This is a genomic window from Streptomyces sp. NPDC127177, from assembly GCF_042672475.1.
Lineage (GTDB): Bacteria > Actinomycetota > Actinomycetes > Streptomycetales > Streptomycetaceae > Streptomyces.
Genome location: NZ_JBHXUW010000061.1, coordinates 1 through 47,485, shown reverse-complemented (window position 1 = coordinate 47,485; position 47,485 = coordinate 1). Strand labels below are relative to the sequence as shown.

40 protein-coding genes are annotated in these 47,485 nt (G+C 72.2%); 12 read left to right on the top strand and 28 right to left on the bottom strand.

From position 1 onward, the window contains the following. Nucleotides 1-30 precede the first annotated feature (30 nt). From ACFVJX_RS29575 to ACFVJX_RS29525, 11 genes are all read right to left on the bottom strand, one after another. On the bottom strand, nt 31-3,858 hold the full coding sequence (locus ACFVJX_RS29575; protein WP_384133310.1) for a multifunctional oxoglutarate decarboxylase/oxoglutarate dehydrogenase thiamine pyrophosphate-binding subunit/dihydrolipoyllysine-residue succinyltransferase subunit: 3,828 nt from the start codon (nt 3,856-3,858) through the stop codon (nt 31-33). 257 nt (nt 3,859-4,115) lie between these two features. Beyond that, nucleotides 4,116-5,192 (bottom strand): ATP-binding protein, encoded by a 1,077-nt coding sequence (locus ACFVJX_RS29570; protein WP_384133312.1) that lies wholly within the window; start codon nt 5,190-5,192, stop codon nt 4,116-4,118. After that, nucleotides 5,189-5,926, bottom strand: coding sequence for a response regulator transcription factor (locus tag ACFVJX_RS29565; RefSeq protein WP_014154105.1), 738 nt, complete (start codon nt 5,924-5,926; stop codon nt 5,189-5,191). Before ACFVJX_RS29565 ends, ACFVJX_RS29570 begins: the two co-directional genes overlap by 4 nt. A 235-nt stretch (nt 5,927-6,161) precedes the next feature. Beyond that, nucleotides 6,162-6,854 carry a spermidine synthase gene (locus ACFVJX_RS29560; RefSeq protein ID WP_384133413.1) on the bottom strand — a complete coding sequence of 231 codons (693 nt, stop codon included), beginning with the start codon at nt 6,852-6,854 and terminating at the stop codon, nt 6,162-6,164. Between the two features lie 135 nt (nt 6,855-6,989). Then, complete coding sequence (locus ACFVJX_RS29555; protein ID WP_384133315.1) at nt 6,990-7,637, bottom strand: hypothetical protein; 648 nt, start codon at nt 7,635-7,637, stop codon at nt 6,990-6,992. Then, nucleotides 7,634-9,004, bottom strand: coding sequence for a hypothetical protein (locus tag ACFVJX_RS29550; RefSeq protein WP_384133318.1), 1,371 nt, complete (start codon nt 9,002-9,004; stop codon nt 7,634-7,636). Before ACFVJX_RS29550 ends, ACFVJX_RS29555 begins: the two co-directional genes overlap by 4 nt. Continuing rightward, complete coding sequence (locus tag ACFVJX_RS29545; protein ID WP_384133321.1) at nt 9,001-9,792, bottom strand: ABC transporter ATP-binding protein; 792 nt, start codon at nt 9,790-9,792, stop codon at nt 9,001-9,003. Before ACFVJX_RS29545 ends, ACFVJX_RS29550 begins: the two co-directional genes overlap by 4 nt. Before the next feature lie 10 nt (nt 9,793-9,802). After that, the gene (locus tag ACFVJX_RS29540; RefSeq protein ID WP_384133322.1) at nt 9,803-10,699 is read right to left on the bottom strand and encodes a hypothetical protein; all 897 of its coding nucleotides are present in this window, start codon (nt 10,697-10,699) and stop codon (nt 9,803-9,805) included. Next, nucleotides 10,696-11,298, bottom strand: coding sequence for an RNA polymerase sigma factor (locus ACFVJX_RS29535; RefSeq protein ID WP_384133325.1), 603 nt, complete (start codon nt 11,296-11,298; stop codon nt 10,696-10,698). Before ACFVJX_RS29535 ends, ACFVJX_RS29540 begins: the two co-directional genes overlap by 4 nt. Before the next feature lie 58 nt (nt 11,299-11,356). Next, nucleotides 11,357-12,175 (bottom strand): nucleotidyltransferase domain-containing protein, encoded by an 819-nt coding sequence (locus tag ACFVJX_RS29530; RefSeq protein ID WP_384133327.1) that lies wholly within the window; start codon nt 12,173-12,175, stop codon nt 11,357-11,359. A gap of 53 nt (nt 12,176-12,228) precedes the next feature. Beyond that, nucleotides 12,229-12,813, bottom strand: coding sequence for a cysteine hydrolase family protein (locus ACFVJX_RS29525; protein WP_384133330.1), 585 nt, complete (start codon nt 12,811-12,813; stop codon nt 12,229-12,231). 185 nt (nt 12,814-12,998) lie between these two features. On the opposite strand from ACFVJX_RS29525, the gene lon reads away from it, so the two are divergent. Continuing rightward, entirely contained in the window at nt 12,999-15,425 is a 2,427-nt protein-coding gene (gene lon / locus ACFVJX_RS29520; RefSeq protein ID WP_384133333.1) for an endopeptidase La, read from the top strand. Between the two features lie 144 nt (nt 15,426-15,569). Here the strand turns inward: lon and ACFVJX_RS29515 are convergent, their stop codons facing one another. Then, entirely contained in the window at nt 15,570-16,250 is a 681-nt protein-coding gene (locus ACFVJX_RS29515; protein ID WP_384133416.1) for a polysaccharide deacetylase family protein, read from the bottom strand. Nucleotides 16,251-16,550: 300 nt separating this feature from the next. Then, nucleotides 16,551-17,396, bottom strand: a complete 846-nt coding sequence (locus tag ACFVJX_RS29510) for a lysozyme (RefSeq protein WP_384133336.1) — start codon at nt 17,394-17,396, stop codon at nt 16,551-16,553. A 224-nt stretch (nt 17,397-17,620) separates the two neighbouring features. On the opposite strand from ACFVJX_RS29510, the gene ACFVJX_RS29505 reads away from it, so the two are divergent. Next, nucleotides 17,621-18,118, top strand: coding sequence for a MarR family winged helix-turn-helix transcriptional regulator (locus ACFVJX_RS29505; protein ID WP_384133339.1), 498 nt, complete (start codon nt 17,621-17,623; stop codon nt 18,116-18,118). A 39-nt stretch (nt 18,119-18,157) separates the two neighbouring features. Here ACFVJX_RS29505 and ACFVJX_RS29500 read toward each other — a convergent pair whose 3' ends face one another. Next, complete coding sequence (locus ACFVJX_RS29500) at nt 18,158-18,943, bottom strand: protein phosphatase 2C domain-containing protein (RefSeq protein ID WP_384133342.1); 786 nt, start codon at nt 18,941-18,943, stop codon at nt 18,158-18,160. Nucleotides 18,944-19,307: 364 nt separating this feature from the next. On the opposite strand from ACFVJX_RS29500, the gene ACFVJX_RS29495 reads away from it, so the two are divergent. The 5 genes from ACFVJX_RS29495 to ACFVJX_RS29475 are packed head-to-tail and all read left to right on the top strand — an operon-like array spanning nt 19,308 to nt 25,135. Then, nucleotides 19,308-22,343, top strand: a complete 3,036-nt coding sequence (locus ACFVJX_RS29495) for a nitrate- and nitrite sensing domain-containing protein (RefSeq protein ID WP_384133345.1) — start codon at nt 19,308-19,310, stop codon at nt 22,341-22,343. After that, nucleotides 22,340-22,819: a roadblock/LC7 domain-containing protein gene (locus ACFVJX_RS29490; RefSeq protein ID WP_384133348.1), complete on the top strand. Its 480-nt coding sequence runs from the start codon at nt 22,340-22,342 to the stop codon at nt 22,817-22,819. Before ACFVJX_RS29495 ends, ACFVJX_RS29490 begins: the two co-directional genes overlap by 4 nt. Then, on the top strand, nt 22,816-23,232 hold the full coding sequence (locus ACFVJX_RS29485) for a DUF742 domain-containing protein (RefSeq protein WP_384133351.1): 417 nt from the start codon (nt 22,816-22,818) through the stop codon (nt 23,230-23,232). The genes ACFVJX_RS29490 and ACFVJX_RS29485 overlap by 4 nt, the downstream gene beginning before the upstream one ends. Then, the gene (locus ACFVJX_RS29480) at nt 23,213-23,863 is read left to right on the top strand and encodes an ATP/GTP-binding protein (RefSeq protein ID WP_384133354.1); all 651 of its coding nucleotides are present in this window, start codon (nt 23,213-23,215) and stop codon (nt 23,861-23,863) included. The genes ACFVJX_RS29485 and ACFVJX_RS29480 overlap by 20 nt, the downstream gene beginning before the upstream one ends. Before the next feature lie 30 nt (nt 23,864-23,893). Next, complete coding sequence (locus ACFVJX_RS29475) at nt 23,894-25,135, top strand: styrene monooxygenase/indole monooxygenase family protein (RefSeq protein WP_384133357.1); 1,242 nt, start codon at nt 23,894-23,896, stop codon at nt 25,133-25,135. Nucleotides 25,136-25,226: 91 nt separating this feature from the next. Here ACFVJX_RS29475 and ACFVJX_RS29470 read toward each other — a convergent pair whose 3' ends face one another. From ACFVJX_RS29470 to ACFVJX_RS29450, 5 genes are all read right to left on the bottom strand, one after another. Then, complete coding sequence (locus ACFVJX_RS29470; protein WP_384133359.1) at nt 25,227-26,402, bottom strand: NlpC/P60 family protein; 1,176 nt, start codon at nt 26,400-26,402, stop codon at nt 25,227-25,229. Between the two features lie 216 nt (nt 26,403-26,618). After that, nucleotides 26,619-29,243 carry a PQQ-binding-like beta-propeller repeat protein gene (locus ACFVJX_RS29465; protein ID WP_384133362.1) on the bottom strand — a complete coding sequence of 875 codons (2,625 nt, stop codon included), beginning with the start codon at nt 29,241-29,243 and terminating at the stop codon, nt 26,619-26,621. Between the two features lie 97 nt (nt 29,244-29,340). Continuing rightward, on the bottom strand, nt 29,341-29,607 hold the full coding sequence (locus ACFVJX_RS29460; RefSeq protein WP_384133365.1) for a hypothetical protein: 267 nt from the start codon (nt 29,605-29,607) through the stop codon (nt 29,341-29,343). A 17-nt stretch (nt 29,608-29,624) separates the two neighbouring features. After that, entirely contained in the window at nt 29,625-30,380 is a 756-nt protein-coding gene (locus ACFVJX_RS29455; RefSeq protein WP_384133368.1) for a TetR/AcrR family transcriptional regulator, read from the bottom strand. A gap of 26 nt (nt 30,381-30,406) precedes the next feature. Next, the gene (locus ACFVJX_RS29450) at nt 30,407-31,342 is read right to left on the bottom strand and encodes a diiron oxygenase (protein ID WP_384133371.1); all 936 of its coding nucleotides are present in this window, start codon (nt 31,340-31,342) and stop codon (nt 30,407-30,409) included. A gap of 178 nt (nt 31,343-31,520) precedes the next feature. On the opposite strand from ACFVJX_RS29450, the gene ACFVJX_RS29445 reads away from it, so the two are divergent. Together ACFVJX_RS29445 and ACFVJX_RS29440 are read left to right on the top strand one after the other, a co-directional pair. Beyond that, the gene (locus tag ACFVJX_RS29445; RefSeq protein WP_384133374.1) at nt 31,521-32,642 is read left to right on the top strand and encodes a ferritin-like domain-containing protein; all 1,122 of its coding nucleotides are present in this window, start codon (nt 31,521-31,523) and stop codon (nt 32,640-32,642) included. A 40-nt stretch (nt 32,643-32,682) separates the two neighbouring features. Next, a complete protein-coding gene (locus ACFVJX_RS29440) occupies nt 32,683-33,807 on the top strand; it encodes a protein kinase family protein (RefSeq protein ID WP_384133377.1) in 1,125 nt (374 codons plus the stop codon). Here ACFVJX_RS29440 and ACFVJX_RS29435 read toward each other — a convergent pair. After that, complete coding sequence (locus ACFVJX_RS29435; protein ID WP_384133379.1) at nt 33,802-34,311, bottom strand: GNAT family N-acetyltransferase; 510 nt, start codon at nt 34,309-34,311, stop codon at nt 33,802-33,804. The two genes, ACFVJX_RS29440 and ACFVJX_RS29435, sit on opposite strands and share 6 nt — an antisense overlap. An 86-nt stretch (nt 34,312-34,397) precedes the next feature. Between ACFVJX_RS29435 and ACFVJX_RS29430 the strand changes: the two genes are divergently transcribed. Together ACFVJX_RS29430 and ACFVJX_RS29425 are read left to right on the top strand one after the other, a co-directional pair. Next, a complete protein-coding gene (locus tag ACFVJX_RS29430) occupies nt 34,398-35,288 on the top strand; it encodes an ADP-ribosylglycohydrolase family protein (RefSeq protein ID WP_384133381.1) in 891 nt (296 codons plus the stop codon). A gap of 57 nt (nt 35,289-35,345) precedes the next feature. Continuing rightward, nucleotides 35,346-36,164 carry a hypothetical protein gene (locus tag ACFVJX_RS29425; RefSeq protein ID WP_384133384.1) on the top strand — a complete coding sequence of 273 codons (819 nt, stop codon included), beginning with the start codon at nt 35,346-35,348 and terminating at the stop codon, nt 36,162-36,164. A 35-nt stretch (nt 36,165-36,199) separates the two neighbouring features. Here the strand turns inward: ACFVJX_RS29425 and ACFVJX_RS29420 are convergent, their stop codons facing one another. From ACFVJX_RS29420 to ligD, 8 genes are all read right to left on the bottom strand, one after another. Further along, a complete protein-coding gene (locus ACFVJX_RS29420; RefSeq protein WP_384133387.1) occupies nt 36,200-37,279 on the bottom strand; it encodes an amidase family protein in 1,080 nt (359 codons plus the stop codon). Between the two features lie 4 nt (nt 37,280-37,283). Further along, on the bottom strand, nt 37,284-38,741 hold the full coding sequence (locus tag ACFVJX_RS29415) for a peptidoglycan D,D-transpeptidase FtsI family protein (protein ID WP_384133390.1): 1,458 nt from the start codon (nt 38,739-38,741) through the stop codon (nt 37,284-37,286). A gap of 37 nt (nt 38,742-38,778) precedes the next feature. Beyond that, complete coding sequence (locus tag ACFVJX_RS29410) at nt 38,779-40,158, bottom strand: FtsW/RodA/SpoVE family cell cycle protein (protein WP_384133393.1); 1,380 nt, start codon at nt 40,156-40,158, stop codon at nt 38,779-38,781. Between the two features lie 73 nt (nt 40,159-40,231). Beyond that, on the bottom strand, nt 40,232-41,509 hold the full coding sequence (locus tag ACFVJX_RS29405) for an ATP-binding protein (RefSeq protein ID WP_384133396.1): 1,278 nt from the start codon (nt 41,507-41,509) through the stop codon (nt 40,232-40,234). A 44-nt stretch (nt 41,510-41,553) separates the two neighbouring features. Then, entirely contained in the window at nt 41,554-42,372 is an 819-nt protein-coding gene (locus ACFVJX_RS29400) for a hypothetical protein (protein WP_384133399.1), read from the bottom strand. 129 nt (nt 42,373-42,501) lie between these two features. Further along, complete coding sequence (locus ACFVJX_RS29395) at nt 42,502-42,828, bottom strand: zinc-ribbon domain-containing protein (RefSeq protein ID WP_384133402.1); 327 nt, start codon at nt 42,826-42,828, stop codon at nt 42,502-42,504. Further along, nucleotides 42,825-44,951 carry a HEAT repeat domain-containing protein gene (locus ACFVJX_RS29390; RefSeq protein ID WP_384133405.1) on the bottom strand — a complete coding sequence of 709 codons (2,127 nt, stop codon included), beginning with the start codon at nt 44,949-44,951 and terminating at the stop codon, nt 42,825-42,827. Before ACFVJX_RS29390 ends, ACFVJX_RS29395 begins: the two co-directional genes overlap by 4 nt. Before the next feature lie 155 nt (nt 44,952-45,106). After that, nucleotides 45,107-46,003, bottom strand: coding sequence for a non-homologous end-joining DNA ligase (gene ligD, locus ACFVJX_RS29385; protein ID WP_384133408.1), 897 nt, complete (start codon nt 46,001-46,003; stop codon nt 45,107-45,109). A 60-nt stretch (nt 46,004-46,063) separates the two neighbouring features. Between ligD and ACFVJX_RS29380 the strand changes: the two genes are divergently transcribed. Continuing rightward, the gene (locus ACFVJX_RS29380) at nt 46,064-47,224 is read left to right on the top strand and encodes a Ku protein (RefSeq protein ID WP_384133410.1); all 1,161 of its coding nucleotides are present in this window, start codon (nt 46,064-46,066) and stop codon (nt 47,222-47,224) included. Nucleotides 47,225-47,485 lie beyond the last annotated feature (261 nt).

Sequence of the window (47,485 nt, the reverse complement as noted above, 5' to 3'; positions counted from 1 at the left end):
GGACCGGGCCCCCGGTCCGTGATGTGCCGCTCAGGCCTCGAAGACCTCGTCGAGCAGCTGGGTCTGCTCGGCCTGGTGGCGCTTGGCCGAGCCCACCGCGGGGGACGAGCCGCGCGGCCGCGAGATGCGGCGCAGACGCTCACCGTGCGGGACATCGGCGCCGACGGCCAGATCCAGGTGGTCGATCAGGTTCAGGGCGATGAACGGCCATGCGCCCTGGTTGGCCGGCTCCTCCTGGGTCCACAGGTACTTCTCGGCGTTCGGGTACTTGGCGATCTCCGCCTGGAGCTCGGCACCCGGCAGCGGGTACAGGCGCTCGAGACGGATGATCGCGGTGTCCGTGATGCCACGCTTCTCGCGCTCGGCCTCCAGGTCGTAGTAGACCTTGCCGGCGCAGAAGACGACCTTGCGGACCGCGTTCGGGTCGACGGAATCGTCGCCGATCACCGGGCGGAAGCCACCGCTGGTGAACTCCTCCGCCTTCGACGCGGCCGCCTTCAGCCGGAGCATCGACTTCGGGGTGAAGACGATCAGCGGCTTGTGGTGCGGGTTGTGCACCTGCCACCGCAGGAGGTGGAAGTAGTTCGACGGCAGCGTCGGCATGGCGACCGTCATGTTGTCCTGCGCGCACATCTGGAGGAAGCGCTCCGGGCGGGCGGACGAGTGGTCCGGGCCCTGGCCCTCGTAGCCGTGCGGCAGCAGCAGCGTGACGCCGGAGGTCTGGCCCCACTTTTGCTCGGCCGAGGAGATGAACTCGTCGACGACGGTCTGCGCGCCGTTGACGAAGTCACCGAACTGGGCCTCCCAGATGACCAGCGACTCCGGACGGGCCAGCGAGTAGCCGTACTCGAAGCCCATCGCCGCGTACTCGCTGAGCAGCGAGTCGTAGACGTTGTACCGGGCCTGGTCCTCGGAGAGGTAGAGCAGCGGGGTGTAGTCCTCGCCGGTCTTCTGGTCGACGAGCACCGCGTGGCGCTGGCCGAACGTGCCGCGGCGGGTGTCCTGGCCGGCGAGCCGGACCGGGGTGCCCTCCATCAGCAGCGATCCGATGGCCAGCGTCTCGCCCATGCCCCAGTCGATGGTGCCGTTGTCCACCGAGGCGGCGCGGCGCTGCATCTGCGGCATCAGGCGGGGGTGGACGGTGATCCGGTCGGGGATGTTGACCTGCGACTCGGCGATCAGCTTCACGACCTCCGAGGAGACCGCGGTGGACACGGCCACCGGGAACTCGGCCTGGACGTCCGGGACATGCGGCTGGGACGGCGCGGAGGTGGCTTCGCGGACCTCCGCGAACACCTTCTCCAGCTGGCCCTGGAAGTCCTGGAGCGCCTGCTCGGCCTCTTCCAGCGTGATGTCGCCGCGACCGATGAGGGACTCGGTGTAGAGCTTGCGTACCGAGCGCTTCTTGTCGATCAGCGTGTACATCTGCGGGTTGGTGAACTCCGGGTTGTCGCCCTCGTTGTGACCGCGGCGGCGGTAGCAGATGAGGTCGATGACGACGTCCTTGTTGAACGTCTGCCGGTACTCGAAGGCGAGCCGCGCGACGCGGACCACGGCCTCCGGGTCGTCACCGTTGACGTGGATGATCGGCGCCTCGATCATGCGCGCGACGTCCGTCGCGTACATCGAGGAGCGCGACGCCTCCGGGGCGGCGGTGAAGCCGACCTGGTTGTTGATGACGACGTGCACGGTGCCACCGGTGCGGTAGCCGCGCAGCTGCGACATGTTGAGCGTCTCTGCGACGACGCCCTGGCCGGCGAAGGCCGCGTCTCCGTGGAGCGCGACCGGCAGGACCGTGAAGTCCGTGCCCGCCTTGTTGATGATGTCCTGCTTGGCGCGGGCGATGCCCTCCAGGACCGGGTCGACCGCCTCCAGGTGCGAGGGGTTGGCGGCCAGCGAGACCTTGATCTGCTCGCCGTCCAGACCGGTGAAGGTGCCCTCGGCGCCCAGGTGGTACTTGACGTCACCGGAGCCGTGCATCGACCGGGGGTCGAGGTTGCCCTCGAACTCGCGGAAGATCTGCGCGTACGACTTGCCGACGATGTTCGCCAGCACGTTCAGCCGGCCGCGGTGGGCCATGCCGATGACGACCTCGTCGAGGCGGGCCTCGGCCGCGGAGTCGATGACCGCGTCGAGCAGCGGGATGACGGACTCGCCGCCCTCCAGCGAGAACCGCTTCTGGCCGACGTACTTGGTCTGCAGGAACGTCTCGAACGCCTCCGCGGCGTTGAGCCGGCGCAGGATCCGCAGCTGCTCCTCGCGCTCCGGCGCGGGGCGCGGACGCTCCACCCGGTCCTGGAGCCACTTGCGCTCCTTCGGGTCCTGGATGTGCATGAACTCGATGCCGGTGGTGCGGCAGTACGACTCACGCAGGACGCCGAGGATGTCGCGGAGCTTCATCAGGGTCTGCCCGGCGAAGCCGCCGACGGCGAAGTCCCGCTCCAGGTCCCACAGGGTGAGGCCGTGCTCGGTGATGTCCAGGTCGGGGTGCTTGCGCTGGCGGTACTCCAGCGGGTCGGTGTCGGCCATGACGTGGCCGCGGACCCGGTAGGAGTGGATCAGCTCGAAGACCCGCGCGGCCTTGGTGACGTCGTCGTCGTGCGAGGCGTCGATGTCCTTGAGCCAGCGGACCGGCTCGTAGGGGATGCGGAGCGCCTTGAAGATCTCGTCGTAGAACCCGTTCTCGCCGAGCAGGAGCTGGCTGAGGATCCGCAGGAACTCGCCGGAGGCGGCGCCCTGGATGACCCGGTGGTCGTACGTCGAGGTCAGCGTCATGACCTTGGAGATGCCGAGCTTGTTCAGGGTGTCCTGCGAGGTGCCCTGGAACTCCGCCGGGTAGTCCATCGCGCCGACGCCCATGATGAGGCCCTGTCCGGGCATCAGGCGGGGCACCGAGTGAACGGTGCCGATACCGCCGGGGTTGGTCAGCGAGGCGGTGACGCCGGTGAAGTCGTCCATGCCGAGCTTGCCGTTGCGGGCCCGGCGGACGATGTCCTCGTAGGCCTGCCAGAACTCGAAGAAGTTGAGCGTCTCGGCCTTCTTGATGGCCGCGACGACCAGCTGGCGGTCGCCGTTGGGCTTCACCAGGTCGATGGCCAGACCGAGGTTGACGTGCTCCGGCTTGACCAGGGTCGGCTTGCCGTCCTTCTGGGCGAAGGAGTAGTTCATCGCCGGCATGGCCTTGAGGGCCTGCACCATCGCGTACCCGATGAGGTGCGTGAAGGAGATCTTCCCGCCCCGGGCGCGCTTGAGGTGGTTGTTGATGACGATGCGGTTGTCGAAGAGCAGCTTCACCGGGACGGCGCGGACGGACGTGGCCGTCGGCAGCTCCAGCGAGGCGTTCATGTTCTTCGCGACAGCGGCCGATGGGCCGCGCAGCGTCACGTACTCCGGGCCGGCCGGAGCCTCGGTCGCCGGAGCGGCCGGGGCCTTCGCGGCCGGAGCCGGGGCGGCCTTCGCCGGAGCCGGAGCCGCCTTGGCGGGAGCCGCCGGGGCGGGCGCGGCAGCGGCGGGCGCCGGGGCAGCGGGTGCTGCCGGGGCCTGGGCCGCGGGCTTCGCGGGCGCGGCCGGCGCGGTGTGGTCGGTGGCGGTCGGCGCGGTCACGGCCGGGGCCGCAGGCGCAGCAGCCCCCGCGGCTGCGGCGCCGGGAACGGGCTTGTCCGCCGTGCCGGACGTACCCGGCTTGTAGTCGGCGAAGAAGTCCCACCAGGCGCGATCGACCGAATTGGGATCCTGGAGGTACTGCTGGTAGATCTCGTCGACGAGCCACTCATTGGGGCCGAAAGCTGCAGCCGGGTCGGAACCCGGGCTGGCTTGGTCGGTGGAGATGCTCGAGTTACTGGGGGACTGAGACGACACGGCGGCAACCGCCCTCTTCCGCTTCACAAGGTGGTGGACAGCGGAAATCAAGGCTACGCCTCCCGGGCCGTTCCATGCGGACCGGGCCGGTCTTCGTCGTGCAAGTCACATCGAAAGTCGGGTTTCGGCGCAGGAAATGGCGGGAAACAAGCTTGGTTCCGCATTGCTCCGGGTACGCGAGACCGCAGTTACGGCCCCTTGGACCGTACCCCTTGAACAGAACACGCAGAACGTGCCCTTCCGGTTCGAACCCTATGTCAACCTCGTGGTTGTTGGATCCCCGGAAGGGTGACGCGGATGCGGCATCCGCGAGCTGATTCGGCCACACCGATCCGTCCGCCGTGCAGATCCACGGCCCAGCGGGCGATCGCCAGACCCAGCCCCGTACCGCCGTCGCTGCCAGGACCGTGCGGCGAGGTCACCTCGCCGCGGTTGAAACGCTCGAAGACCCGGTGCCGCTCGGACTCCGGAATGCCGGGGCCCTCGTCCAGGACCTCCAGATCCAGTGACTCGGGCTGGGCCCCGCGCCGCGCGAGCACCGTGACCCGGCCGTGCGGCGGGCTGTGCTTCACCGCGTTGTCGATCAGGTTGGCCACCACCTGGTGCAGCCGCTCCGCGTCCGCGTGCGCGGTCAGCTCGGGCGGGGAGACGTCCAGGTGCAGATGGACGTCCTTGCGGGTGGAGTTCCCCGAGCCGGAGGAGAGCCGGCGGTGGGCGGCGGCGAGATTCGCCTCCTTCAGCACCCCCGACAGGTACGGCCACACCTCGAAACGATTGGCCCTCAGCGTGACCACACCGTTGTCGAGCCGCGACAGGTCCAGCAGCGTCTCCACCAGCCTGCCGAGCCGCTCGGTCTGTTTGAGGGCCGTGCGCATCGTCTCCGGATCGGCCGAGGACACCCCGTCCACGACGTTCTCCAGCACGGCTCTCAGCGCCGCGATGGGCGTGCGCAGCTCATGTGAGACATTCGCCACCAGCTCCTTGCGGTGCCGGTCCACGGACTCCAGGTCGTCCGCCATCAGATTGATCGTCTGCGCCAGGTCGCCCAGTTCGTCACGCCGGTCGGCGCCACTCACCCGTCTGGTGTAGTCGCCGTGCGAGATCGACCGGGCCACGGCTCTCATCTCGTCCAGCGGCGCGGTCAGACCGTGTGCCACGAACTGGGTGATCAGCAGGGTCGCGATGACCGAGAACACCGTGATGAACCGCAGCTCGGTCCGTGTGCGCAGGGCCACCAGCAGCAGCCCGGTCGTGATGAACACCGAGACCACGACGAGCGTGCCCAGCTTGGCCTTGATCGAGAACGGCCGCAGACCCGGTCCGGGCGGGGTCATGGCGCCGGGGTCTCCAGGGCGTAGCCGACACCGTGCACGGTACGGATCCGCTCCGCGCCGATCTTCCGGCGCAGCGCCTTGATGTGGCTGTCCACGGTCCGGGTGCCCGAGGCGTCCGCCCAGTCCCAGACCTCCGCCAGCAACTGCTCCCGGGAGAGCACCGCACGCGGGGTGTTGGCCAGGCAGACCAGCAGGTCGAACTCGGTCGGCGTCAGATGGACGTCGTCCGCGCGCACCCGCACCCGGCGCTGCGCGTGATCGATCTCCAGCTCGCCGAGGCGCAGTATGCCGCTGCGCGGCGTCACGGCGGCCAGCGCGGCCCGCTCGACCCGGCGCAGCAGGACGTGCACCCGGGCCGCCAGCTCGCGCATGGAGAACGGCTTGGTCATGTAGTCGTCGGCGCCGACCCCGAGGCCGACGAGCATGTCGGTCTCGTCGTCCCGGGCGGTCAGCATCAGCACCGGCACCGGGCGCTGTGCCTGTACCCGGCGGCAGACCTCGAGCCCGTCGAAACCGGGAAGCATGATGTCGAGCACCATCAGATCCGGCTGCCAGGCCTCGGCCGCGTCCACGGCCGCGGGGCCGTCGAGCGCGGTCTGCACCAGAAAGCCCTCGGCCCGCAGCCGGGCGGAAATGGCATCGACGATCGTCGCGTCGTCCTCGACCACCAGCACCCGGCGCTGTGCGCCCGGGGTGGCCGCGACACCGTTGTGGGTGGTGTGTGTCTGTTCCATCGCCCCGCCCCTGCCCGCTCTCACGGGGGCCATTCCCCCGGACGCGCGGTTTTCGCTTGTGAATTTCGTGGGAGATCCCGCTATCGGCAAGCAGCGTAAAGGCAGCGGGCGCCTTCCGGCTACGCAGGGTGCAAGGGCACAGGAGTGCGTTGGTCGCGCAAAGGTGGCGGAGTGTCGCTCTTGTGGCGCTTGGCCCCCGGGCGTCCCAGGGGCCCGCATACCCGGCGGGGGAATCTCAAGCTGCTCGAATTGCGAGATGGACCACGTCGGGAACGCCTCGGGCAACGCCTACTTCTTCGGTTCGAACCCCATGGAATCCGGCATTGCGCAAGGCTTGTTCGAATTCGCCGGACGGCTGTGCGGACCACACCGCGAGCACCCCGCCGGGGGTGAGCCGCCGGTGGCAGTCGGCGAGACCGGCGGGGGAGTAGAGGTCGCCGTTGTCCTCCGTGACGGTCCAGTCCGGCCCGTTGTCGATGTCCAGACACAGCGCGTCGTAACGTTGCGTAGTCGTACGGAGATGGGCCACCAGGTCCGTCGTCAGGATCTCGGTCCGCGGATCGGCGAGCGCCTCCCCTGAGACACCGGCCAGCGGCCCGTCCAGGTGCCAGTCCACGATGGCCTGCTCCCGCTCCACCACCGTGATCCGGCCCCAGCGCGGCTCGGCGGCGGCCCGGACGAGCGAGAACCCGACCCCCAGCCCGCCGATGAGCACCGCCGGGGCGGTCCGCCCGGCAGGCAGCGCGGCCAGTGCGGCATCGATCAGCAGCCGCTCGGAGCGCCCGTCGGATGTGTCCATCAGGAAGCACCCGTTGGCGATGATCTCGTAGTCGTCGCCCCGCCTGCGCAGGACGACCTCCCCGTACGGTCCCTCGCGGCGGTCGAGGGTGACAGGGGCGAGGGCGTCGGGGCCGTAGGTGTGGTGCATGGTGCTGGTCTCCGGTGGATGGTCGGCGGGTGTCACCGCCGGTCGGTGTCGCGCCCATCCTGGCCCGGCCGGCCACGCCCGGGCCAGCGGATTGCCCGATCGGGCCCCGGGCGGGCGCCTGCGGGACGCATCCGGTCAGCCGCGCTCGGAGCGGGCCCCGCGCACCGCGAGCAGCGCCGCTCCCACCCCGTACGCCAGCAACGCCACGACCCACGCCGCCACCTGCGGTCCCGGCTGCATCGGCCAGGCCCACACGGCGGCCGGCCCGCCCGGGGTGCGCGGCGCCGCCAGGTACACCGCGCCGCCGTAGACGGTCATCGGCAGCCAGCTCAGCCGGGCCCCGATCAGGGCGGCGGAGGCGGCCGCCACCCCGCTCGCGCCGAGCACGTTACGGATCATGCCCGGTGCGCCGAACGCCTCGGGGTGCCCGGGGACGGCCAGCGCGAGCGCCGCGGCGGCCGGCAGGGTGAGCGCGAGCAGATGCGCGAGCCGCCGCGGCCACCAGCGGCGCACAGCGGTCCGGTCGAGCTCGTCGGCGGCGGCGTACAGGCTGGTGCCGACCGCGGCGGACACCAGCAGGGGGGCCAGCACGAGGACCGGGACGCGGGCGGTGTGGTCGAAATCCGGCCGGTCCTCCAGCCAGTCGGCGGCCCAGGCGGCGAACAGGACGACGCAGGCCAGCGTGAGGGCGGTACGGGGGAGTCCGCGGGAGCGGATGTAGAGAAGCGGCAGCTCCGGCCGGAGCGCGGAGCGGTTCGGTACGGCGTCGGCGGTGGCGTTCACAGGACGGGGACCTCCGACGCGTCGCAGCTCTCGCGCGTGGCCAGGTAGCGGCCGAGCCAGACGCGGCGCTCGGGGGCGGGCATGGCTTCGAGGCGGCGGAACCGGGGGGCCTTCTCCGCGCCGGGGGGCTGCGCGGCGCCGGGGCCGGCGAGCCAGTTCGTGACGGCGTCGTCCGTGTCCATGACCCGGGTGGAGTCGTCCGAACCGTCCGGATTCCCGGCATCCGGGGAATCCGGGCACTCCCGCCTTCGCTCGAACGCGATCGATGCCGCCGCCTGCCATGCGAGGTTCTCGGGCCTGCTCAGCCGGTCGCGGACGATCCCCCAGCCCCGGGCGGGCATCGACAGCTGGACCTCATCGGATCCCTCCCGGACCTCGTGATCCACATACCTGACCGGCGCCCCCGGCACTCCGTCCAGCCGCCCGATGAGCCCTGACAGTGCCCGGGACACCTGCGGCAGAAACGTCGCGTCGAGCCCGTTCAGGCACACCCGCGGGGTGCCTTCCGTGCAGACCACGCGGGCGCGGGCGGGATCGTCGCGGAGCAGACCGGGGCCGTTGTGCACGATCAGCGGCGCGACCGCCGCCGCCACGGCGAGCGGTACGACGGCGAGGAACCTGCGCCGGGCCGCGTGGGCGACCAGCACGGTCAGGGCGAGCCCGCAGGTCCACGCCACCATCGCCGGGGCGAACCACCACACGGGCAGCCGGCCGCTGAGCCCGTACTGAAGGGTCGGGTCGAGGTACCGCGCCGACGACTCCGAGTAGTTCGGCACACCGAGCGCGACGTACAGCACCACGGCAAGGGCGGGCGGGGCCAGCCTCCACCGGCACCGCTGACCGACGGCGAACCCCAGCAGCCCGACGGCCACCAGGAAGCCGCAGTCCACGACGGCGAAGGACGGGTACGGGCTGCCTCCTCCGGCGTACGGCCAGGTGGCCAGCAGCGAGGCGGCCAGCACGAGGAGATACCCGGCGACCGCCCAGAGCGCGAGCGGCAGCGCCGCCACGACGACCCGTGTGGACCTGGCACGCGGGGTGGAGAGCCAGAGCCCGGCGGTCGAGCGCCGGTGTTCGCGGGCGCCCTGCCAGCAGGACGCGGCCGCCAGCAGCGGACCCGCGAGCAGGGTGGCGGCCGGGTGGAGGTACCCCTGCGTCTCGCCCCAGTCGCCCTGCCAGGTGTCGGCCTTGGCCGCCATGGTGACGCCGAGCGTGACCGCCGTACAGGCACCGGTCCACGGTGCGACGCCGCGACGCAGCTCGGTGCGGAGCGCGCGGAGCGTCGGACGGTACGCGGCGGGCGAGCGGGTGGGGCTGGGGGCGGGGGAGTCCCGCTGCTCGGGGGCGAGGGTGCCGGTCGTCGTCATCGGGCGCCCGCCGTCGCACGGTGGGCGCGCAGGGCGGCGGTGTAGCCGCGCTCGATCGGGCTGCCGGCCAGGCCCGCGTCGCCGGCTTCGCCGGCCTCGCCGCCGAGGGCCGACAGCTCGGCCGTGGTACCCCGGTACGCGATCCGGCCCGCCTCGATCAGCGTCACATCGGCGCAGGCCGTGGCCACGTCCTCGACGAGATGCGTGGAGAGGATCACCGTGGCCCGTTCGCCGAGCTCCCGCATCAGGGTGCGGAACTCCACCCGCTGTTCCGGGTCGAGACCGGCGGTCGGTTCGTCGAGCAGCAGCAGATCCGGTTCGTTGACGATCGCCTGGGCGATGCCCACGCGCCGCACCATGCCGCCCGACAGGGTCTTCATCCGGGCGTCGATCCGGTCGGCCAGGCCCACCCGCTCCACCGCACGCTCCACCGCGGCCGCGGTCCGCGCGCCGTCCATCTCCTTGAGCCAGGCCACATAGGCGACGAACTCGCGGACGGTGAACCCCGGGTAGAAGCCGAACTGCTGCGGCAGATAGCCCAGCCTGCGCCGGACCGCCGCGCGACCGCGGTGGTCCGCTGCCGCACCCGCCTCGCTGCCCAACAGCTCGACCCGCCCGGAGGCCGGAGCGGCCGCCGTGGAGACGACCCGGATCAGCGAGGTCTTCCCGGCGCCGTTCGGCCCGAGAAGCCCGTGCACGCCGGGCCCGAAGTCGAGATCGATGCCGTCCAGGACGGTCGTACGGCGGTATCGGACCGTCAGCCCGGTAACGCTGACTGTGCTGCTCACACGATCACGCTCATGACTTCTCCAGGTGGTCGAAGGATCTGCGGCGCAGGACCAGCAGCCCGGCGCAGAGCACGGCCGCCGCCGCCCAGACGCCCTGGGCGGCGGGCCCCGCGAAGTAACGGGCGGCTTCCGCCAGGGGCTCGCCGAGCCCGGAGGAGCGCGTTCGGACGGCCGGCAGGACGACGGCCGCGGCCCAGCACGCGGCGACCGACGAGGTTCCGGTGCGGCAGCCGACGTAACTGCCCAGCGCCAGCGCCGCCAGCGTCATGGCCAGTCCCGGCAGCAGCCACGCCGCTGCCCCCGGGCCGCCGCCCGACGCGGGCAGCACCGCCCAGGCCAGCGCGAGCACCGGGACGGCCACCACCAGTACCGCCGCCGTCCTGATCAGCAGCAGCCGCAGCCCGCCGCCCGGGGTCGTGACGGCGATCTCGTGGACCGGGTCGGCGGAGCGCCCGTAGGAGACGCCGACCCCGGTGAGCGGCAGCACCGGCGCGACGACCAGGAGCAGGGGCCGCGCCGAGTCGTCGAGCCCGCCCCCGTAGGCCAATGCGACGGCCCCGAGCGCCACCAGCACCAGCGCCGCCGCCCATGCCCCCCGCAGGGCGGGACCGGCGGCCCACAGCACCCGCCCGATCCGGCCGGCGGCTCCCGGCACCGGCCACCGCGGGAGCCCCCGCCCCCGTGCCGGCCCGGGTACCCGCTCCGCAGCCACCGCCGCCAGCACCGCCGTCCGCACCCCCGCCAGCAGCGCTACCGCCTCCCCCTGCTCGCGCACCGACGCCGACACCCGGGCCGCGCAGTGCGCGCACGACTCGACGTGCTTCTCCAGGGACCAGGCATCCGTCTCGGCGGCCGTTCCGGCGGCGTACCGCCCGGCCAGTTCGTCGCCCACGTGCCAGACCGTCATGCCGTGCCTCCCAGCGGACCGTTCTCCACAACCAGCCGGTCCAGCGCGGTCCGCAGTTCGCGACGGGCCCGCGACGCCCGGGTCTTGACCGTTCCCTCCGGTATGCCGAGCAGCCGGGCGGCCTCCCGGGTGGTGAGGCCGTCGATGACCGTGGCCCGCAGGACCTCCCGGAGTTCGGGCGAGATCCGGTCCAGCGCGGCGCCCACATCGCCGTATTCGAGGCCTGCAAGCACCCGGTCCTCGGCGGACGGCACGGCCGCCGCCCACCGGTCGCCGTCGGCGTGCTCGGCCCGCGCCGCCCGCTCCGTCCTGGCCCGGCTCCGCTGCGCGTCGACGAGTCGGCGGGCGGCGATCACCCAGAGCCAGCCGCCCGCCTCGGCGCCCCGGTGCGAGCCCGCCGAGCGCCAGGCCGTGACGAAGGTGTCCTGGAGGACCTCCCGTACCGTCTCGGGGTCGGCGCAACGCCGGTTCAGCCGGGCCAGCAGCCAGCCGGAGTGCCGGTCGTAGAGAGCGGCCAGGGCCGTCGTCTCCCCCTGTGCGACGGCGCGCAGCAGCGCCTCGTCGGTCGGTTCGTCCCCCGGGGGGCGCAAGTGGCTCACACCTCCTCTATCGGAGGCCGGGCCCCGTCCGGTTCACGAATCCGGTGGGTGGACGCGGTCAGGGTCTCGGCGCCTTCTCGCCGTGCACCGCGATGTGTTCGGCCGCCAGCCAGGGAGCGAGGTCGTCGACCAGCATCGACAGGACGGCCGGGTCGGTGGTCGGGGCGCGGCCCGTGCGGGCGGCCAGCCGCATCTGCCCGGCCCGTTCGGGCAGGTCCGGGCGGTAGCGGGCGAACAGTTCGGCGGATTCGGTCAGATCGCTGGTCCAGCCGCCCCACTGCGGCATCACCAGGGTGAAGCCGGTGCGGACGATCCGGCGGGCGACGCCGCGGCTCATGGTGAGGCGTTCGGCGTCCGTGGTGGCCCCGGCCGCGCGCTCGTGCCAGCGGGGGAGCAACAGGCACAGATCACCGTTGGTCTCACGGGCGAGCAGCGAGGTCGGCCGGTAGCGCGGCAGCTGTGCGGCCAGGTCGTCGCCGAGCAGCGGTGTGCACAGACAGGCGACGAAGAAGCCTCCGTCGTGGCGTTCGAGCTCGCTGAGCAGTGTGGCCGCGCCGTCCAGCAGGATGCCGACGCCGTCGACCACGTCGAACGCGGTGTCCAGTGCGGTTTCGATCCCGTCGGCGTCGGCCCGGTCCCGGTCGGTGGGCCGGTCCCGAAGGGCGAGCAGCAGGTCCAGGTCGGAGACGCCGGGGACGGCCGTGCCGCGCGGAACGCTGCCGTAGACGTAGGCGCTGTCCAGCCGGTCGGGACCGAAGACCTCGGCGATGCGCGTACGGGCCGCGTCCACGACCGCCGCGAACGGCGCGGGCACCCGCTCCAGGGAGCCCTCCCGCGCGATCGTGCCGTCCTGGTCCAGCCCTCGGTCTTCGCTCATGCGGGCACTCTGCCCTGTCGCGCGGGCCGGCGCCGACCCCTTTTCGGGTGGCCTCAGCGCGCCCGGGACGCCGGCGCGGTGAACGTCACGTCCGACGCCGCCACGGTGACCTCGGCGTCCCCGCTGATGGCCCACGCGGCGACCCGCGACACCACCGCCGCCGGGACCGCCCCGCTGATCCCCGGGGCCGCCGGGACGTCCTGCGTCGCGTGGGCGTCGTACGGGAGGGCGACCCGGTACCCCAGCGCCAGGGCGGTGCGAGCCGTGGCCTGGACGCACATCTCCGACATCACTCCGCACACCACCAGAGATTCGACACCGGCCCCGGCCAGCAGCTCCCCGAGCGATGTGCCCGCGAAGCCGTCGTCCCTGGTCTTGCGGATCACGCGCTCGGCCGGGCCCTCCTCGACGGGAAGGTGCAGCGCCCAGCCCGGTGTGTGCGGCTCGTCCCCGGAACCGGGTGCGCCGTCGTTCTGGAGGTGGACGACCAGGGCGCCTCCGCGGCGGGCCCGTGCCAGCAGGTCCGCCGTGCGGTCCAGCAGTACGGCCGCGCCGGGCACCGCCCGCCCGCCCGTCACCCCCGCCTTCTGGACGTCCACGACCAGCAGGGCCTGCGAGGGGAGCGTGTATGCGGTCATGGCGTCATCCTGTCCGCCGCGAGCCGGGCCTTCCAGGGATTTTGCGGGCGCTGTTCCGTGTTGCACACAAGGCGTGCGAAGGCAGCCACCCCCCGATCGCTCACAGCGAACACACCCCGGGGAACATTGAGCGACTCAGAAGCATTGAGTCTGCATAGCTCAACTTGACTGCCGAAGGGGAGATCATGGCTACCGAGTCCAATGCGGTCACACCGCTCACCCTGCCTGTGCTGCCGCTCGACGACGAGGTCGTGCTGCCCGGAATGGTGGTGCCTCTGGACCTGTCCGACACCGACGTACGCGCCGCGGTGGAGTCCGCCCAGGCCGCGGCCCGTGAGGGCGGCGGCAAGCCCGAGGTGCTGCTCGTTCCGCGCATCGACGGCACCTACACGGGAATCGGTGTCGTCGGCACCGTCGAGCAGGTCGGGCGGCTGTCCGACGGCGATCCCGGCGCGCTCATCCGCGGCCGGGGCCGGGTACGGATCGGCGCCGGGACCGGCGGACCGGGTTCCGCGCTCTGGGTGGAGGGGACCCGGGTCGACGCGTCGGCCCCCGACCCCCTCCCCGGAGCCGCCGCCGAACTGGCCAAGGAGTACAAGGCGCTCGCCACCAGCTGGCTGAAGCAGCGCGGCGCCTGGCAGGTCGTGGACCGGGTCCAGCAGATCGAGGACATCTCCGCGCTCGCCGACAACTCCGGATACTCGCCCTTCCTGACCATCACCCAGAAGGTGCAGCTGCTGGAGACCGCCGACGCGGTCGCCAGGCTGAGGCTCGCCGTCCAGTGGCTCGGTGAACACCTCGCCGAGCAGGACGTCGCCGAGTCCATCGCCAAGGATGTCCAGGAGGGCGTCGACAAGCAGCAGCGCGAGTTCCTGCTGCGGCGCCAGCTCGACGCCGTGCGCAAGGAGCTCTCCGAACTCAACGGCGACTCCGGTTCCGGTGACGAGTCCGACGACTACCGTGCGCGCGTCGAGGCCGCCGACCTTCCCGAGCACGTCCGTGCGGCCGCCATCAAGGAGGTCGACAAGCTGGAGCGCTCCTCCGACCAGAGCCCCGAGGGCTCCTGGATCAGGACCTGGCTCGACACCGTCCTCGAACTGCCGTGGACCGAGCGGACCGAGGACGCCTACGACATCAAGGGCGCCCAGGAGATCCTGGACGCGGAACACGCGGGCCTCCAGGACGTGAAGGAGCGCATCACCGAGTACCTCGCGGTACGCAAGCGGCGTGCCGACCGCGGTCTCGGAGTGGTCGGCGGGCGTCGCGGCGGAGCGGTGCTGGCCCTGGTGGGTCCCCCTGGCGTCGGCAAGACCTCGCTGGGCGAGAGCGTCGCGCACGCCATGGGCCGTGAGTTCGTCCGCGTCGCACTCGGCGGCGTCCGGGACGAGGCGGAGATCCGGGGCCATCGGCGCACCTACGTCGGCGCGCTTCCGGGACGCATCGTCAGGGCCATCAAGGAGGCCGGTTCGATGAACCCGGTCGTCCTGCTCGACGAGATCGACAAGGTCGGCTCCGACTTCCGGGGCGACCCGGCCGCGGCCCTGCTCGAAGTGCTCGACCCGGCCCAGAACCACACCTTCCGCGACCACTACCTGGAGGTCGAACTCGACCTCAGCGACGTCGTCTTCCTGGCCACCGCCAACGTCCTGGAGGCGATCCCGGAGGCCCTGCTCGACCGGATGGAGCTGGTCAGGCTCGACGGCTACACCGAGGACGAGAAGGTCGTCATCGCCCGCGACCACCTGCTCCCGCGCCAGCTGGAGCGGGCCGGTCTGGAGCCCGACGAGGTCGCTCTCGACGAGTCGGCGCTGCGGAAGCTGGCCGGCGAGTACACGAGGGAGGCCGGCGTCCGGAACCTGGAGCGGGCCGTGGCCCGGCTGCTCCGCAAGGTGGCGGCCCAGCACGAACTGGGCGACCGGGAACTGCCGTTCACGGTGGCCGACGAGGACCTGCGCGGTCTGATCGGCCGGCCGCACCACGTCCCGGAGTCCGCCCAGGACCCGGCCGAGCGCCGCACAGCGGTGCCGGGTGTGGCCACCGGGCTCGCGGTGACCGGCGCCGGGGGCGATGTGCTCTTCGTGGAGGCATCGCTCGCCGATCCGGAGACCGGGGCGTCCGGACTGACCCTCACCGGTCAGCTCGGCGACGTCATGAAGGAGTCCGCGCAGATCGCGCTGAGCTTCCTGCGTTCGCACGGCGCGGAGCTGGAGCTGCCGGTCGCCGACCTCAAGGACCGGGGCGTGCACATCCACTTCCCGGCGGGTGCCGTCCCCAAGGACGGCCCGAGCGCGGGCATCACCCTGACGACCGCGCTGGCCTCGCTGCTCTCCGGACGGCTGGTCCGTACGGATGTGGCGATGACCGGTGAGGTCTCGCTGACCGGGCGGGTGCTGCCGATCGGCGGCCTGAAGCAGAAGCTGCTCGCCGCCCACCGGGCCGGCATCACCACCGTGGTGATCCCGCAGCGCAACGAGGCCGACCTGGACGACGTCCCCGCCGAGGTGCTGGACACCCTGGAGGTCCACCCGGTCACCGACGTCCGCCAGGTCCTGGAGATCGCCCTCGCCCCGGCCTCGGCCCCGGCGGAGCGGAGGATCCCGGCCGCCGCGTAGGCGCCGCACAGTGACGGGCGTGGCGCCACGGGCGCGGCCGGTACGGACGGCCCGTCTCCCCCTCGCGGGGAGGCGGGCCGTTTCGCGTGCGGGACCCGGCGGGCTGCCCGGCGACCCCTGGCGGCGCGGAATACGGGACAGGCCTCAGGGGCGGTAGATCGTGCCCGGGACCGGCTCGGCGGGCGCCATCAGCTGGGGCACCGTCACGAAGGTGTAGCCCTGCTTCTTCAGCGCGTCGATGATGCCCGGCACCGCGGGCACCGAGCCCTTGTAGATGTCGTGCAGCAGGATGATGCCGTCCTTGCTCGCCTGGTCGAGTATCCGCTTCTTGATCAGCGCGGAGTCGGTCGTCGAGTAGTCCTTGGCGGTGGCGCTCCACAGGATCTGCGAGAGCCCCAGGTCCTTGCTGATCTTGGAGACGGTGTCGTCGGTACGGCCCTGCGGCGGGCGCATCAGCCTCGGCTTCCTGCCGGTGATCGCGGCTATCGCGTCCTGCGTCTTCTCCAGCTCGGCGCGTATCTGGGCGGGCTTCTTGTCCGTCAGGATCTCGTGCGACCAGGTGTGGTTGGCCACCTCGTGCCCCTCGGCCTCGATGCGGCGAACCGTGTCGGGGTGCTTCTTCACATGGTTCTTGCCCAGCAGGAAGAAGGTCGCGTGGATCTTCTCCTTCTTGAGGATGTCCAGCAGGCGGGGGGTGTCCTCGGCCGGGCCGGCGTCGAAGGTCAGGGCTATGCACTTGGCCTTGCGGCAGTCCACCGGGCCGAACGACCCCTTGGCGTCGGAACCGGCGTCGGCCCGTGCGGAGCCGGGGGCGGTGGTCTCCATCGAGCAGCCGCTCAGCGTCAGGGTGAGCGCCGTCACAAGAGCGACGGCCAACCCCGCACCGATCGACTTCGTCCTATTGGGCACGGCAGGTCACTCCCTCGTGGCTGGACGGCGCACACGCTGTGCGTCCCGAAGGACTATACACAGTGCGTATACATGCGGTGTATAGCGGGCGGATCGACTCGCTCCCACAGCGAAGTGCCTGCTCAGGCGCGTGAAATGGGGAAAACCCGGCGACGGGGTGCGTCACCGGGTTCTCCTGCGTGGACGGTGCTGCCGGACGGCCGGCGGCGGAACGGCTCAGCCGTTGGCCAGCGCCTGTACGCGGTCCAGGGCGCCGTTGAAGTGGCTGTGGTCGCCCACCGTGGGGCCCGTCGAGGTGTACTGCCACATCGTGTAGAAGTCCCAGCCCGCCGGAAGCGCACCGACGGCGGAGGCGTAACGGGCCACCCAGAGCGGGTTGGTGGTGCCGAAGCCCGCGTTGTTGCCCGTGCAGGTCTGCCACCAGCTCGTCGCGGTGTAGATGACCGCGTCCCGTCCGGTGCGCGCCTTGTAGGTGTTCACGAAGTCACGGATCCAGGCGACCATCGCGGCCGGGCTCTTGCCGAAGCACTGGTCGCCGTACGGATTCCACTCGATGTCGAGCGCGCCCGGCAGGGTCCGGCCGTCCTTGGACCAGCCGCCGCCGTGGTCCACGAAGTAGTTGGCCTGGACGGCGCCGCTCGTGGTGTCCGGGGTGGCGAAGTGGTACGAGCCGCGGATCATTCCCACGTTGTACGAGCCGTTGTACTGCTGGGTGAAGTCCTCGTTCGTGTAGTACGTGCCCTCGGATGCCTTGACGTAGGCCCACTTGGCGCCGCTTCCCCACAGGGCCGCCCAGTTCACCGCGTCCTGGTGGCCGCTGACGTCCACGCCCTCGGTCTGCGCGGCGCGGGTGCCGATGGGCAGTGCGCCCTGGCCGTCGTGGGCGATGACCCCCATGCCCATGGTGGCCGAACCCCGGACGGGCTTCGCGGGGGCCGGGTTGTCGGTGGCGCCCGCGGCGCCGGGAAGGGCGACGAGGAGGGAGAGGGCTGCGAGCAGGGTTCCCGCGGCCGCGAGGCGCGAGCGGCGGGATGTCTTGGAGCCGGATCTGTGCACGGGCATTGCGTGCCTCCGAGGCTTCAGTGGGGGGATCTGCTGATCCAGGGACCGGCGGACGCACCCCTGGTGGCGCGTCATGGTGTGAACACGCCACGTATGACGCTACGCACGTAGACCCGGGCTGTGGAAGAGGGCCTGGACGGTGCCGTTGGTCTACTCCTGCGAAATACTGGCGGAGCTGCGGCGATGACCGGCGGTGGAAGAAACTTTCAGCGGCAGGAAAGCTCATGAGGGGTGTTGACGTGCACGGGAGCGAAAAAGGGAGTGAACCCGGCATTGCAGGGGGGAGTGGTGTGGACCACGAATTCCTGGCTCTGGAGCTGGAGTTGGCGGTGTTCCTGCGCCGCGCACGGGCCAATTCCGGTGAAATGGCGCGCGAGGTGCATCCGGAGCTGGAAGCCGCCGCCTACGGACTCTTCGTGCGGCTGGAGTCGGCGGGCCGGCAGCGGGCCACGGATCTCGCCTCGTACTTCGGGGTCGGCAAGGCCACCATGAGCCGTCAACTGCGCGCCCTGGAGAACCTCGGACTGGTGGCGCGCGAACCGGATCCCGCCGACGGGCGGGCCTTCCTCGTCGGGCTCACCGACGAGGGCCTCGACCGCTTCCGCCGTGTCCGGGACGCGCGCCGGGACCGCTATGTCCGCAAGCTCGCCGACTGGGACCGGGCCGAGGTCGCGGAACTGGCGAGGCTGCTGCACCACTTGAACGCCCGCGCAGAGGACTGACGGCTCCACATCCGGGCGGCCGGCCCCCGCCGCTCCGCCTCACGGCTCCACGTAGACCGCTGTCGCGTCGTCGTGCGTCTTGCCGCGCCGCAGCCGGACGCGGTCCGTGTCCGCCTCCTCCAGGGCCCGGACCCGGTCGATCAGCTCCTGGGGCCCCTCCTTGCGCAGCACCCCGAGGCAGTCCGCCCAGTCGCCCTCGCCGAACATCTCCGTCCAGCGGCTCGCCCCGTCCGTCATCGCGGCCAGTGCCCGCACCTCGGCGCGAGGCGTACGGCCCGTCACCGCGCGGTGCGCGACGGCCGGATCGGCGGCGGCGGTGAAGAAGCCGCCCTCCTTGTTCCGGACCTGTGCGTCGGCGATGGCGTCGGAGGCGAGCGAGCCCGGCGGCAGCCGGTCGAGCCGGTCGTCCAGCAGGGCGCGCACCGACCCGTCCGGCGACTCGACGAGGAGCACCGAATCGGAGAGGACCAGGTGTTCGATCTCGGTCTCGTCCCAACGCACCATCACGACGGTTGCCTGCGGCGTACGCACGTGAGAAAGGTCACACAGGGAACGGTGCGTGTCGGCGGTGCGCCGGATGGACTCCGCCAAGATGTCCTGCAGAGTCAGATCCCGCCGCGAACCCGACAGTTCGACCAGGGCGCCGCCCAGCCGGGCGGTGAACCACGGGACCGAGTGCGCACAACCGTCGTCCCCCTGGGGTGGGGTGACCCCGTCGAGCAGCACCAGGCCCCCGCCCTGGCCGGATGCGGGAAGGACGGTGGCGGCCCAGTCCTCGTTCGGGCGGCCCGGAATGCCGGCGGCGGTGGCGAGCTCCATGCGCATGGGGTCAGTCTGCACGACGCCTTCACGAGGCCTGCACGGGCCCGTGATCGGTCCGTACCAGCAGGTCAGGCGGGCAGCTGATTCGGAGGGAATCGGTCCACCAGGTGTGCGGGCGGGCATCCTGCCAAAGGCTGACCGGAAGTTCCAGCCAGGCGTACGGGTGTGCCGTCGGGGCTCCGCGGGGAGAGTTGTTCGTCAACTCCGGAGTGTTGTTCACTCGTTCGAGTGGCGGAGCGGTTGATGCGCGCCCCCCTCTCAAAAGCACTGGAATGGTCGGAAGCCGTACCAGGGGTCGGGGCGCTCGTTCAAGTGGCCGTGCGTCACCTCTGCTTCAAGGGCGGACGAGTCAAGATTGCGAGCACCGGTGCAGAAGAAGCGGCCTCGGAGCAAGGGCGGCAAGAACAACGGTTCCGAGGTGGCGCCTTCGGCGCCGGCTGAAGGCGGGCGCCCCGTGCGCGTACGCCGTCGGCTGGTCGCGGGGGTCGCGGTCGTCGGGATCACCGTCATAGCCGCGGGAGCCCCGGCTGCCCTCGCCGCCTCGTCGGATCTGAACGATTCGCAGCGGCTGGTCACCCTCGCGGAGCTCAACCAGCAGGCCGTCGCGCTCGCGCACTCCCTCGCCGACGAGCGGGACGAGGTCACCGCCTATATCGCCGCGGGCCGGGAGGGCAAGCCCGGCGAGGCGAGCACCGCGGGCAGCCGCAGCGCCCGCGTCGACCAGCAGGTGGACGAGATGCGGGACTCGGCCCCCGCCGTGCTGCGCCGCGACCTCTCCACCATTCCCTCGCTGCGCCGCGACGCCGTCAGCGGCAAGGGTTCGGCGCTGGAGGCCCATCAGTCGTACTCAGAGGTCATCGCCAAGCTCCACGGCCTGGCCGCCGACCTCGCGGAGAAGACCCCGCCGCGCGCCGCCGAGTCGGGGCGCACCCCGCTCGCGCTCGGCCAGGCCACCGAGCACGCCTCCGCCGCCCGCGGACTGCTGCTCGCCGCGCTCGCCGTCCCCCGCAAGGAGCCCGTCACCCGGACCGACCCGTTCACCGGGCTGCCCGTCCAGACGCAGGACGAGGGCCCCACCAAGGACGACCGCACCCGTGACGAGCTGAGCGCCGCCGCCCAGCAGGCCCGCGTCGGTGAGCTCTCCTCGCTCGCCGACTTCGACCAGGCCGCCGGGTCCACCGCCCGCGACAAGCTCGCGTCCACCGTGACGGGACCCGAGGTCAACAGCGCGGAGAAGTACCTCGCCGAGCTCACCGACCGCCCGGAGCTCTCCGAATCCGACCAGCAGGTCAGCACCAAGAAGGTGGCGTCGGCGCTCTCCGCCCGGGTCGACCGGATGAGGAGCGTCGAGTCCGCGCTCACCACCGCGCAGGTCCACCGGCTGGAGCAGCTGCGCGACGACGACGTCACGGCGCTCGAACTGCGCGTCGCGCTGCTCGGCGGATGTCTGCTGATCGCCGTCGGCGTCTCCACCGCCGTGGCCCGCACGCTCACCCAGCCGCTGGCCGTGCTGCGGATCGGCGCCGCCCGTCTCGCCGCGGAGCCCGCCACCGCCGAACCCGTCCGCTACACCGGCCGCAACGACGAGTTCGCCCAGGTCGTACGGTCCATCAACGCCCTGCACGGCAGGCTGCACGGACTGCTCCACGAGTTCAACGGCCGGTTCGAGAACCTGGAGAGCGAGCGCGCCGAGCTGCTCGCCGGCCGCGAGGCACTGACCCTCCAGCGCGCCGAACTGCAGGTCCGTACGGCCGATCTGACAGCCCAGCTGGAGAAGCTGAAGAACACCGTCCACCACACCTTCGTCAACCTCTCGCTGCGCAACCTCGGCCTCGTCGAGCGCCAGCTCGGGGTCATCGAGTCGCTGGAGGAGCGCGAGCAGGACCCGGAGCGCCTCGCCACCCTCTTCAAGCTGGACCACATGGCCACGGTCATGCGCCGGCACAGCGAGAACATGCTGGTCCTCGCGGGCGCCGAGCACGGACACGCGCACCCCGGCCCGATCCCGCTGGTCGACGTGTTGCGGGCGGCGGTCAGCGAGATCGAGCGGTACGAGCGGGTCACGATCCAGTCCCTGCCGCCGCACGCCCAGGTCGCCGGATTCGCCGCCGACGACCTCAGCCACCTCGTCGCCGAACTCCTGGAGAACGCCACCTCGTTCTCGCCGCCCGACTCCCATGTCCAGCTCTCGGGCTGGCTGCTGGAGACCGGCGAGGTGATGCTCTCGGTGCAGGACGAGGGCATCGGCATGTCGTCCGTACGGATGGGCGAGCTCAACACCCGGCTGGGCAACCCCTCGCTCTTCGAGGCGGGCGAACAGAACGCGGACGGCGCCGGTCTCGGCCTTCAGGTGACGTCGCTGCTGGCCGCCCGCCACAAGGTGCGGGTCCAGCTGCGCGACCAGAAGGGCAACGGGGTGACGGCGGTCGTCGTACTCCCCAAGGCCCTGCTGCCGAAGGCGCCGCCGGCCGCCACCCCGCCGCCGGTCACCGCGCCCGGCGACGCCCCGGCCCTGAACCTGCCGGGCTCGGTCGCCGAGGCCAACTCCAACGCCCTGCCGTCCCGCACCCTGGCCATGCCCGACGACCCGCTGATCGCGGCAGCCGAGCAGACGATCGCCGCGGCCGAGGCGGAGGAGGCCGCGGCCTCCACCACCGAAGAGCCCGGGGCGCCCGCCGGAGAGCGTGCCCAGGTCGTCCCCGACCACGCGCCGCCCGCCTCCCCGGAGTCGCAGCCGGACCCGCGGCCGGAAGAGGCCGTACGGCAGCAACAACAGCCCGCGGAACCGGAACAGCCCGCAGAGGCCGGGAGCGAGGCCGAGAGCCAGGCCGAGACCGAGGCCGAGACCACGATGCAGGTCCGGCTCCCGCGGGTGCCCGAGTTCGACGACCTGCCCGAGTTCACCCACGCCCCCGCGTTCGGCGACGGCCCCGAGGCCACACTCGCCTCCGGTCCGTACGCCATCGGCCCCGACCGGCACGAGCGCACCGCCGACGAGGGCACAAGCACGCAGGGCGCCCCGGCGCCCGCACCCGCCCCGGCGCCCGTCACCACCTCCGTGGCCGACACCGTGCCCGGCCCGCGCCACCCGGAGCCCGACAGGGTCACCGACAAGGGGCTGCCCAAGCGCACCCCCAAGGTCGTCAAGCCCGCCGCCGCTCCGGCCGCCGAACGCACGGGCAGCGTGGACAAGGACGCCCTTCGGCGCCGGCTGGGCGGTTTCCACCAGGGCGCGAAGGACGGCCGCAGGGACGTCGAGGCGGAGATCGCCGAGTCGGGCGCCACGCCGGAGGCGCCCACCCCGGCCGGACAGGCCGCACGTACAGGCAACACTGAGGCGGGCGACCGTACCGACGGTCGAACCGATGAGACGGGGGACACAGTCGAGGAGGCACGCAGTTGACTGCGCCCAGCACATTCGGGCTGAGTACCGAGGCCCGGAACCTTCACTGGTTGCTGAGCAATCTGGTGGAGGAGGTGCCAGGGGTCCACTCGGTCACCGTCGTCTCGTCCGACGGCCTGATGCTGCTCTCCTCCGACCCCGGCCACCAGAGCGCCCGGGAGGCGGAACGGCAGGAGGGCCCCCGTGGCTCGAGCGCCGACCTGGCGACCATCGTCTCGGGCATCGGCAGCCTCACCGTCGGAGCCGCGAAGCTGATGGACGGCGGCGGCGTCAAGCAGACCATGGTCGCCATGGAGGAAGGCAGCGTCTTCGTCATGTCGATCAGCGACGGCTCGCTGCTCGGCGTGCACGCCACACCGGACTGCGACATGAGCGTCATCGCCTACCACATGGCGCAATTCGTCGGCCGTGCCGGCCACGTACTCACCCCCGAACTCCGCAGTGAGCTGCGCAAATCGATGGAGAGCGCCCAGTGACCCCCGCCGCTGCCGAACCCGCCCGCAGGCTCCCCGTGCGCGGGGCCGACAAACGGCCCGCGCGGGTCCGGCCGTACTCGCTCACCGGCGGCCGCACCCGGTTCGGTCACGTGCTGCTCGTCGAGACGTTCGTGGCCGCCCTCGAAGCACCCGAGGAACGTCGCGAACTGACCAATGGCAACCTGTCTTCGCGCGTCATGCCGGAGCTCCAGGCGATCGTCGAGATCTGCCGCCGGATGCGTACCGTCGCGGAGATCTCCGCACTGCTGAAGATGCCGCTCGGCGTCGTGCGGGTGCTGCTCAGCGACTTGGCCGACCAGGGAAAGATCCGCGTGTACGGGACCGGGCACGGCACCGGCCAGCCCGACCGCGCACTGCTCGAAAGGGTGCTCAATGGACTCCGCCGTCTCTGAGTCGCCGCTGTTCGCCCCGCGCCAGCCGGGGCCGAAGGACCAGCCCGAGGAAGAGCTCCAGTCCTGGCAGCTGGACCACACCAGGGCCCCGATCGCCACGAAGATAGTGGTCGCGGGCGGCTTCGGAGTGGGCAAGACGACCTTCGTGGGGTCGGTCTCCGAGATCACCCCGCTGAAGACCGAAGCGGTGATGACCCAGGCCAGCGAGGAGACCGACGACCTCAGCGCCACGCCGGACAAGGTCACCACCACCGTCGCGATGGACTACGGCCGGGTCACGCTCGACGACGACCTCGTGCTGTATGTCTTCGGCACACCGGGTCAGCAGCGCTTCTGGTTCATGTGGGACGACCTGGTGCGCGGCGCGATCGGCGCGGTCGTCCTGGCCGACACCCGCCGGCTGGAGGACTGCTTCCCGGCCCTCGACTACTTCGAGAGCTGCGGTCTGCCGTACATCGTGGCCGTCAACCACTTCGAGGGAACGCCCGGGTTCGAGACCGAGGACGTCCGCGAGGCCCTGACCGTGCCCCTGCACGTGCCTGTTGTGATCATGGACGCGCGTAACAGGATCACCGTCGTCGAGGCACTGCTGGCCCTGGTCGGCCACGCCCTCGACACAACCCCCGCTTAGGGCTGTCGTCAAACACAACGGAGAACCGCGATGCGGAAGATACTCATAGTCGGAGCCGGCCAGTCCGGGCTCCAGCTCGCCCTGGGACTGCAGTCCAGAGGGTACGAAGTCACCCTCATGTCCAACCGCACCGCCGACGAGATCCGCTCCGGGCGGGTCATGTCGACCCAGTGCATGTTCCACACCGCGCTCCAGTACGAGCGGGACTACCAGCTCAACTTCTGGGAGTCCCAGGCCCCGCGCATCGAGGGCCTCGGTGTCTCGGTCGCCGCGCCCGACTCCTCGCGCGCCATCGACTGGGTCGGCAAGCTGGACGGCTTCGCCCAGTCCGTGGACCAGCGCGTGAAGATGGCCGGCTGGATGGACACCTTCGCCCAGCGCGGCGGACAGCTCGTCATCCACGGTGCGGCTGTCTCGGACCTGGACTTCTTCTCCCGCACCTACGACCTGGTGATGGTCTCGGCGGGCAAGGGCGAGCTGGTCTCCATGTTCGGCCGGGACGCCGCCCGTTCGCCGTTCGACGCCCCGCAGCGCGCCCTGGCCGTCGCGTACGTCCACGGCATGGGCCCCCGGCCCGAGCACCCCGATTTCGACGCGGTCCGCTGCAATCTGGTCCCGGGCGTCGGCGAGCTCTTCGTGATGCCGACCCTGACCACGTCCGGCCGTGCCGACATCCTGTTCTGGGAGGGCGTGCCGGGTGGCCCGCTCGACGTCTTCCAGGGCGTCAAGGACCCCTCGGAGCACCTCGCCCTCACACTGGAGCTCATGGAGCGGTTCACCCCGTGGGAGTACGCACGCGCCACGAAGGTCGAGCTGACCGACGCCAACGGAACCCTGGCGGGCCGTTACGCCCCGACCGTCCGCAAGCCGATCGGCCGGCTGCCCGGCGGCGGCCTGGTGCTCGGGGTCGCGGACGTGGTCGTCGCCAACGACCCGATCACCGGGCAGGGCTCCAACTCCGCGTCCAAGTGCGCGAACGCCTACCTGGACTCGATCATCGAGCACGGCGACGGGGAGTTCGACGAGGCGTGGATGCAGTCCACGTTCGACCGCTACTGGGAGACCGCCCAGCACGTGACCAAGTGGACGAACGCGATGCTCGGCGCCCCGCCGGAGCACGTGCTGAACCTGATCGGCGCCGCCGGCCAGCTCCAGCCGGTCGCCGACCGCTTCGCCAACGGGTTCAACGACCCGGCGGACTTCGACAACTTCTTCTTCGAGCCGGAGAAGACGAACGCGTACCTCGCGTCGGTCGCCGGCCCGGCCGCCTGATCCCGCCGTACCCGCGAAACGCACCGGCCGGGCCGGGGCCCGTCGGAACCACCGGCAGGCCGCGGCCCGGCCGTCGTGCGTGCGGCAGCCGTCACTCCTCGGGCGCCGAGGAGACGCTGTAGCCCTCGTCCGAGCCGTCGGACGCCCCCTGTGGGAGCTCCGGCGGGCTGTACGTACGCAGAGGGGCGCTGTCCGGGTCCGGCCGCACAGCGCCCAGCAGCGGGTTCGACGCGAGCGGCGAGACCTTCACCCGGGAGCCGGGCCGGGGTGCCTGCACCACCAGTCCGTTGCCGATGTACAGCGCCACGTGTGTGGCCTTCGGGAAGTAGATCACCAGGTCACCCGGGCGCAGGGCGCTCACCGGCACCTTCTGGAGCTGCCGCCACTGCTCCTGCGAGGTGCGCGGAATGGGGCGGCCGGCGTTCGCCCAGGCCTGCGAGGTGAGTCCGGAGCAGTCGAACGAGCCCGGCCCCTCCGCGCCCCACACGTACGGTTTTCCGATCTGCCGGACCGCGTACCTGACCGCCTCGCCGCCCGCTTCGGAGGGCGGCCGGGTCGAGGACAGCGCACCCGAGGCGGCCAGGGCGCCCTGCGCCTTGGCCGTGTCCTTCTGTTCGAGGCCGGACAGCTCGGCGAGCTGGTCCGCGGAGAGCGTGGCGAGCTTCGCCTCGACCTCCTTCAAGCGCTTGTGCACGGCGTCCCGGTCCTTCTTCTGCCGCGCCGCCAGCACCTGCTGCTCGTCCAGCACCTTGCGTGACTTCTTCGCCAGGCCGTCGGCCCGCTTCTCGGCGCCGGTGAGCCCCTGCACGGCCGCCATCCGTCCGGCGGCCAGCCGCTGGATCACCTGGCCCTGGTCCAGGGCCTGTCCCGGGTCGCGGGACAGCAGGAGCCGCAGGTACGAGGAGAAGTCGGAACGGCCCTGGTACTGCTCGCGGGCCAGCTGCCCGGCGGCGTCGCGGCTGCGGGAGAGCGAGAGCCTGGCGGTGACGAGGGCGGCGTCCAGCTTCTTCGCGTCGGCCGTCCGCTTCTTCAGCTCGGCCGCCGTGCCGTTGTAGGTCTCGGTGGCCTCCTCGGCCTGCTGGTACAGCTTCTGGAGTTCGCTCAGCAGGGTGGCGACGCCGGTGTCCGCGGTGCCGGTGGCCGCTGGCGTGCCGGGTCCGGCGGGAAGGGGCGACGGGGCGGCCACCGCGGCCGGCGCGGCCGGCGAGGTCACGACGACGGCGGCCAGGGCCGTGGCGCAGAGCGAGTGCAGGACTCCGCCGGACACGACATCACCTCCGATAACGGGGTGAATCGTGGGACTACCCCATAAGTGAGCGCAATGCCTCCATACGCTCACTCGCCGTCAGGTGATGCAAGGACCGCGCGGTGTGGCGGCGGGCGGGTTCCCCCGGAAGGCGGTGGGGCGGGGCCGCCCCACCGCTCGGTCACGGCCTTGTCGGGTCAGGTCTGGTCAGGCCCGGACTGGACCGGACCGGTCGGGTCAGGTCACGGGGAAGGAGTAGAAGACGCGTTCCCGCTGCACGATCGCGTTCTTCCCGGCGGCCATCACGTTGTAGGGGGCCGTGACGGTGACCCCCTTGGGGTCCTGCTCGCCGATGTCCTGGAACTTCCACAGCCGTCGCCCGTCGGCCGCCGCGAACGCGGTGACCTGGCTCGAACCCGCCGCCAGCAGTGTCTTTCCGGTGCTGCTGACCGTGATGACGGGGGACCGGGACTCTCGCGTTCCCTCCGTCGAGCGGCGCCAGCGCAGCTGTCCGGTCTCCCGGTCGACCGCGCCCACCTCCTGGTTGCGGTTGGTGGTGTGCAGCAGGGTGCCCGACTCCACCGAGTTGCCGAAGAAGGAGTCGTCGTCGCCGTTGAGCGTCCACTTCGGCTTTCCGTCGGGTGTGGCGAAGGCCCGGAGGTCGCTGCCGACCGCCGCGTACAGCAGACCGTCCGCATCGCCCGTCGCCCCGCCGGCGGGTGTCACGGTGCCGAACGTCTCCGTCCACTTCGGCTTGCCGGTGCTTCGGTCGAAGCTCCGGAAGACCCCCTTGCCCTTGGCGGCCTTCACGTCCGCCGGAGTGAGCGTCAGCCGGTCCTGGCGTACGACGATGTCGTCGGGCCGGATCGCGATCATCCGGTATTCCGGCGCGTTCGAGCCGCGGGCGTTGGGCACGGAGGTGCGCCACAGCTCCTTGCGCTGCTCGATGTCGTACCCGAACAGATACGACTTGACGACCTGCTTGTCCTTGCCGGGCTTCTTGCCCTTCTTCGGCTTGGGGGCCTTCACGGTGGCCTTGGTCGAGCCGGTGAACCAGAGGGTGGAGCCGGACGAGCCGACGAGCGCGCGCACCGCCAGGTACGGAGCGTCGGCGAACCCGTCGGCGTACGGGACCCGGTGGGCGACCCGGCCGTCCTCGGCCGACAGCCACAGGAACTCGGTCGGGCCCGCGACGAAGACGAACTCCTTGCCGGCCGCCAGCGCCGCCTGCCCCTTCGCGGCGTCCGCGCTCTCCCAGATCCGGCGCCCGGTGTTCAGGTCGACGGCGGACGCGTGCGTGTCGTCCGTGATCACCAGCAGCCGGTCGTTCCAGGTGGCGGCGGTGAGCGGGTCGGGCGAGGCCGCCGGGTGGGTGTGGATCCAGTGCGGCCGGGGCGGCAGTCCGGGGACGGTGGTCCCGCCTGAGCTCGCGGCCGGTTTGGCGTCGTCGGTGGAGTTCGAGTCGTCGCCCGCCCCCAGCGCGAGCATCCCGCCGCCCCCGACGATCAGCCCGGCCGCTCCGGCGGCGGCGCCGATCAGCAGGGTCCGGCGGTCGACCGCGGCGCGCCCGGAGGCAGCCGGGGCCGGGGACGCGGCGGGAGGCAGCGCAGCGGGAGCGGGCACGGGCAGCGCCTGCGCGGGCACGGGCAGGGCCTGCGGCGTGTAGGGCCCGGGAGGCAGGGCAGCCGGTGCGACCGGGGCGCCGGGCAGTTCGCGCGGCACCGAGAGATGGGTCGTCGCCCGGTCGGGCCGAGGAGCGTCGTGGTCGATGATCCCGAACTGGGCGGTCCGGGTGTCCCGGGCGGGCACGGGGGCGCCCGGCGGGGCCGCGGGCACCACGGAGTCCTGCACGTCCTGCACGTCCGGGGCCTCGGCTTCGGCCGGGGCGCCGGACGCGACCGCCGGGCCCGCCGCGTCCTGCGGGGGCGTGTGCTCCTCATCGGCCGGCGGCGGGGTCTCCAGCGCCTCGGCGCGGGCACGCTGTCCGGCCACGGACGCCGACAGCGACGCCGGCAGCCAGTCGGCCCCCTTGGCGAGCCCGGCCGCGCCCTCCAGGGCCAGTTCGGCGGCCACCGCACCCGCCGTCGGCCGGTCGGCCGGGTCCTTCGCCAGGCAGCGGGCCACCAGATCGCGCAACGCGTCCGGAACGGCGGCCAGTTCCGGGTCGGTGTGGGCGATCCGCTCCGCGGCCTCGGTCACCGGGCCGTCCGCCAGCGGGGTGCTGCCGGTCGCCGCGTACGCGAGCAGCAGGCCCAGTACGAAGAGGTCGGACGCCGGTCCGGCCTCCTTGCCCTCGACCTGCTCCGGGGTCAGATAGCCGAGCCGTACGGAGAGCTGTCCGCCGGGCCGCGCCTCGGCGTCGGCCGCCGCGCCCAGCGGGCCGAAGGCGGTGAGCCGCGGTCCGTCCCCGGCCAGCAGCACGGTCCTGGGCGCGAGGCCCTGGAGCACGGCTCCGGTGGCGTGCACCCGGGAGAGGGTCTCGGCGACACCCGCGCCCAGTATCCGCACGGCCCTCTCGGGGAGCGGCCCGGCGATCTCGATCGCCTCGGCGAGTGTCAGCGCCGGTACGTAGGCCGAGGCCGTCCACAGCAGGTCGGCGTCCTCGGGCCCGTCCGTGCGGGTGTCGAGCTGCTCGGCCACCCAGCCGCCGGCCAGTCGTTCCGCGGTGTGGGACTCCGCCTGGAAGCGGCGCCGGAACGCGGGCAGCGCGGCGAGCGCGGGCCGCGCCGACGTGATCACGGCGAGCTCCTGCGAGGGCCCGCCGCGCGCCAGGTACTGCACCGCTGAGGCCGTCTCCCGCAGACGCGCCAGCGTCGTGTACGGGCCGAAACGGCGTGGATCGTCCTGACGCAGCGCCTCCATGGCGCACCCCCTTATGACCGTCCTGGCGACTGTCCTCGGACCAGATCGTCGATCTTAGACCGAACGGCCGACCACGACCTATTTCACCCGATATGCATCACTTCGGCTTCGACCAGGGCCACTTGGGACTGTGCCGCTCACGGCCGTCGGGGGCGTACTCGTACACCCAGCCCCGCTGGATCCCCAGCCGCTTGGAGAAACCGGCCGGGGCCCGCAGGTACGCGTACACGGTGGCGGGCCCGCCCTCGGCGTCCGGGACCGGGACCTCGTACCACTTGGGCGGGTGGCCGGTCGGGCCGACGAGCACGGGAAGCACCCGTCCGTCCAGGGGGCCGCCGGTGAAGGGGACGTTCTCGCTTCTCACCGCCCCAGTCTGACCGATCAGCCGGGCGGCAGCAGATGGGCCGCCTCGCCGACCACCGGGATCAGCCGCTCCGCCAGCCGGCCGGCCGGGCCCGCCGCGGTCTCCAGCGGCAGCAGTTCGGCCACCGCGGCCGCGGTTCCCGGGTCGGTGGACGCGGTGACCGCGAGGAGTCCGATGAACTGGTCGACGAGCCAGTCGCGCAGTTCGGGGGCGGCCGGCTGCTTCTCCTCGTCCAGCCAGATCAGCGAGGCCGCCTCGACGGCCGCGATCCAGGTGCGCACCATCATCCGCAGCCGCGGCCCGGGGTCGCTGCCGCCCGCGCCCCGGCCCAGGTGCAGGAGTATCTGGTCGGCCGCCGCCCGCCGCACCTCGTCGACGATCGCGCTCGTACGGGACGTCTCGGCGACGCTGCCGCCGCGCAGCAGGGCGCTGAAGCCGGCGTCGTGCTCGTCGACGAAGGCGAGATAGCGGTCGAGGACGCGCACCACCCGTTCCGTGGGCGGACCCACGGCCGGTTCGGCGAAGCACAGGATCAGTGCCTCGGCGGCGGACCTGAGCGCCGCCTCGTACAACTGCTGCCGCCCGCCGGGGAAGTAGCGGTACACCAGTGGCCGGGAGACCCCGGCGACCGTCGCCACCTCGTCCAGCGAGACCTCGTCGGGGGCCCGGTGGGCGAAGAGGGTGAGTGCCGCACCGAGGAGCTGGGTGCGCCGCTCCTCGACGCTGAGCCTTCGGTACGCACGGGTCGGCGGCGCGGCTGCGGCAGGGGTCATACCCGTCAGCCTAAGCGCTGTCACCCTCAGGCGAGCAGGCCCGAGCTCTTCCACAGCCTGCGCCCCACCCCGTTGAGGACCCCGATGTCCTCGAAGAAGTCGGTCAGCCGCTTGGCTCCCGACTGCATGACCTCCGCCCGGTGCCCGCTCGCCCGCACCTGGGCCACGGCCTCCTGGCTGTCGAGGCCGACGTTCTCGTACACCTGCGGGTTGACGAAGCAGACGGAGAAGACGCGGGCCGCCTGGCCGCAGCTGACCCGGGTGAGCTCGCGCTCCCAGCGCGGTGCGGTCACCATCTGGCGGCGCAGCTCCTCGCGGGCGTACCGGACGTGCCGGGCCTCCTCGACCACGTGGATGCGGGTCACCCCGCGCACCAGGGTCTGGACGCGCTCGTCGGGGAAGGTCAGCCGCTGCATCCAGTCGAGGATCTCCTCGCCGAGCAGGGTGGCCGCGAACGAACCGGGCGTGGTGGAGACGGTCTTCAGCACCCGGGCGAGGTTGTGGTACCGGCGCGGGACCGGGTAGCAGGGTGCCCCGCCCCAGGTGATCATCCGGCCGAACATCATCGAGTGCCGGCACTCGTCGGCTATCTCGGTGAGGGCGTAGCGGACGTGGCTGCTGACCACCGGCTTGTCATAGATGTGCCGCACCAGCAGCTGCATCAGGATGATCTCGAACCAGATGCCCAGCGAGGCCAGTGAGGCGGCCTCGTGCCGGGCGAGGTCCTGCCGCTGCTCCTGCGACATCCGCCGCCACATCGGGGTGTCGTAGAGGGAGACCAGCTCGGGCGGCCAGAACCACTTGCCGTCCTCTGCCGCCGCGTCCCAGTCGAGCTCCTTGTTCGGGTCGAAGGAGTGCTTGGCCGAGGCCTCCAGCAGTCGTTCGGCGATCTGTTCGCGGTCCCGGAGCGGGCCGAGTGCGTCGCGGAGGAGCTGCACATCGCGTTCGGTCACTGACGTCATGGCTGGAGGTACCTCACACCTGGGTTACCGACGGTCACCTCTTATGAGACCGTCTGTCAGCAAGGTCGTCAATCCCTTGCGCACGACTTGTTGACCCGGCGTCTACCAGCGTGTGAACCTGCCAACTGAGCCAAGCGACAGGTGACTTGTCGGAGCATGCGAGGCGAAGGAGCCGTCCGTGTCGACCCACGACCTCTACACCACCGCCCCCGAGCAGCCGCTGTGGACGGTGCCCGCCTCGGGTGCCGCCCGCTTCAGCTGGGACTACGACGACGGCCGCGAACGGCTCCTCGCCCTGTACCAGAAGGGCAAGGACAAGCAGTGGGACGGCAACAAGCGCATCGACTGGAGCCTGGAGGTCGACCCCACCGACCCGCTCGGCACCCCCGACGAGGCCCTCACCCTGTACGGCACCCCGCACTGGGCGCGGATGACCGAGAAGGACCGCGGCGAGCTGCGCAAGCACTACACCTCCTGGCAGTTCAGCCAGTTCCTCCACGGCGAGCAGGGCGCGATGGTCTGCGCGGCACGCATAGTGGAGTCCGTCCCCGATCTGGACGCCAAGTTCTACTCCGCGACCCAGACCATGGACGAGGCCCGGCACGCGGAGATCTACGGGCGGTTCCTGCACGAGAAGATCGGGATGCTGTACCCGGTCAACGACAACCTCCAGGGCCTGCTGGGCGACACCCTGCGCGACTCCCGCTGGGACATGCCCTACCTGGGCATGCAGGTCCTCATCGAGGGCCTCGCCCTGGCCGCCTTCGGCATGATCCGCGACACCACGACCAAGCCGCTGCCCAAGCAGATCCTCGCCTACGTCATGCAGGACGAGGCCCGGCACGTGGCCTTCGGCCGGATGGCGCTGCGCGACTACTACAAGCAGCTGAGCGACGCGGAACTGCGCGAGCGCGAGGAGTTCGTCATCGAGGGCTGCTACCTGATGCGCGACCGGCTCAGCGGGGTGGAGGTGCTGGAGAACTTCGGCATCCCCAGGAAGGAGGCCAAGGAGCTCTCCGAACACTCCGAGTACCTCCAGCTCTTCCGAAAGCTGCTCTTCAGCCGCATCGTCCCGTGCGTCAAGGACATCGGCCTGTGGGGCGAGCGCCTGCAGAAGGCGTACGTCGACATGGGCGTGCTCGAACTCGGCGACTCCAGCCTGGACCTGCTGATGGCCCAGGACGAGGAGATAGCCGAGCAGCTGGACCGCGACCGCTTCGAGGTCGAGGAGAAGGCACGGGTCGCGGAGGTCGCGGACGCGATAGCGGAGGGCGGCGGGGCGGCAGCATCGGCCTCCTGAACCTGGGCGGTGCCGGGGAGCGATGAGTAGGGTCGCCCGTATGCGTGAGAGCGATGACGGAGCCGCCCCGGCCGCGCCCCGCCCGGACCGGCTCCACCTCGACCGCCTGGCCGCCTACGGTTCGGTGTCCACCCGGCTGTCGCTGCTGAGCGACCGGCGGCTCGGGGAAGCCGTCCTGGCGGCCACCCCGCTGGGGTCGGGGATGGGCGGCAGATCGGCGGAGCTGGACGTGGGCGGCGCCCGGGTCTTCGTCAAACGGGTGCCGCTGACCGACCTCGAACTACGCCCGGAAAACGTGCGGTCGACCGCCAATCTCTTCGGGCTGCCGACGTTCTACCAGTACGGGGTGGGCTCGGCCGGCTTCGGTGCCTGGCGTGAGCTGGCCGCGCACATCATCACCACCGGCTGGGTCCTGGCCGACGACTGCCCCGACTTCCCGCTGATGTACCACTGGCGGGTCCTGCCCGACTCGGCCCCGCGGAACTTCGCCGACGAACTCGGCGGCATCGACGGGGCCGTGGCCCACTGGGAGGGCTCCCCGGCCGTCCGCGACCGGCTGGAGGCCATCGGCCGGTCCTCGGCGAGCCTGGTGCTCTTCCTGGAACACGTACCGCACACCCTCGCGGCCTGGCTGGGCGAACGCCGTAACGAGGCGGCCTGCGGCGGGGAGAGCCCACCGTACGCGTGGCTGGACGCGGCCCTGGCCCGCTGCGCCGACTTCATGAGCTCCCGCGGATTCGTGCACTTCGACGCCCACTTCGACAACCTCCTGACCGACGGCCGGTCGATCCGCTTCGCCGACTTCGGCCTCGCGCTGAGCTCGGGATTCGAACTCTCCGAGGAGGAGTCGGCGTTCCTGGCCGGCCACCTCGCCTACGACCGCCACTACGTCGCCGGCCATCTGCTGCGCCACCACCTGTTCGACGGTGTGCGCGACGCAGGCTTCCTGCGCGCCTGGATCGCGGGCGACCGGCCCGACGGGGTCCCGCCCGAGACCGCCGCGGTCATCGACCGGCATGCCGCGCCCGCCCTCGTCCTGGACGGCTTCCACCGCAGCCTGCTGACCGTGAGCAAGCGGACGCCGTATCCGTCGGCCGCCATCGACCGGGCCGCGACCGCTTCGGGACCGGCCACCGTTGCGCGTCACAGCGCCAACGGCCTATGAGCGGCCGCGTTCCGCACCGGGCGAGGCGCCCCGAACCGCGCGTTCCATGCACACCAGGTCCGCGCGCTCGTCCCAGGACGTGGTGACGGCGAAACCGAACCTCTCGTACAGCGCGACGGCCCCCGTGCGCCACTGCCACACCGACAGCCGCACCACGTCCGCCCCGCTCACCGCGGCCCGGTCGAGCGCCGCGTCGAGCAGGGCGGAGGCGACGCCCCGGCCGCGGTGACCGGGGGACCGCCCGTGCACGGGGGCCGTCACCACCAGGCAGCCGATGGCACGCGCCCGGTCCAGTGCTACGAGCACGGCGGCGTCGGCGAACGACCCTGCCGGGTCCTCGACCTCCGCGCGGTACCGGTCGGGCAGCGCGTCGACGTCCGCGACGGGCCGGCCCTTCTCCTCCTCGGTCCGCAGGTGGTAGTCGGCCAGCAGCCCGGGCAGGCCGTCCGAGACGGGAGCCGTGCGCGGCCGGTGGACGACGGAGAAGCCGCGCTGTTCGCTCATGGCACCAGGATCACACCCGTCCGGTGGGACGCGCCGCGGCGGATAACCGCTGTACGGCCCCGGGACAACAGCGGGAGGATGCCGCCATGGCCTCCAACGCTGTCGCGGAAGACCCGGCCGCCGCCCGCCGCAGCCTCGAAGGACTCGCGCTCGGGGACGCGTTCGGGGAGCGGTGGTTCCCGCTCTTCCGCACGCCCCGCCAGGCGTACGAGGAGGTCAGGGCGCGCCGTACGCCGCCGGAACCGGTCTGGCCCTGGACCGACGACACCGCCATGGCCCGTGCACTGCAGCGCGTCATCGACGACTGCGGCCAGGTCGACCAGGACCGGCTCGCGCTCTACTTCGCGCCGGCCTTCGACGCCGATCAGGCGCGGGGCTACGGCCACGGCATGCACATGCTGCTACCCGCGCTGCTGACGTCACCGGGCGAATGGCGGAGGCCGGCGCCCCAACTGTTCGAGGGCGGCAGCCTCGGCAACGGCGCCGCGATGCGGGTCGCGCCGCTCGGGGCGCGCTTCCACCGGGACGTCGGCCACGCGGCCGAACAGGCCGCGTCGCAGGCCGAGGTCACCCATGCCCATCCCGAGGGAATCGCGGGCGCGGTGGCGGTCGCGGTCGCCGCGGCACTGGCGGTGCGAGGGGAGTTCACCCTGCCCGCGGTCGTCGAGCGGACCCCCGCGGGGCCGGTGCGCGACGGCCTGGAGCGGGCCGCCGGGGTGCCCTTCGCCGTCGAGCCGTACCGGGCCGCCGATCTGCTCGGCAGCGGGAAGCGCATCCGCGCCGACGACACGGTGCCCTTCGCCCTGTGGACCGCCGCCAGGCACCCGGACGATCTGGAGGCCGCGCTCTGGGCGACGGCCGAGGGATTCGGGGACGTCGACACGACCTGCGCCATCACCGGCGGGGTCGTCGGCGCCGCCGTGGGAGTCGACGCGGTGCCCGGCGGGTGGCTCCGGCGCCGGGAGCCGTTGAACTGATCCCGTCCGTCCCAGCGTTCGAATCCGCGTTCGTGCGCATGACGTAACTTGGGCGCCATGACCACGCCGCCGCCCCCTCAGGGCCCGTACGGACCACCCCCGGGCCCCTACGGGCCGCCGCAGCCGGACCCGTACGGCGGGCAGCGGCCGGTACCCGGACCGCGGCCCTTCGGCTATCCGCAGGGGCCGCCCTTCGGGTTTCCGCAGGGGCCGCCACCGCGGCGGAACCGGACCGGGCTGATCGTCGGGGTCTCCGTCGGCGCCCTGGTGGCGGCCTGCTTCCTGGCGCTCGGGGTGTCCCGGTTGCTCGACTCCGTGTCATCGGTGGCTGCCGGGGACTTCCCCGAGGCCGAGTACCGGCTGACGGTGCCGAAGAAGCTGCTGGACGACGAGTACACGCTGCTCAAGGACTCCTCCGCGACTCAGGGGCGGGAGATCGAGAAGACCTACGACCCGAGCATCCGCGATGCGAAGGCCGTCGTGACCCAGTACACCTCGTCCGACGGCGGCACCCTGGTCGTCTCCGGACTGTGGGGACGGATCAAGGGGCCGGAGTTCACCCGGGACAAGATCCTTGAGGGGGCCGCCGGGACGGACGGCATGACCATCGCCGTGCCCGCCCGCGAGTTCACCCCCGACGGGTACGGGATCACCGTGTCCTGCCAGGTCGTGCGGTCCAAGGAGGGTGCGCTCACCAGCACCATCCCCATGTGCGCCTGGGGTGACGACAACACCGCGTCGTTCGTCGCCGTCGTCACTCCCGCGACGGCGCTCCAGGCCCCGGAGAAGGTGGACCTGGACAAGGCGGCGCTGTACACCGCCCGGGTCCGCGCCGAATCACGCAAGCCCATCGGCGGCGCCACCGGGGCGGGCTGACCCGGCCGGGGCTGCCGGCGCCCGGCCACCGGCCGTCAGATCCATGGCGCCGGGAGCACTCCCTTCAGCACGCCCTCCACCGCACGCGCCATCCCGAGCAGCCGGACGTCCGCGCCGCGTTCTGCCACCAGTTGCAGTCCGACCGGGCAGCCGTCCGGGGTGAATCCCGCGGGGACGCTCGCCGCCGGATGGCCGCTCAGATTGAACGCCCAGGTCAGTGCGGTGGAGAAGAGTTCGCCCGGCCCCTCGTGGCCGTGCGGGCGGTTCGGGGTGACCGGGGTGAGGAGGAGGGGCGTACCGGCGAAGAAGGCGTCCAGCCGGCGGTCGTTCTCCCGCCGGATCTCCTCATCGGGCGCCTTCGCCGTTCCGCCACGCACCGCCTGCCAGACCGCGACCGGGTCGAGCAGTTCGCAGTCCACGTCCGCGAGCCGCACGACCCCGGCCGCCGTCAGCCGCCGTACCGCGTCCCGGACCACCGCCGCGATCTCCGGGTCGACGTCCGCGTACCCCAGGTCCGGGCTGTAGGCGGCGCGCAGCGGCAGCTCGGTCAGGGCCGGTTCGTACGGGTCCAGGACGCAGCGCAGGTAGGTCTCCGCCGACGCCGCGGACCGGGCAAGCACGCCGGCGGACGCGAGCCCCGAGCGGTCGGGGGAGGGCAGCAGGCCGTTGGTGGTCTTGAGCCCGAACACCCCGCACCAGGCCGCCGGGATGCGCACCGAACCGGCCCCGTCGCTCCCGGTCGCCAGCTCGACAAGGCCCGCCGCGACCGCCGCGGCCGAACCCGCGGATGAGCCGCCCGGTGTCCGGTCGGGACGCCACGGGTTGACCGTCCGGCCGTGGGCGCCGAGACCCCAGGTCTTCCAGTACGTGCCGGGGCCGGGCACGGAGGTCGAGCCGACCGGGACGCCGCCCGCCGCGACCAGCCGCCGCGCGGCGTAGGAACGGATCCCGGTGGGGCCCTTCACCGCGAACGGGAGCCCGGCCAGCGGGAGCCCGGCCGCACCGGGCATCCGGGCGATCGCCTCCTCGTGCCAGACATCGAGGAAGGCACAGAGGCGGGGGTCCGCCCGCCCGATCGCGGCCAGCGCCCCGGGCACGTCCCTGGAAGCCGTCATGGCCTCAGTCTTCCAGGGCCGCCTCCATGACGGAACGGGCGATCGGCGCGGCGCTGCCGCCGCCGCTGATGTCGGCCCGGTCGGCGGCGGCGTCCTCGACGACCACCGCGACCGCGACGGCCGGCCTCGCCGAACCGTCCGCCTGCGCCCAGGAGATGAACCAGGCGTACGGCGTGCCGGTGTTGTCGATGCCGTGCTGGGCCGTGCCGGTCTTGCCGCCGACCGTCGCCCCGTCGATGGCGGCGTTGGTGCCGGTGCCGTCCTGCACCACGTCGATCATCATCTGCCGCAGCCGCGTCGCCGTCTGCGGATTCATCGCCCGGTGGTAGGTGCGCGATCCCTCGGTGCGGACGGTGGACCCGCTGTGCTTGGTCGTACGGTCCACCAGGTGCGGGTACATGAGGTCGCCGCCGTTCGCGACGGCCGATGCCACCATCGCCATCTGGAGCGGGGTCGCCGTCGTGTCGAACTGGCCGATCGAGGACAGGGCCAGCTGGTCGTCGCTCATGTCCGTGTCGAAGTTGCTCTTCGCCACCCCCGACGGGATCTTCAGGCCGGTGTCGTTGAAGCCGAACTTCCCCACCGCCTCCACCATGCCGTCCAGCCCGACCCGCACCCCGAGATGGGCCATCACGGTGTTGCAGGAGACCCGGATCGCCTCGGCCAGCGAGGCCTTGGCGCAGCCGCTCGCCTCGTTGGGCAGCGTGGTCGATGTGCCCGGCAGGACGTACGGGGAGGGGGTGTCGGTCTCCTCGTTCGGATCGGTGACGACCTCGGCGTCCAGCGCGGCCGCCGCCGTCACGATCTTGAAGGTGGAGCCGGGCGGATAGGTCTGCCGGATGGCCCGGTTGAGCATCGGCTGACTGCGCGACGAGTTGAGCTGCCGCCAGGCGTCCGTGACGGACGAACCGGTGCCGGAGAGCTGCCCGGGGTCGTACGAGGGCGTCGAGACCAGTGCCAGGATCTTGCCGGTCGTCGGCTCGACGGCGGCGACGGCGCCCCGCCGGCCGCCGAGCCCCTGGTAGGCGGCGCGCTGCATGGAGTCCCTGACGGTGGTGACGACATCGCCGCCCGGTTGCCGGCTGCGGGTGATCTCGTTCCAGAAGGGGAGTGGGGCGAGCATCGGGTCGGTACCGGAGAGGACCGAGTCCTCGGCGTTCTCGATCAGGGTGGTGCCGTACGTCTGTGAGGCGTATCCGGTCACCGGGGCGTACAGCGGGCCGTAGTGGTAGGTGCGCTCGTACGCGAGCTGCTCGCCGGTGTCCTTCGAGCCGGTGACGGATCTGCCGCCGACCAGGATGTTGCCGCGCGGCTGGTCGTAACGGTCGATCGTGTTCCGGCGGTTGGCGGAGTTGGCGTCGAGCGAGGGGGCCTCGAAGACCTGGACGCGGGCCGCGTTCAGCAGCAGCGCCACCAGCAGCAGCAGACAGAAGGCGGCGGCGCGCCGGATGTAGCGGATCATGTCCGGGCCCCCCGCCGCTCGGCCGTCGGGTGCGGGATCACAGCTCGTCCTCCAGGATCGGGGCGATGACTCCGGTCTCCACCTGGTCCGGACGGGGTCTGCGGGCCTGGTCACTGACCCGGATCAGCAGCGCCACGATGATCCAGTTGGTGACCACGGACGAACCGCCCTGGGCGAGGAACGGCATCGCCATGCCCGTCAGCGGGATCAGCCCCATCACCCCGCCCGCGATCACGAACACCTGGAGGGCCAGGATCGAGGCGAGGCCGATCGAGAGCAGCCGCCCGAAGGAGTCGCGCAGGGCGAGCCCGGTCCGGTAGCCGCGCGCCACCATCAGCGCGTAGAGCATGAAGACCGCGGTCAGCCCGGTCAGGCCCAGCTCCTCGCCCGCCGTCGCCAGGATGAAGTCGGACTTGGCGGCGAAGCCGATGAGGATGGAGTGGCCGAGCCCGAGCCCGGTGCCGAGCATCCCGCCGGCCGCGAAGGCGAACAGCGACTGGGCGAGCTGGCTGGGCCCCCGGCCCGCGTCGATGGAGGCGAACGGGTCGATCCAGTCCTGCACCCGGCTGTGCACATGCGGTTCGAAGGAGCCGACGACGAACGCGCCGACGGCGGCGAGCAGCAGCCCGACGGCGATCCAGCCGGTCCGGCCGGTCGCCACGTACAGCATGATCACGAAAAGGCCGAAGAAGAGCAGCGAGGTGCCCAGATCGCGCTCCAGGACCAGCACCCCGACGCTGAACAGCCAGATCGCCACGATCGGACCGAGCACCCGCCCGGTGGGCAGTTGCAGTTTCCAGGCCTTGCGGCCGGTGTACGCGAGGGCGTTGCGGTTCGCCGCGAGGTAGGCGGCGAAGAAGACGGCGAGCAGGATCTTGGCGAACTCGCCCGGCTGGAAGGAGAATCCGCCGACCCTGATCCAGATCTTGGCGCCGTTCACCGCGGGGAAGAAGATCGGCACGACCATCAGGACGAGGGCGGCGGCCACCGAGAGGTAGGCGTACCGCTGGAGCACTCGGTGGTCGCGCAGGAAGACCACCACCGCGATGAAGAAGGCGACGCCGAGCGTGGACCAGACCAGCTGGGTGGTCGCGGCCTGGTCCTTCGGGGTCTCCAGGTCGAGCCGGTAGATCAGCACCAGGCCGAGGCCGTTGAGCAGGACGGCGATGGGCAGCAGCAGCGGATCGGCGTACGGGGCGCGGAAGCGGACGGCGAGATGGGCCAGCAGGGCGAGCAGCCCGAGGCCGCCGCCGTATCCCGCGACATCGGGCGGGACCGCGTCGTTCCTGGCCAGACCGACGGCGGCATAGCCGTAGACGGAGATGAGGACGGCCCCGATGAGGAGCGAGAGTTCCACGCCGCGCCGCTTGGGCAGGCGCAGTTCGGGCGGGGGCGCGTCCGCTGTCGTTGCGGTCATGCCACGCAACGTAGCAAGAGGTGGGGTGTATTTCCCTTATGTCATAGTGCGGAGGTTCATGGGTGGCGGGCCGTCAGGTCCCCGCGCCGGGCGGCGGTGGCTCCTCCTCGGAGCGCACGTACTCCGGCAGTGTCAGCCGGGCCACCGCACCGCCGTCCGGCGCGTTCTCGAAGTCGAGCCGGGACCCCATCACCCGTGCCTGCCCGGTGGCGATGGTCAGTCCCAGGCCGTGGCCCTTGCTGTCGCCCTCGGTGCGGAAGCGCTGCGGACCGCCCGCGGTCAGATAGCCGGGGAAGCCGTCGCCGTGGTCGCGCACGGTCACCACCGGCCCGTCGACCGTCAGCACGACCGGTCCTCTGCCGTGCCGGTGCGCGTTGCTGATCAGATTGCCGAGGACTCGCTCCAGCCGCCGCCTGTCCGTCTCGACGCGGACCGGCGGCCCGTCCCCGTCGACCCGGACCTCGGTGTCGGTGCCCGAGGCGGACACCACCCGCCGCACGAGCGGCGCGAGTTCGTGCACGGCCAGGTCGACCTGTTCGGTACGGGTGTCGAGGCGGGAGATCTCCAGCAGGTCCTCGGTGAGGGCGCGCATCGCCCGGACTCGGTCCTGCACCAGCTCGGAGGGGCGCCCGGGAGCCAGCAGCTCGGCGGCGGCCGACAGACCCGTCAGCGGGGTGCGCAGCTCGTGCGCCACATCGGCGGTGAAGCGCTGCTCGGTCTGCAGCTTGCGCTGGAGCGTCGAGGCCATCGTGTCCAGCGCGCCGGCGACGATCGCCACCTCGTCCTGCGGCCGCGAGGGGTCGGCCGTGCGGGGGTCGTCGACCCGGGCGTCGAGATCACCGGCCCCGATCAGGCGGGCCACCCGGGCGGTCTGGTGCAGCCGGCGGGTGACCCGGGTGACGGCGAATCCGCCGACCAGCAGCGTGGCGCCGATGGCCAGCAGCGACGAGCCGATGATCGCCCCGTCCAGGCCGTTGATCGTGCGGGCGCTCTGGCTGTAGTCGCTCTGGGTGGCCAGCGCGTGCCCGTCGGCGGGGGCGGCCGCCCACATCGTCGGGCGGCCGAGGTGGTCGGAGACCATCGTGCCCCGCTCGCCGCCCACCGCGAGGGCGCGCAGCGAGGCGGGCAGCCCCGGCGGGTCGAGGCCGGAACGCGGCGGCAGCGGCTCGCCCGCCTCGTAGGCGGCGGTGGCGTCCGTCAGCCGGGCGAGGGCCTTCTCGCGGGCGTGACCGACCGTCTGCCGGGTGACGGCGGTGTGCACCAGCACGCCCAGCAGGGCGGCGAGGACGCAGCACATCACGGTCAGGAAGACCGCGGACTTCCAGGCGAGCGTCGCGGTCCAGGCGGGCATCCGCGGTCTGCGCCCGGCCGGGGCGGCCGGCGCCCGCCGCCGGCTCACCGGCGCTCCGCGGACACGGTGACCGAGGGTGCGGCGGTGGGTGCGGCGGTCGGCGGCGCGCTGCCCGGCGCCGTCGTGGGCGGGGCGGAGGGGAGTTCGCTCGGCCGCGGGGACGGCCGCGTGCTCGGCGTGCGCCGCCGGTCCGGCTCCGGCTGCGGCGGCATGCGGAGAATGCCGTCCTGGGTGGGGAGCATGGCGCGCTGCCTGCTGTCCCAGGACCAGGCCGTGCGGTACTCGTATCCGGTGATGGCCGAGGGGGCGCGCATGATCAGGTCGCGGCCGGCCAGCTCCACGCTGATCACCGCGTCCGACGTCGACATGATCCGGGTCAGCCCGCTCGGCTCCGGCATGTAGACGCGTACGGAGAGCTGGCGGTCGGCCAGCTCGATGGCCAGGACCAGTTCGTCCGAGCCGTCGCCCGTCAGATCGCGGTAGTACGGAGCGAGCACCGGGCAGGCGCCCGGCTCGGTGCGACAGGCTTCGATCCGGCGGACCGTGGCGGCAGGCAGCTCGTCCGTACCGCTGGAGCGGTCGGGGCGGGCCTTCAGCCCCGCCTGCACCACCGCCACCGGATCCAGCCGGTGCACATCGCCGCCCGGGACCGTGATCCCGGGGATGTGCGCCGTCTCGCCCTCGCCGTAGTCGTACGGGGCGGCGGAGGCGGGCGGCAGCTCCGGCCAGAGGCGGGCCGGGCCGATGGCGGCCGGGGCCCGTCCGGCGCTCTTCAGCTCGCCGCCGGTGCCGCAGCCGGCCAGCAGCGCGACCCCGGCCAGCACCGCCGTCGCGCCGGCCCCCGCCCGGTGCTGCGGACGCATGGCTTCCTCCGTTCCCGACAGTCGGTCGAGCCGACGGGCGCGTGCCCATGCACGGCCCCGGCTCCGTAGACCATATTCGGAAGGAAGTCTCTTATGCGTATTTAGTACTGACGTGGGTTCAGCGCGGGTTCAGTGCTGGTACGGATTCTGGCCCTGGCCCTGCGCACCCGGCGCGAAACCCGGCTGCTGCGGCGGGCCGAACGGGTTGCCGTCCTGCGACGCCGCGTGCTGGGCCAGCAGCTGTTCGGCCTGCTCCTTGGGGATCCGCTGCTCACCACCGCAGAAGGTGCACTGGGTGGCGAACTTCGTCGAGAACGGGAACAGCGGCACGAAGAACAGCGTGAACTTCGTGACCCGCTTGCGCAGCGTGTGCGCGGACGGGTTCCCGCACCAGCCGCAGACCATCGTCATGACGGCCAGTTGGTAGAGATAGCCTCGCGTACCAAAAATGATCATGTTGTGGGTCCCTTCCCCGAATTACCCATGAGCGCCCGGCGGCAGAGCGCCAGCAGCTTCTCGTCCTCGTACGTGTCGTGGCTGCCGTAGCCGCCGTCCATCGCGTTGTGACGGCGTACGGAGGCGAGCTCGGCGCGCAGCACGTGCTCCGCGTCCGTCCCCGCACCGGCCACCCCCATCCGCGCCAGACATCCGGCCACCCGAACCCTGACATGGCGGTTCTGCTCCCAGGCCGCCAGGAGCACCGGAACGGACTCCTCGGCCCGTCCGGAAACCTCCCACAGAGCGATCGCCGCGTCCACCCGCAGCCACAGCTCCTCGTGCCGCAGCAGTGCCCGCAGCCGCGGAGCGGTCACCGCCGCCTGCGCGCCGAGCCGGCCCAGCGCGCTCGCCGCCGACCGCCGCTCGTGCGCGTGCTCCGCCTGGAGCCCCTCGATCAGCACCGGCAGCACGGCGGCGGCGTCCCGGTCGACCGCCCAGAGCGCCTCGGCGGCCTCCGTGGCCGCCGCCGTGCCGGGGCGCCGGATCAGCGACCGCAGCTCAGGCACGGCACAGTGCGCCGCGGGCCCGAACGAGCCGAGCGCCCGCAGCGCCGCCGTCCGCAGCCACTCGCCGCGGTACTCCGGGGCCCCGCGCAGCACCCGCAGCACCTCCGGCGCCGCCTCACCCGCCCGCAGCGCGGTCAGCCCGGCCAGCAGCGGACTCGCCCGGTCGTAGGCCCCCTCGTCGAGGTCCACCTCGCCTAGCCTGCGCCGCAGCACGCCGGCCAGCGGACGGGCCGCCGAGCCCAGATATCCGATGGCGAAGCCCACATCGTGCGGCACCTCGGGCCGCTCCAGCGCAGCGGCCAGCACCGGCACCGCACGGGCGTCACCCAGCCGGGACAGGGCCTTCACCGCGCTGCCGAGCCCCGGCGGCCCGCTCGCCCACTCCTTCACCCACGCGCCCGGGTCCGCCGCGACCCGGGCCGCCAGCGCGTCCGCCGCCGGTGCGGCCAGTCCGAACAGCTCCTCCAGGACGTGCGAAGCGGCCTCGGCCAGCCTCGGCTCGGCCGCGCAGAGCTGCTCGCCCACCAGCCGCACCAGCTCCCCGTAGGAGCCCCGCCAGGCCCGTATCAGCCCGCTGCTCATCCGGACCGCGTCGATGCGCTGCCAGCGGTCGGGGCTGCACAGCTGGTCGGTCAGCAGCGCCGTCCGCTCCGCGACCCGGTCGTCGAGGCCGACATGCAGGGTCCGCAGCAGATCGGCCGTCCAGGGCGCCGTGCGTCCGGCGCTCTCCTCGGCCGACAGCGCCCGCAGCTGCCCCACCAGCGTCACCGGCGCCGCCCGCTCCCCGTCCGGGGCCGGCTCCGGCTCGCTGGGCGCCTCGGCAGGCCGGCTCCCCGGCTCCGAGGGTGCCGATCGCAGCTGCCGCAGCAGCCCCGCGACCACCCGCACCACATCGCCCGGCAGCGCCTGTGGTGCGCACCGCGCCAGCTGGGCGAGCGCCGCGAGCCGCAGCCCGGGTGGATACGACTCCGCGGCCAGCCGGCTCAGCCAGTCGGCGATCTGGTCGGTCAGCGGCCGGTGGCGCAGGGCGACCCGGCCCGCCGCCTCGACCAGCGCGAGCCGCACCTCCTCGTCCGGCTCGACCGCAAGCCGGTCCCGCAGCAGCGTCAGGACCCGCGCGGGGTGGCCGTGCAGCGTGGCGAGCGCCAGCGGGGCGGAGACCCGTACGCCCGGGTCGTCGTCGGCCATCAGGGCGAAGAACACCCCGGCGCCCGCGGTGACGGCCGCCGCCGCCATCGCGTAGTTGGCCGCTCCCTCGATCTCGTCCTCGTCGATCTCGTCCTCGTCGTCCTCGTCGAGGTCGATGCCGCCGATGCTGGTGAGCAGCTCGACGATGCCTCCCCGGTCCGGGACGGCGGGATCCACCACCAGCTCGAAGAGGAAGGGGATGCAGGCAAGCGTGCACGCGTAGACGTCGCCCTGGTGGTGGACGGCCCCGTACATGCCGTCCAGCGCCCCCTCGCGCTCCGCCGGATCGGCGGACGCGAGGCCCTGGAGGAGTTGGGGCACATCATCGGCAGGCCCGTACGCATGCTCCATCGAGGCCCAGTCGACCTCGTCGATCCCCGCGAACACGCCATCGCCTCCCCACGCGCCATCACGAAGCAGTGTCTGCGCAGAGTGTGCACCACCGCTCCGACAATCCACCCGCCACATGCAGCCTTTTGCCGTTGAACATGACAACAAAGGCGGCGGTGCGGTATGCCCCAGGCCCGCGACGGCGCGGCCCGCTACGCCGTACCCGGAACCGGACGCCCCCGGCCCGGTTCGTTGAGCGGGCCGAGCAGATCCCCGTACCGTTCCAGCCGCTCCTCCATGTCGCCGGCCAGGAAGACCAGCTCCCCGGGGCTGCGGCACTCCTGGATCTCCGCCCAGGTGACCGGCGCGGAGACGGACGGCTCGGCCCGTGCGCGGAGGGTGTAGGGGGTGGCGGTCGTCTTGGCAGCGGCGTTCTGGCTGAAATCGACGAACACCTTTCCCGGCCGGAGCGCCCGCTTCATCCGGTGCACCACCAGATCCGGAAGCTCCAGCTCCGCCTGAACGGCCAGCCCCTTCGCGTACGCCGACACCAGCTCGGAGGCCGTGGGCTCCAGCGGGACGAGCAGATGCAGCCCCTTGGACCCGGACGTCTTCCCGTAGGCCTCCAGACCGTCCGCCGCCAGGCGTTCCCGCAGCCAGAGGGCGACCTCGCAGCACTCCACGACGCTCGCGGGCGCCCCGGGATCCAGGTCGAACACCAGCCGGTCGGCCACTTTCGGGGTATCGGCCCGCCACTGCGGCGTGTGGAACTCCACCACCAGATTGGCCGCCCACATCAGCGTCGCGAGGTCTCCCACGACGATCTGGTCGGCCCCTTCGTTCTCGCGGTGCGGCACCTGGGTCGTCCGTACCCAGGACGGCGTACCGGGCGGCGGGTTCTTGGTGAAGAAGCACTGCCCGTCCGGACCGTCCGGATAGCGCAGGAAGGACACGGGCCGCTCCCGCAGATGCGCCAGCAGCGCCTCGGCGGCCGTGGCCGCGTAGTAGTGCAGCACCTCGCCCTTGGTGGTCCCGGTGGCCGGATACAGCACCTTGTCCAGATTGCTGAGCGTCAGGCGCCGCCCCTCCACCTCAGTGATAGGCGACATACGATAAGAATCACATGTAAATCGGATTTATAGGTACACGAGGGATCTAAGGGGTGACCGGTGAGGTCCATATGGAACGGCGCCATCTCGTTCGGGCTGGTCAGCATTCCGGTCAAGCTGGTCAACGCCACCGAGAACCACTCGGTCTCCTTCCGCCAGATCCACCTCACCGACGGCGGCCGGATCCGCTACCGCAAGGTGTGCGAGCTGGACGGCGAGGAGGTGACCGCCGCCGAGACCGGCAAGGCGTACGAGGACGCCGACGGCTCGATGATCCCGATCACCGACGAGGACCTGGGCTCACTGCCGCTGCCCACCGCCAAGACGATCGAGATCGTCGCCTTCGTGCCGGCCGACTCGATCGACCCGCTCCAGATGGGCACGGCCTACTACCTCTCCGCCAACGGGGTCCCCGCCACCAAGCCGTACACGCTGCTGCGCGAGGCGCTGAAGCGGAGCCGGAAGGCCGCCGTCGCCAAATTCGCGCTGCGCGGCCGGGAGCGGCTCGGGATGCTGCGGGTGGTCGACGACGTGATCGCGATGCACGGGCTGCTCTGGCCGGACGAGATCCGGGACCCGGAGGGCGTCGCCCCCGACGCGGGCGTGAAGGTGCGTGACGCCGAACTCGACCTGGCCGACGCCCTGATGGACACCCTCGGTGAGGTCGACATGGACTCGCTGCACGACGACTACCGGGAGGCGGTCGAGGAGCTCGTCTCGGCCAAGGCCTCCGGGGAGGTGCCCCGGACGGCGGCGCCCGACGATTCCGGCGGCGGCAAGGTCATCGACCTGGTCGCGGCCCTGGAGAGCAGCGTCCGCGCCGCCAAGGAGGCCCGCGGGGACGAGGCCGAGGGGGGTGGCGAGCCCGAGAGGAGTGGCGAGGCGCAGGACGCGAAGGTCACGTCGATCGCGGACCGCAAGGGCGGCACCCGCGGGGCCCCGGCCGGCAGGTCCGGCTCGTCGCCGGGCTCGTCCGGGGCGAAGAAGTCCACGGCGGGGTCCGGGAGGACGGCCGCGAAGAAGAGCGCGCCGAGCGGCGGGACCGGCGCGAAGAAGACGGCCTCGAAGAGCACCACCGCCAGGAAGTCCACGGCGAAGGACTCGGCGGCGAAGAGCTCGACGGCGAAGAGCTCGACGGCGAAGAAGTCCACGGCGAAGGAGTCCACGGCGAAGAAGCGGAGCGGCACGAAGAGCGCCCCGCGCAAACGCACCTCCGCCTGACGCCGCCCCTACCGCGCCGCTGTAGCGGCCGGGGCGACCGCGCGGCCGGGGCGGCCGCGCGGCCGCGGCGACCGCGCGGCCGCGGCGACCGCACGGCCGGGACGACGCACGGACGTGATTGCGCAGGGCCGGGACCACCCGAGGCCGGAACGACCGCACAGGCGCCAGCTGGACGTCGTGCGGTCGTCGTGCGATTCGGGCGCGGAGCGGGGCGGCTTCCGGAACGACCGGACGTCCGTCGCGGGGCGCGTGCCCCGCGAC

Coding starts and splice junctions, on each gene's coding strand:
- ACFVJX_RS29420 (WP_384133387.1), bottom strand. CDS start 37,279: ATGACGGCTTCCAGGGACGTGCCCGGGGCGCTGGCCGCGATCGGGCGG.
- ACFVJX_RS29410 (WP_384133393.1), bottom strand. CDS start 40,158: ATGACCGCAACGACAGCGGACGCGCCCCCGCCCGAACTGCGCCTGCCC.
- ACFVJX_RS29465 (WP_384133362.1), bottom strand. CDS start 29,243: ATGGAGGCGCTGCGTCAGGACGATCCACGCCGTTTCGGCCCGTACACG.
- ACFVJX_RS29475 (WP_384133357.1), top strand. CDS start 23,894: ATGCGGAAGATACTCATAGTCGGAGCCGGCCAGTCCGGGCTCCAGCTC.
- ACFVJX_RS29530 (WP_384133327.1), bottom strand. CDS start 12,175: ATGAGCGAAGACCGAGGGCTGGACCAGGACGGCACGATCGCGCGGGAG.
- ACFVJX_RS29500 (WP_384133342.1), bottom strand. CDS start 18,943: ATGCGCATGGAGCTCGCCACCGCCGCCGGCATTCCGGGCCGCCCGAAC.
- lon (WP_384133333.1), top strand. CDS start 12,999: ATGGCTACCGAGTCCAATGCGGTCACACCGCTCACCCTGCCTGTGCTG.
- ACFVJX_RS29525 (WP_384133330.1), bottom strand. CDS start 12,813: ATGACCGCATACACGCTCCCCTCGCAGGCCCTGCTGGTCGTGGACGTC.
- ACFVJX_RS29425 (WP_384133384.1), top strand. CDS start 35,346: ATGACCACGCCGCCGCCCCCTCAGGGCCCGTACGGACCACCCCCGGGC.
- ACFVJX_RS29480 (WP_384133354.1), top strand. CDS start 23,213: ATGGACTCCGCCGTCTCTGAGTCGCCGCTGTTCGCCCCGCGCCAGCCG.
- ACFVJX_RS29570 (WP_384133312.1), bottom strand. CDS start 5,192: ATGACCCCGCCCGGACCGGGTCTGCGGCCGTTCTCGATCAAGGCCAAG.
- ACFVJX_RS29430 (WP_384133381.1), top strand. CDS start 34,398: ATGGCCTCCAACGCTGTCGCGGAAGACCCGGCCGCCGCCCGCCGCAGC.
- ACFVJX_RS29540 (WP_384133322.1), bottom strand. CDS start 10,699: ATGACGGTCTGGCACGTGGGCGACGAACTGGCCGGGCGGTACGCCGCC.
- ACFVJX_RS29550 (WP_384133318.1), bottom strand. CDS start 9,004: ATGACGACGACCGGCACCCTCGCCCCCGAGCAGCGGGACTCCCCCGCC.
- ACFVJX_RS29560 (WP_384133413.1), bottom strand. CDS start 6,854: ATGCACCACACCTACGGCCCCGACGCCCTCGCCCCTGTCACCCTCGAC.
- ACFVJX_RS29455 (WP_384133368.1), bottom strand. CDS start 30,380: ATGACCCCTGCCGCAGCCGCGCCGCCGACCCGTGCGTACCGAAGGCTC.
- ACFVJX_RS29510 (WP_384133336.1), bottom strand. CDS start 17,396: ATGCCCGTGCACAGATCCGGCTCCAAGACATCCCGCCGCTCGCGCCTC.
- ligD (WP_384133408.1), bottom strand. CDS start 46,003: ATGTCGCCTATCACTGAGGTGGAGGGGCGGCGCCTGACGCTCAGCAAT.
- ACFVJX_RS29435 (WP_384133379.1), bottom strand. CDS start 34,311: ATGAGCGAACAGCGCGGCTTCTCCGTCGTCCACCGGCCGCGCACGGCT.
- ACFVJX_RS29405 (WP_384133396.1), bottom strand. CDS start 41,509: ATGCCCGCCTGGACCGCGACGCTCGCCTGGAAGTCCGCGGTCTTCCTG.
- ACFVJX_RS29565 (WP_014154105.1), bottom strand. CDS start 5,926: ATGGAACAGACACACACCACCCACAACGGTGTCGCGGCCACCCCGGGC.
- ACFVJX_RS29440 (WP_384133377.1), top strand. CDS start 32,683: ATGCGTGAGAGCGATGACGGAGCCGCCCCGGCCGCGCCCCGCCCGGAC.
- ACFVJX_RS29400 (WP_384133399.1), bottom strand. CDS start 42,372: ATGCGTCCGCAGCACCGGGCGGGGGCCGGCGCGACGGCGGTGCTGGCC.
- ACFVJX_RS29505 (WP_384133339.1), top strand. CDS start 17,621: ATGAGGGGTGTTGACGTGCACGGGAGCGAAAAAGGGAGTGAACCCGGC.
- ACFVJX_RS29515 (WP_384133416.1), bottom strand. CDS start 16,250: ATGGAGACCACCGCCCCCGGCTCCGCACGGGCCGACGCCGGTTCCGAC.
- ACFVJX_RS29450 (WP_384133371.1), bottom strand. CDS start 31,342: ATGACGTCAGTGACCGAACGCGATGTGCAGCTCCTCCGCGACGCACTC.
- ACFVJX_RS29395 (WP_384133402.1), bottom strand. CDS start 42,828: ATGATCATTTTTGGTACGCGAGGCTATCTCTACCAACTGGCCGTCATG.
- ACFVJX_RS29415 (WP_384133390.1), bottom strand. CDS start 38,741: ATGATCCGCTACATCCGGCGCGCCGCCGCCTTCTGTCTGCTGCTGCTG.